Raw genomic sequence first — 57671 nt, forward strand, 5'->3', positions numbered from 1 at the left:
CATTCTGGCGCACTTCCCGCCGGTGAGCGGGGAGCTGACGGACGAGGAGCAGTGGAACGCCGCCCTTGCCATGACGAGCGCCCTGCCCCAGCGCCTTTTTACCGCCGACTATGAGCGGATGGTGGAAGAGGAGGAGGCGGGCTGCGCCGCAGGCGGGACGATTTAAAATGCATCGCGCTCCGCGGGGAAAGTTCCTGCTTGCCGCAAACAAGCAAAGACGCTCCGCTGGGCCAGAGGCAGGGAGGGGTGTTCCGACTCCCCCCTCCCTACCTCTGGACTCCACCCACCCCGCAACGGGCCAAGGGCTGCTCGCCCTTGACAATCCTAAAGAAGAAGTCGAAGCACAAAAAAGCTAGCGCTGCGCCAGTCGGCGCTATCGCTTTAACGCTTTTTTCGCTTCTCCATCCATAGCCCCTCAGTCGCTGCGCGACAGCTCCCCCGAGGGGGAGCAAGCGCCCGCCCGCAGCGCCATGCTTTCGTAGAAAGCGGCGCTGCAAATGCAGTTTCCCGTTACGACCCCTCCCGTGAAAATAGCGTTTGGAGCGGCCCGCAGGCCGCGACAAACGCGAAATTATAAATAATTTTTCCTCTGATGATGCGCAGAGCAACGCGGAGCGCATTTTAAATCGTCCCGCCCCCGGCAAGGGCGACTGTTCAAAAGTCTCCTATGATACACAGGGGGTTTTGAACAACTAAAAAATAATGCGCAGAAAGGCGCAGCTTTCGGCGGCTTTTGAGCCTTGCAAGAAAACAAACAACGGATATACGCTATATCTCTAGTTGTTCAAAAAGCAGAGGGGGTTTTGAACAACTAGAAACGCTAACCGTACAAAAACGGTGGTTTTTGCCCTAGTTGTTCATCTTGAACAACTAGGAATAAGCATAGATACGTTAAAAAGTTCTAGCTGTTCAAAAGTCCATAGTAGTAATAGAGTTTTATAAAGGGGTTTTGAACATTCAGAAGCCCTGCGGTGCATCAAGCCAGCTGTATTTGCTGGTTCTGGTTTGTGATATCCGCAACCACAGAGGCTTCTTCCAGTTCTGGCTGATACCAATAGTTTTTGCGGTTGGGCTGATTTCCAATGTAGAGTGTTTTCAACCCCAGTGCTACGCGGGCGCGGCGTATGGTGCTTACCGAGATATCCCGCTCGGCGCACAGGCGGTACACCTCGCCCGCCTCTACCCAGCCCACAAAGGACAGCTGCTTTTCCAGCGCCTCGATGGCGTTGGCAAGGGCGGCAGAGGGGCGGCCATTGCCGGTGGCGGGAGTGCCCGCCTCCCGGATGATGGCGTCGGCGGTAAGGGTGCAGGGGCCGTCGTAGGCCACCGTGCCCTGCGGACAGATGCGGTAGCGCTGGCTTTCGCCGGGCTGGCCAAGGCTGTTTTTGGCGTGGGCCACCACCCGCACCTCCGGGTGCTCCGGGTCCCGCCCGGCAATGAGGATGCTGCGGGCGGCGTTGCGGAAATCGCTGGAGCCAAGCAGACGGTCCAGCGCGCTGCACACCCCGGGGCCGGGCTTGCTCATGTGGCTGATGAGCAGCACCGCCATGTCCAGCTCCTTGGCAAGGGCACCCAGATGGTCCAGCAGCGGGCGCACCTGCTCGGCGCGGTTCATCTGCACCCCCTGCCCCAGATAGCTCTGGATGGGGTCGAACACCAGCAGCGCCGGGCGGTACACCCGGCACAGGGCGGCAAGCTCCTCGTCGCCCATGCTGTAACTGGCACCGTCCTGAAAATACAGTCGGTCAAGGTCTGCCCCCATGGCCTCGGCGCGGGGACGCAGCACCTTGTTGGGGTCGTTCTCGGCGGTAAGGTAGAGCACGGTGGCGGGGGGCTGCGGCGGGTCCTCCGGCGCAAAGGCAGCGCCCCGGGTAAGCCGGGCGCACACGTCCAGCGCAAGGCTGGTCTTGCCCGCAGCGGACACGCCGCCCAGAATGCTTACCATGCCCCGGGGCAGGTAGGGCTGCACCAGATAGGCGGCGCGCTCCGGCGCAAAGGCGCTGGCGGGACGGATGCGGAACCGCCCGCGCCCGGCCTTTTGTTTGGCTTCGGCCTCGGCGCGCTGCTCCTCGGCAAGGCCTGCCTGCACATACTGCTGGCGGGCGTTTGCCACAAAGCCCTCGATATCCTGCCCCATGCGCGCCCCGCAGTCGGTGAACCAGCTCTCCACCCGGCCGGTGTCCCGCAGCTGACGGCTGTACAGCTGCCCCCGCAGCAGCCGCAGGGCTTCCTCGCGGCGGTCTTTGTCCAGCGTATACACCAGCGTGGCGGTGTAATCGCTGAGCAATTGGGCGTCCGGCGCGTGCTCCAGATGCTGGCACAGCTCCGTCCACACCTCGTGCTGGACGGCCTGCGCCTGATCGTAGGCGGTACGGTACTTGTTTGCGTCCATGTAAAAAACCTCCTTTGGACATAAAGTATCTACCCTTATCCTAAGGCGATGGACGCGGAAAAACCAGTGTGTACTTTTTGAGGGCCAGAGGGTATTATTGCACGCTGGATATACACGCTGTAAATGCAAGCGCAGCCGCTGCAAAACAAAAACAAACGCAGCAGCGCATAACCGCGCCCGCCGCGCGGGAAAACTCTGCCAAAAACTGGCGAAGTATTTCCCCCCGCGTAATCCACCGAAAACGTGCGATTTTTGGGGGAGACAGCAAATGCCGGACAGCTTGCAGGCTGCCCGGCATTGTGCGTTGTGGTTATTTTTTGATCGCCCGCAGGATGCGGTTGGCGATGTACTTATGCCCGCTCACGGTGGGGTGGGCGTCGGTGGCGGTCATGGCAAAGGGGATGGGCACATAGGTCACATTCTCGTTCTGGGCGGCAAGGCTCTTGCTAAGGGCATTCAGCCGCCGGAACAGCTGTGTCCACTCCGGCAGCAGGGGCACAGGGTTCGTGTAGCCCAAAAGGATGATCTGCGCGTCCGGGTTCAGCGCCCGCAACTCCGCTACGACCTGCGGCATATGCACGGCGGCTTCCTGATACGCCTGCTCGCAGATGGCGTCCGTACCGCCGCCCAGCAGCAGCTGGGTGGTGGCCTGTTTTTCTTCCCTTGTCAGCCGCAGGCGGGAAAGGTCGCTGTTCAGCCGCTGCAGGTTCTCAAAGCTGGGCTCGCGCAGCACGCCGCTGACCATGGTGGCTACCAGCTGCTCGCTCTTCCAGTTGGTGGCGTTGCCCAGCGCCACAAGGGCGGGCACCAGCGCATCGTTGGAGCCGATCTGCACGCTGATGACGTCCGCGCGCTTGAGGTAGTCCAGCATCTGGGGGTAGACGTAGTAGGTGCCCGCCTGCTGGTTCATCTGGGGCATTGCGCCGGTGTGCAGCATATCCGCAAGGTCGCCGGTGGTCAGCCCGGGCAGGCCAAGGTTGATGGCGTGCTGGCGGTCCAGCCCAAGACCTTTACCCACCAGCGAAACATAGCACTGCTCCGGGTAGCCCTCAAAGTTTGGGGCCGCATCTATGCCGATGGCGGCTGCAGTGTACTTGAAATCCGGCAGACCCACGCCGGAAACGATGCTGTCGCCCAGCGCCACATAGGTGCGCTGAGGATCGGCGGCAGGGGTGTCCGCAGTGGGGGCTTCCGCGTCCGGGGCAGCTGCCTCGGCGGTCTGCTCCTGCGCGGCGGGGGCGGTCTGTTCCGGCGGCAGGGCGTCGGGCTGCTGGGCAAAGGCAGGCACAGCCAGCAGCACCAGCGCAGCGGCGCTGCACAGCCATGCGGTAAAACGGGGATGTTTCATGGAGGATTCCTTCTTTCTCAAGGGCAGGGGGGTTACCCCACCTCTTCTTCCAGCTTACGGTAGTCGGCCTTACCGGCGGGGGTCAGGGGCATTTCGGGAATGATCTTATAGGCCGAGGCGGCGGGCTGCACATACTCCGGCAGCTCCTCGCGGCACAGCTGGCGCAGCTCCCGCAGGATCTGGCGCTTTTTGCCGGTGGCGGCAGGCTCCAGCACCACAAAAACGAAGGGCAGCCGTCCCTGGGTGTGGTCGGTATCGGCGTAGCCCACCACGCAGCACTGGTGCACGGCGGGGTGGCGGCTGATGACGTTTTCGATCATGGAGGGGAACACCTTGAAGCCGTCGTGCCGGATGATGATGCGCTTGATGCGGGCGTCCAGATACACAAAGCCGTCCTCGTCCATGGAGCCGATATCGCCGGTGTGCGCCCACAGCTGGCCGTCCGCGTGGCGGCGCAGCAGGTAGGCGGTCTCCTCGGGCTTGTTGTAGTAGCCCTTCATGGCGGTGGGGGTGCAGATGCAGATCTCGCCGCGCTGACCGATGGGCAGCTCGGTCTCGGTGCCCGGCTCGAAGATGGAGACCACCGTGTTGACCATGGGGATGCCCACGCTGCCGGGCTTTGTCACGTTACCGGCGGCGATGGTAGCCGCCGAGGATACCTCGGTCATGCCGTAGCCCTTTGCCAGCGGGTACTCCACCCCGTGGGCTTTGAGGAACCGGTTCACCGTCTGCTCCGCGCCCAGCGAGAGGGAATCGCCTCCGGCGGCGTAGTTGCGGATGAAGGAGAGGTCTTTGTTTTTCAGCAGCGGGTCGGCGGCAAGCTGCTGGTAGTGGGTGGGCACGCCGAACATGTGTTCGGGCTTGTACTTCCACACCAGTGCGCCCAGCTTATCCGGGTCCAGATTGGGGATGATGATGATATGCAGCCCCATGACCAGCGGCATGTGGATGCCGCAGCTGTAACCGTAGGCGATGAAGGGGGGCATGACGTTCAGCAGCTTCTGCCCGCGGTGGAACAGACGGCTCTGGGCGGCAAACTCCTGCGCAAGGGCGTTGAAGCAGTAGTCGGTCAGCATAACGCCCTTGGGCGAGCCGGTGGTGCCGCCGGTGTGCACCACCACGCAGGTGTGCTGGGGGTCGTAGGGAGCGGCGGCGGGGCTGTGCCCTTTGCCTGCGGCGATAAAAGCCTTCCAGCGCAGCACGTTGGAAGCGTAGCGGTTTTTATCCGGCTCTGTCAGCTTGTAGCCCACGGCTTTGGCCAGCGGCAGACTGTCGGCGGGGCTGAGCACCACCACCCGCTCCACGCTGGTGCGCTTTGCGGCCTGATGGCAGCGGGGGTACACCACGTTCAGGCAGATGAGCAGGCGGGACTCCACCTCCTCGATGTACTCCCGGATGCCCTCGACGCTGTACCGGGGGTCTACCAGATTCAGGGTAGCGCCCAGCAGGTCGGCGGCGTAGAAGGTGTAGACCACCTCCGGGGTCATCACGCTGACCACCGTGATGATATCGCCCTTTTTCACCCCCAGCGCCTGCAGGGCGGCGGCGGTCTTTTTTATCTGCACGATCAGGTCGGCGTAGCTGAACTTGCGGCCGTAGTATTCCAGCGCGGTATCGCCCAGATGCCGCTCGTTGTTGCGGCAGATCAGCGCAAAGGCCGAGCACTCCGGCACGGATTGGTGGATGTACTTTTCGTCATAATATTTCAGCCATGGCTTTGCCTTGGAGGCGTAGACCGGCTCCTTGTCATCTTCCATCATAGGATCAGACCTTTCTTTATCATCATTCGGAGACCGGCTCTCCGAGAGCAGGTGCAGTTACATTGGCAGGGGCAGCGCTCTGCCCGGCGGGGATGGTCTCCGGCAGGGCTGCAGCAGTCTCCACGGTCGGGGTGGTGGCTTCGGCAGCGGTCTCCGCAGCGTTTTCCGCTGCCTTGGCGGCTTCCTCGGCGGCCTTGGCGGCGCGCTCGGCCTTCAGCTGCTCGGCGCGCTGACGCGCCTCCTCCTGCCGTTTCAGGGTGCGCGCCTTGATGCGGCACACCGAGCACAGACCCTCGGCGCTGTCCGGGGCAATGGGCTTGCCGCACTGCTTGCACAGGGTCTTGGTGCACTTGTACAGCACCACGGGGCCAAGGGTGGTCAGCTGGTACAGCTTCATGCCGTCAAAGCCCTTGTTGGAGCATACGTTCATGCACACGCCGCACTCGCTGCACTTCCACGGGGTAAGCACCATGCGGGTCTGGCCGTTGGGCATCTCCTCAAACTTCAGGGCGTTGGCGCGGCAGGCTTTCTCGCACCGGCCGCAGCCAAAGCAGTTGTCGGTGAACTTGGGCATGTAGTAGCCGTACTGCAGGGGCGTTTCCATGGCGGCTTTCAGCTGCTTTGTGCGCTGGTGCAGCAGCAGGCGGAAGTCCACCCCGCTGTCCTCTTCGCTGCGCAGACCGGGCAGCATCTGCAGCAGCTTTTTGGTGCCGCTCTTGGAGCCGTGGCTCACCTGCTCCAGCATCTCGCGGCGGGTCAGCTCCTGCACATGGTAGGGGTACTCCTTTTCCTCGTATGCCAGCGAGAACCGCGCTTCAAACATCGGCTGACCGAAAAAGTCCACAAGGCGGGTCAGCTCCTTGCGCAGCTGCTCGGCGCACAGGTCGTTCTCGCACTGCCCGCAGGGGGTCAGGTCCAGCACGATCTTTTTGTTCAGCGCCAGATACGCCAGCGCCTCCCACGAGAGGGCACAGATGCAGCTGCGCACCACGGTGTTCTTGCGGCTGGACTTCTCACAGCCGATCCAGATGGTATCGTTGTCGGTGTCCGCCGCGGCGGTATCCCGCTGCACCTGCTCCGGCGAAGGCGCAATGCAGCCGCTGCGGCAGGCGGAAACGCACAGTCCGCAGTCGGTGCAGGGGTCCCAGTCCTTGACGAGGTTCGGGCGGGTAAAGATCTCCTCGCCGTAGGGGCAGATGTCCTTGCAGGTGGTGCAGGGCTTGCGGTGGGGGTGCAAATTCCAGCACTGGCGGCGGTTGATCTCGGGATGGCTGGTCTTCATCAGGGCATCCATTGCAGTTCTGGTAAAAAAGCCCATGGTCTTACTCCTTTTCCACAACAGAGGTAAGGGCGGCGTGGTCGAGCAGGAAACGCTGCACCTTCTGGTTGGTCACGGCGGCGGCGATGGCGTCCCGGCTGAGCACCTTGCGGATCTCTTCTTCCGGGGTGTCGTGCAGCTTGGAAAGGCGGGCGATCTCGGCGTCCACCTCCTGCTGGGTCACGGTGATCTTTTCGGCTTCGGCGATGGCGCGCACTGCCAGCATTGCCCGCAGCTGGCGCTCGGCTTCCCTGCGGTAGCCCTCCCGCACCTGCTCCGGGGTCAGCCCGGCGCTCTTGCAGTAGAGCTCCATGGTCATCCGGCTCTTGCGCAGCCGCTGGCGCAGCTGGGTCATCTGGTATTCGGCGTTCTGCGCCAGCAGCTCTGCGGGCAGCTCCACGGTCAGGTTCGCACCTGCCATATCCAGCAGCGCCGCCCCGGCAATGCGGTCGGCGTTGGCCTCGTGGGAAAGGCGCTTTTTCTCCCGCAGGCTCTCCCGCAGGGCTTCCAGATCCTCATAGCCCAGCGATTTTGCAAGGGCATCGTCCACCGGGGGCACCTGCTTGCGCTCCACTGTGTGCAGGCAGATCTCAAACTGCGCGGTCCTGCCGGAAAGCTCCGGCACCCGGAAGTCGGCGGGGTAGGTGAAGTCGAACCGGAAAGTCTCGCCCGCGCAGTGGCCGTACACGGCTTCTTCTGCGGCGGGCATCAGCTGCCCGGTGCCCAGCACTACGGTCACGGCTTCCATCCGGCTGTCCGGGATGGGTGCACCCTCCAGAAAGCCCTCGAAATCCAGCGTGACCCGCATCCCGCGGGCGGCGGGCGCGTCAGTGGGCACAAAGGGCGCGTGGACCCGCGCCAGGTTGCCGATATCCGCCTCTACGGCCTTATCCGATACCGGGCGCACCCGGCGGGTGAAGGCAAGCCCCTTGTACTGCCCCAAAGTGGCAGCGGGCATGGTGTTTGCAGTTTGTTCCATAGTCGAACACTCCTTTTTACAAAAGCGGCGTTACAGCCCGCGGGCGGCCAGCCAGCTTTCTGCGATCTGGGAGAACATCTCCGGGTACTGGGCATCTTCTTCTTTAAAGGCGCTCAGGTAATACTCCACCTCGGCGCGGGTGGGAGCCACGGTACGCCGCCAGATGGTAAAGGTGGTGCCGTTGCCCATATCAAAGGTGGCCTCCAGCGCAAAGTACTCGTCCCGCACCGCAAGGAACCTCTCGTTCAGCTTGTGGGACATCTCGCCGTTGCCCACAAAGGTCTGGGGGAAGGGGTCGGCGGTGAGGACATATTTGGCCTCGAAGAACTGCATGGGGAAGTTGTGGGTGCCCGGCACCGAGAAGCCGAAGGCCAGCTTATCGTTGATGGGGGTTGCGGGCAGCTGGCAGTTCTTGAAGTGATCCGGGCAGTACAGCATATCGTGGGGGATCATGTAGCTGATCTCGCCCTCGGTGCAGTGGGTGTCGATCCAGTTGGCAATGGCCTTGATCTGCGGCAGATCCTTGCGGTCATAGATCAGCTTGTCCAGCCGGACGAACTCCTCGGTGACTGCCAGCGGGAAGTGATCCACCAGAAAGCCCGGCAGGGCAACGGTGGTCAGGGGAGAGCAGCGCACCGAGGTGGCAAACACGAGGGTGAACACCCAGAACACGACCTTTGCCGTCCGGAAGCGGCTGATGCCCTCGGCCAGCGCCGCTGCGCCCAGCAAAAACAGGAGAAACCACCCCGGGAGGAACAGCAGCATCTGGTGGGAGCCGGTGTTCTGGATGCGGGTGAACAGCAGCATGCTCAGCAGGATCTCCAGCCCGGCAAGGCAGGGCTGCGCAGGCATTTTGCGCTTTTTCAGGCAGAACCACAGCCCCATGCCCACGAGCACAAGGTTCATCAGACCCATGCGCCAGAACTGCAGGCTGATCTCGGCTGCAAAGCCGCCGCCGTTATAGTAGGAATAGCGCTCGGCGTAGCTGTAAGCGAGGATGCGGCTGACCATCGGCCACAGCAGGATGAGCATGGCCACCATGCTCATCAGGCCGAACAGCACGAGATTGCGCACCTGCAAAAGCGCCTGCTTTTTCTGCCCGGCGCGGGCAGTGCGCGCGCTGCTTACCAGCACCAGCACCGCGTAGGCAAAGTAGTAGCCCACCACAAAATATAAGTACCACCGGCGGGAAAGGATGATGGCTGCCGTGGCGGCAAACAAAAGGCAAAAGCGCACCGGCTCCAGCTTTTCAAACCGGAAGTCCAGCGTGAGCAGCAGAATGCTGAAGCCGAAGATGAGGCCGAACCAGTCCGGCTGGCTGAGCATGGCGCTCATGCGCAGCCACGGGTAGGTGACCATCCAAGTCATGCCGATGAGGAAGTACCAGAAGCGGTTTTTCACCCGCAGCATCTGCCCCACCTTGATGGTAAGCCCTGCCAGCAGCACCAGCAGCATGGGCAGGATGCTGAACACCTGACAGAAGGCAAAGCTGTCGCCGGTGCGGTCGCTCAGGCAGAAGGGAAACTCCAGGAACAGGGTGATGAAGTTGGTGTAGTCCTCGGCAAAGGAGCCGAAGATGAACTGGAAGCCCGCCGCCGGGCCTTGCAGAAAGGCAGCTTCGGCCCAGTACTGCTTGTTGATATAGTTGACGTAATCCCAGATATACACAAAGCTGCGGCGGCCAAGCGCCCAGAAAAAGTAGACCAGCGCCGCCGCCCACAGGCCGACGAGCACCGCCTTGTGGAAGAGGTCAAATTTGATTCCCGCCACCCGCAGCACCAGCAGCACACAGGCAAACAGGGCAAGGTTGCACCACAGGCTCACCAGCGGAAAAAAGAATTTGCTGCCGGGCGCAGCCAGCGCAAAAACGGCCAGCAGCACCGCTGCTGCCGCCAGCACCAGCACGATTTTCGCCGCAGCGGAAACGCGGGGCTTCGTAATGGGTTCGGACATGGAATAGGACCCTCCTTGCAAAATTTCACACCTTACAGTATAACAACTCCCCCGGGCACTGTCCAGCACCCCGGCGGTGAAAAATGCAGAATGTCCCGCCGCTTTCAAAGCAGACGGGACATTTTTGCGTAAATATTACTTATCGGAAACTTCCGCGGCGGCCTTAGCAGCCTTTGCCGCCTTGCGCTTTTGCGCCAGCGCCCTGTTGGCGCTCAGGCGGGCGGCGTCCGGGTTGGGGGCTTCCGGGGACAGCCGCAGCAGATAGCTGCCCATGGCGGGCAGGTCCAGCGTCAGGGTGTAGTCCCTGCCGAATACACCGCCGTCGGTGGTGTGGAAGCTCTGCTTGCGGTGCGCCTTGTGCACGCCGCCCCAAGTGCCGGCCTCGGTGTCCAGCACCAGCTCTGCGCTGCAGGGGAACTTGAGGTACAGGGGGAACTTTTTGTGGGCGTGGTCCTGCGTGTTCATCACGCAGAGCAGGTTCTGCCCGCGCCCTTTGCGCAGCCATGCGTACACGCCCTCGGCGCAGCTTTCGTTTGCCACCCACTCAAAGCAGTCCGGGTTGTACTCGCCGTCATACAAAGCAGGCTCGGAGGCATAGATGCGGCTCAGAGCGGCAAAGTACTTCTGGAACGCATCGTGGAAGGGGTATTCCAGCAGATTCCAGTCCAGCTCCCGCTTTTCGTCCCACTCCCGGAAGTGTGCCAGCTCGTTGCCCATAAAGTTCAGCTTTTTGCCGGGATGGGTGTACATATAAAAATACAGGGTGCGCAGCTGGGCGCATTTTTCCGCGTAGCTGCCCCACAGCTTATCAATGATGGTCTTTTTGCCGTGCACTACCTCATCGTGGCTCAGCGCCAGCAGGTACAGCTCGTTGTAGAAGTAGTGCATACTGAACAGCAGCTTGCCGTAGCAGCCCGGGCGCTCGCCGAAGGGGGTGGCAAAGTAGTCCAGCGTGTCGTGCATCCAGCCCATGTCCCACTTGTAGTCAAAGCCCACGCCCTCGTAGCGGGTGGGGGCGGTCACCTTGAGGAAGTTGGTGGAGTCCTCCGCCATGTAGATGCCGGTGGGCCAGCGCTCGTTCAGGCCGTGGTTCAGGCTGCGCAAAAAGTTCACCGCGCCCTGATTTACGCCGCGGTTGGGGTCGCCCTGCCAGTACAGGGCCCGGGAGATGGCGTCCATGCGGATGCCGTCGCAGTGGTACACGTCCATCCACAGCCCGGCGGCGCTGCTCAAAAAGCTGCACACCTCCCGGCGGTAGTAGTTGAAGTTGCAGGTGCCCCACTCGCTCTGTCCCACGTCGCTGTCGTACTCGTACAGGTAGGTGCCGTCAAACTTTGCCAGTGCGTCGGCGTTGGCGGCAAAGTGCACCGGCACAAAGTCCATGATGACGCCGATGCCCATGCGGTGGCAGGCGTTGACAAAGCCCGCAAACTGGGCGGGGGTGCCGTAGCGGCTGGTCACCGAGAAGTAGCCGGTGGTCTGGTAGCCCCAGCTGCCGTCAAAGGGGTGCTCGGCCAGCGGCAGCAGCTCCACATGGGTAAAGTGGTGCTCCAGCAGCCACGGGATCAGCTCCCGCGCCAGCTCCTCGTAGTTATACCACCCGTCCGAGCCGTCCGGCCGGGTTGCGCCGGGCTTATGCTTCCAGCTGCCGGCGTGCAGCTCGTAGATGTTCAGCGGGCGGTTGCGGCATTTGTCCCGCCGCTCCATCCACGCGGTGTCGTCAAAGGTGAAATCCAGCTTTGTCAGTTTGCTGGCGGTGCCGGGGCGCAGCTCGGTGGCAAAGGCGTAGGGGTCGCTGCGCATCACGGTGCTGCCGTCCGCGCCATGCACGCGGTATTTGTACAGATCTCCTTCCGCAAGGCCGGGGATAAAGGCGCTCCACACGCCGGTATCGGCTTTTTCCATGGGCACGCCGCGCTCCCAGCCGTCAAAGCCGCCGCACACCTCCACGGCGGTGGCACCGGGTGCCCACACGGCAAAACGCCAGCCCTCGGCGCCGTTTGGGTCGGTGCAGGGGTGCGCACCCAGAATGCGGTAGGCATCGAAGCAGTCGCCACTGAAAAACGTGCGGGGGATCACAGGGTAATTCATGCAAAGATCTCCTTACTTCTCTATGTTGACCGGCGGTGTGCGCCGGTTGATACAAGGCTGTTTGGGCAAACTATCCAAGAAAAACGCCTTTTTACTGGCACAGTGGCCGATAATCTTAGCGAATCTTGACAAAAATCGGCAAAAATACACATATTTGCCAGAGGGTGTGGTATACTGTTGCTACCGCCTTGCGGGCGGTGCAACTTTTTAGAGCAATAGAATGGGAGCGAATGATCATGGCTTGGTATGACGAAGCAGTATTTTATCACATTTATCCGCTGGGGCTGTGCGGCTGTGCACACGAAAACGACGGCCAACCCACCCCGGGCGCTTTTGCAAAGCTGGAAGCATGGGCAGCCCACGCGGCAAAGCTGGGCTGTACGGCCATCTACATCGGCCCGCTGTTCGAGAGCGGCTCCCACGGCTACGATACCATCGACTACCGTCTGGTGGACCGCCGCCTTGGCACCAACGAGGAGTTCAAGGCTTTTGTGGCGGCCTGCCACGCCCGCGGGCAGCGGGTCATCGTGGACGGCGTGTTCAACCATGTGGGCCGCGATTTCTTCGCGTTCCAGGACCTGAAAGCAAACCGCGAGAACGCCCGCTATAAGGACTGGTTCTGCGATGTGAACTTCTGGGGCAACAACGAGTATAACGACGGCTTTTCCTACGGCAACTGGGGCGGCTACAACCTGCTGGTCAAGCTGAACCAGCGCAACCCGGAGGTGCAGCAGTACCATTATGATACCGTCCGCTTCTGGGTGGAGCAGTTCGACATCGACGGCATCCGTCTGGACGCAGCCGATGTGCTGGATTTCGACTTCATGCGCGGGCTGCGCCGTCTGGCAAACGAGGTAAAGCCGGAGTTCTGGCTGATGGGCGAGGTCATCCACGGCGATTACAGCCGCTGGGCAAACCCGGAAATGCTGCACTCGGTCACCAACTACGAGCTGCACAAGGGCCTGTGGAGCGGCCACAACGACCACAACTATTTTGAAATTGCCCACACCATGCGCCGGCTGCAGGGGCTGTGCCACGACACCCGGCTGTATCTCTTCTCGGATAACCACGACGTGGAGCGCCTGCCCAACAAGCTGCGCAACCGGGAGCACATCCGGCATATCGCCATTCTGGTGTACAGCCTGTGGGGCATTCCGTCCATCTACTACGGCTCGGAGTTCGGCATCGAGGGCAAAAAGGAGTGGGGCAGCGACTGGCCGCTGCGCCCCTGTCTGGAGCTCAGTGACTACGCTGATGCAGAACGTACAAATCCTGTTACCAGTGTATACAAAGCGCTGGGGAAATGCAAGGCTGAATTGCCGGAAATGACCTACGGCGAGGTAAAAGAATTGCAGCTCACCACCCAGTGCTACGCCTTTGCCCGGGTGCTGGACGGCAAGGCGGTGGTAGCGGTGCTGAACAACGGCGATACCCCCGCACAGCTGGAGTTCCAGCTGCCGGTGGAAACCGCCAAGGTCACCGACCTGCTGGCGGACACCGTGGGTGCGCAGGAGGTGCTGGTCTCCACCGAGTGGGACCGCATGAAGGTGCAGCTGCCCTCCAATTACGCCACCCTGCTGCGGGTAGAATAAAGCAACGCCTGCGGCGTGACCGGCGCAAAAGCCTTTACCCTTTGGAGATAGGTTTCCCCCTTCCGGGGGAAGCCTTTGTTCAGAAAGCTGAGATTGGAATAACCTTGCACATTTTGCCGCGTTTTGCTACAATAAGGAGAGAAAAGTCGTTTTACGGAAAGGAAGCCTGACCCCCTATGAATGCAGCACAGCGCAGAGAACGCATCCTGACCCGGCTGAACAGCGCCGGTGCCCCTTTAAGTGCCAGCACGCTGGCGGCAGAGCTGGGGGTGTCGCGGCAGATCGTGGTAGGGGATGTGGCGCTGCTGCGCGCCGGTGGGGCGCAGATCGATGCCACCCCCCGGGGCTACCAGCTGCACCCGGCGGAGAAGGGCTATACCGGCATTCTGGCCTGTGTGCACCGCACACAGGAGGAGATGCGCCGGGAGCTGTACACCGTGGTGGATCAGGGCGGCACGGTGGTGGATGTGGCGGTGGAAAACAGCCTGTACGGCGAGATCCGCGCCACCTTGAACCTGTGCAACCGGTACGACGTGGATAACTTTATCCGTCAGGCTGCGGATGCACCCGAGAGCCTTTTGAGCCGCATGACCGGCGGCGTGCACCTGCACACCCTGCGCTGCCCGGACAAGGACACCTTTGCCCGCATCCGCACGGCTTTGGAGCAGCAGGGGCTTTTGTACCGCAAGGAGTAACGCCGCTCCGCTTATACCCAGTATAAAAAGGGCTGCGGGGCTTGTCTATCCGCAAAACCGGAAAAATGTTGGAAAATCAACAAAAATGCAAAAGAGGTGGGTTTTCTGGATATCCGCATTGAAAAGACCGAGCGCGCCATCAAGCAGGCCTTTATGGAGCTGCGCCGCGAAAAGCCGGTGGAAAAGATCCGTGTCAAGGAGCTGTGCGACCGTGCCTGCATCAATAAATCCACATTCTACGCCCATTATCAGGATATCTATGCGCTGGCCAACGCCATGGAGGACGAGATGGTGCACGCGGTGGTGGAAAGCTTGCCCCGCCTGACCGCCAGCGATGTGAGCGAGCGCACCGAGTGGCTTGCGCGGGAGATGTTCCGCGCCTTCACCGCGCATCAGGCCGAGATCAGCGTGCTCTTCTCCGGCTCCCGGCAGGGGCTGTTCATCAACCGGGTGGAACAGGCCATGTGCCAGTGCATCGCCCAGACCGACCCCACCTTTGAGACGGACGTAGTGCGCAAGGTGGTGCTTTCCTTCTGCGTGCAGGGGTGCTACTACACCTTTACCACCTACTGCGGCCAGATGGACGAAAAGCGCCTTGTGACCCTGCTGGCCTCCATCGCCCGCGCCGCGCAGCGGATACGCATGTAACGGGACTGGCTTTGCATGCGCTCCGCGCTGCTCTGCGCATAAACAGCGGAAAAATTAGTTTTATTATCGGGATAGCGGAGCGTCTGCGGACGCTCCGCTATCCCATTTTTATAGGGGACGCGTGCTTTTGGCAGAACTGCCAAAAAATAAGACGAAAATTCGTCATCTGCACTTTTTTACCAGATTTTTTAAGAAAGAGTTTACACTATGCCGGAAACGGTGGTATTATATAAAATAGTATGGTATGGGGTAAAATGCGCCTGCGTACTCCGGGAGGGTATGGGATGAAGAACAAGATCTCGCGCCGCAGCTTTCTGGCGGCGGCTGCGGTCTCGGCGGCGGCACCGAGGCCGAGATCAACGGCGCAGTCACCTTTTTAAAGTGGTTCACCGAACCGCAGAATAATATCGCTTTCGCGGTGGAGTCGGGCTATCTGCCGGTGACCACCGCCGCCAACGACATGGACGCCATCCGCGCAAGCGGGCTGGAACTGACCGACGACTATTTTGAGGCGTGGTATCAGGCCACCCTTGCACAGCTGCAGCAGTACGAGGGCTGACCGCCCGGAAAAAGACGGAAAGGAGGCAGGGCGATGTTTGACGCATGGAAACAGCGCCAGCGGCAGCGCTTGGAAAACAGACCGGAAAGAACCGTGTTCTACAATATTTTTGCCACCATGATGCTGGTGCTGGCGGTGGAGCTGCTGATGGCGGTCGCCAGCATCCTTGCCATCAACGTGACCGAGCAGCTGGACGAAAACGCCAAGGATCTGCTTACCATGCGGGTGCGCAACCGCGCCAGCTATGTGCAGGAGATCCTGCGGAACGCGGAGGATCTGGAGCAGCTGAGCGAGCAGATCACCGCCACCACCCAGCAGCTGCTGAAAAGCGGCGATATCTCGCTGGACACGCTGGATAACGGCAGCGAACAGAGCGATGCCCTGCTGGTAGCGCTTGCCCCGCAGCTTCTGGACACCCTGCGCACAAAGCAGGTGACCGGCATTTTTCTCATCCTGAACACCCACGATCTGGACACCTGCGAGGTGGGCAAAAAAATGCCCGGCATCTACCTGCGGGATATGGACCCGGACGCCCGCCCTTCGGAGCGCAACAGCGACCTTTTGCTGGAACGCGCCAGCGCCACAGTGGTAAAAGAGCTGGCCATCGGCACGGATAAGGGCTGGCAGCCCGCTTTCCCCTATCAGGGAGATACCAAGGGCGGCATCCTGCGCACGGTCTTTCAGACTGCGTATAAGAGCGATGCCGGCCTTTCGGCGGAAAGCTATGGCCGCTGGACCACCAACTCCTACTGTCTGGCAGGGGACGACCGGCACGCCATTGCCTACTCCATGCCGCTGATCCTGCCGGACGGCACGGTATACGGCGTGGTGGGCGTGGAACTGCTCACGGAGTATCTGCAAACAAAACTGCCCTTCACCGAGCTGGACGAGGACAAGGCAGGCACCTATTTTATCGTGACCACTACCGATGATGCGCTGACGGACGGCGTGCTCTCCCTGCGCAAGACCGTGACATCCGGCGAGGATCTGGTAACGGCAGATGCACCGCTGGGCGTTTTGAACTGCCGCAGCAACGGCAACGGCGGCAACTGGGTGGAGCTGAACGATAAGCGCTATTATATGGTGCTGGAGCCGCTGCAGGTGTATAACCGCAACGCCCCCTTTGCCGCCGAAAAGTGGTTTCTGGCCGGTACCATGGAACAGTCGGTGCTGCTGGCTTTTTCCAGCCGGGTGCGCGAGGTGCTGCTGACCACCATAGCGATCACGCTGGTGCTGAGCGTTTTGGGCAGCCTGCTGGTCTCGGCACGGCTGGCCAGACCCATCAACCGTTTGTACCGCGAGGTGATAGACGCGCAGGAGAAAAAGACCTTCCCCCGCCTGTCCCGCACCGCCATCCGGGAGGTGGACCGCTTTGCCGAGACCATTACCGAGCTGAACAAGGAGCTGGTGACCAACTCCACCAAGTTTTTGCGCATCATGGATATGGCCAGTGTGGAGATCGGCGGCTACGAGCTGCGCACCGACACCGGCAGCGTGTTTGTGACCGATAATTTCTTCTCCCTGCTGGGCAAGCCCGAGATGCAGGGCGAGCCGCTGAGCGTGCGCCGCTTTGAGGAGGTGCTCAAGGGCATCCGGGAAAAGAATCCCTGTGACCACACTGCCGAGGGGGACGAGCTGCTGACCATTCAGCAGCCGGACGGGGTGCGGTACATCATGCTGCGCAGCACCATCGAGGGGCACGCCAAGATCGGCCTTGCCGAGGACGTGACCGCCGCCGTGCTGGAACGGAAGCGCATCGAGCACGAGCGCGATCACGATATCCTGACCGGGCTGTACAACCGGCAGGCCTTCAACCGGGTGTGCACCGAGCTGTTCGCCGCGCCGGAGCGCATGGGCGTGGCGGCGCTGATGATGATGGACTTGGATAACCTCAAGCACATCAACGATACCTACGGCCACGACTGGGGCGACCAGTACATCCGCCGCACCGGTCAGTGCCTGCGGGACAATACCCCCGCCGGGACGGTCTGCGCACGCCTTTCCGGCGATGAGTTCCTTGTGCTGTTCCACGGCTACCGCAGCCGGGACGCAGTGCGGGAAAAGATCGACTGCCTGACCAATGCCATGCGGCAGAGCGTGGCGCTGCTGCCCAGCGGCAACGCTTTGCACATCAGCCTTTCCGGCGGCATTGCGTGGTACCCGGACGACGGGCAGGACTGGGAGACCTTAAAAAAATACGCCGACTTTGCCATGTATCAGGTCAAGCATTCGGAGAAGGGCCGGGTGGAGGAGTTCGACATCGGGGTGTACAACCGCGAAGCCTACGCCGAGCGCACCCGCAGGGAGTTCCGGCAGCTGCTCAGCAATGCGCAGGTGTTCTACTGCTTCCAGCCCATCTTCTCGGCACGCAGCGGCAGGGTAGTCGCCTACGAGGCGCTGATGCGCTCCGACCTGCCCACCCTGCGCTCCCCGGCCACCATCATGAAGCTGGCGCGGGAGCAGGGGGCACTGTACGAGATCGAGCGCCTCACCTTTACCAAGGCGCTGGAGACCTTCGACAGCCTGTGCCGGGCGGGCAGTGTGTCCGGGGATGCCATGCTCTTTGTCAACTCCATCGCCAACACCTGCCTGTCGCATGAGGACGGCAAATATATAAACAGCCATTGGCACGAGCTGTGCCACCGCATGGTCGTCGAGATCACCGAAGAGGAAGAAATCGACTACGAAGCACTGGAGAGAAAGCGCAATGCACCGGGCTTTTCCGGGATGTTTGCACTGGACGATTACGGCAGCGGCTATTCCAACGAGAATACGCTATTGCAGCTTGCACCCCGGTTCGTCAAGGTGGATATTACCATCATCCGTGGCATCGACACCTCGCCGGACAAGCAGCAGATCCTGCGCAATGTGGTGGCTTACGCCCACCCCCGCAGCATGAAGATCGTTGCCGAGGGCGTGGAGACCGCCGCCGAGCTGCGCACGGTCATCGAGCTGGGCGCAGACCTTTTGCAGGGCTATTTTCTGGCACGCCCGGCCATTGTGCCGGGAGCGATCGCGCCGGAGGCAGTGGCGATCATCCAAGAGTTACAGCGCCGGGCAAAAGATTAAAAAAACAAGCCCTCCCGGGCGCTGCGGCGCTGGGAGGGTTTTTGCAACGGAGGTAGAAAAATATGGTACAGGTGGATCTCATCACCGGCTTTTTGGGCGCAGGCAAGACCACCTTTCTGCGCCGCTATGTGCGGTATCTGGTACAGCAGGGACATAAGGTGTGCATTCTGGAAAACGACTTTGGCGCGGTGAACGTGGACGCCATGCTGGTGCAGGAGGTGCTGGGCCCCGGCTGCGATGTGGAGACCATCAGCGGCGGCTGCGACTGCGACACCCACCAGCGCCGGATGCGCACCAAACTCATCGCCATGGCCATGCGCGGCTTTGACCGGGTGGTGGTGGAACCCAGCGGCATCTTTGATGTGGACGAGTTTTTCGATATCCTGCGGGACGACCCGCTGGACCGGTGGTATCAGCTGGGCAGCGTCATTGCCATTGTGGACGCCCTTCTGCCGGAAACGCTTTCGCCGCAGGCAGAGTACCTGCTGGCCTCCGAGACCATGAACGCGGGCTGCGTGCTGCTGAGCCGCGCCCAGCTGGCAGCGCCCGCCCAGTGCGCTGCCGCCGCTGCCCATTTGGAGCGTGCACTGGAGGCCGCAAAATCTTCCCGCCGCTTTGGCTTTGCGCCAGGGGAGATCCTTGCCAAGGACTGGGACGCCCTGACCGATGCCGACCTTGCCGCCCTTGCCGCCTGCGGCTACCGGCAGGCCAGCTGCGAAAAGCTGCATTTTGACCAGCACGCGGCCTTTACCTCCCTTTGCTTTCTGGAGCTTCACCTCACCCCGGAGCAGCTGCAAGCCGCCGCACAACGGCTGTTTGCAGCGCCCGAGTGCGGGCAGGTGCTGCGGGTCAAGGGCTTTGCGCCCGCCCCGGCAGGCGGCTGGCTGGAGCTGAACGCCACCGCCGCCGGCTGCACCCTTGCCCCCATCCCGCAGGGGCAGGAGGTAGTCATCGTCATCGGTGAGGGGCTGGATAAAGCCGCCATTGAAGCAAACCTGAAGGGGTGAAAGGCAGTTTTCCCCCATAACAAAACACATTGTGGAAAAACAGGAGGGAGCATCATGCAGGAAGTACGCGCAGCCGTTATTGGCACCGGGGTCATGGGGCGCAAGTATGCCCAGATGATCGCAGAGGGAAAGGCGGGCGCATTGCGCCTGACCGCCGTGGTCTGCCGCAGCGCCGGGGCGCAGCAGTGGGCAAAGGATGCCCTGCCGGATACGGTGCGGGTGTGCCCCAGCGCCGAGGCGCTGTACGATTATGCAGAAGAGTTTGACGCCGTTCTGGTGGTCACCCCGCACAAGACCCACCCGGCGCTGGTGATGCAGGCCTTTGCCCACGGTAAGCACGTCTTGTGCGACAAGCCCAGCGCAAACGCGCTGGCACCGGCACTGGAAATGAACCGCGCCGCCGAAAAAAGCGGCCTTGTTTTCGCCATGATGTTCCATCAGCGCCGCTACAAAAAGTATATGCGGCTTAAAAAATTACTGGATGATGGGGTATTGGGCGAGATCAAGCGGGTGCAGCTGGAAAACAGCCGCTACTTCCGCACATGGATGTACCACCGCTCCGGCAGCTGGCGTTCCAGCTGGGCAGGGGAGGGCGGCGGTGCGCTGCTCAATCAGGGCCAGCACATTCTGGATATCTGGCAGTGGCTGTTCGGGATGCCGACCAGTATTTATGCTGTGATCCCCTACGGGAAGTATAACGACTTTATGGTGGACGACGAAGCCACCCTGCTGATGGAGTACCCGCAGCAGCGCACGGCAACCTTTATCCTTTCCACCGGCGAGGGCAGCTACACCGAGCGGTTGGAGATCGTGGGCACCAAGGGCACCGCCCTGCTGGAAGAGGACACCCTCACCCTGCACACCTACACGCCGGACACCGAGACCTACCGCCGTACCGCCGACTGCACCGAGCGCCAGCAGCTTACCGAGACCACCGTTACCGAGCAGTTCGCCCCGCAGGCCGAGCCTTACCCGGAGATGCTGGCAAACTTTGCGGATGCCATTTTGCACGGCACGCCCCTGACCGCTCCCGGCGTGGAGGGCGTGCGGGCGCTGGAACTGACCGATGCGGCTTACCTGTCCGCATGGCTGGGGGAGAAGATCACCCTGCCGCTGGACGCAGACCGGTTTGAACAGGAGCTGCAAAAGCATATTCAGGAGGAACAGAAAAATGGCTAAGCTGCGGTTTGTAGTAGTAGGCTCCGGCTGGCGGTCGCTGTTTTACTGGCGCATCGCGCAGGCGCTGCCGGAGCGGTTCGAGCTGTGCGCCATGCTTTGCCGCACCGAGGAAAAGGCCGAAAAAATGCACCGGGAGTACGGCGTGCCGGTAAGCACCTCGGCGGAGCAGTGCATTGCCCTGCACCCGGACCTTGTGGTGGTGGCAGTGAATAAAGCGTCCATCGCCGCCGTCAGCACCGAATGGCTTGCCCGGGGCTTTGCCGTGCTGTGCGAGACCCCGGCGGCGCTGGAGGAGGACGCATTGCGCGCCCTCTGGCAGCTGCACCGGCAGGGCGCAAAGCTGCAGGTTGCAGAACAGTACTGGCTGTACCCCACGCTGGCAAAACGGCTGGCGGCAGTGCGCAGCGGCGCACTGGGCACGCCGCAGTTTGCCCGGCTGTCGGTGGCGCACGGCTACCACGCGGTCAGCTTGGCGCGGCAGTTCCTGAACGCTGGGCAGCAGCCGGTGCGGGTGACCGGACGCAGCTGGACGGAAAGAATCATCGAAACGGATTCCCGCTGGGGTGCGGTGCATAACGGCGCTCTGGTGGAAAAGACGTTGCAGCAGCACACGCTGGAATTTGCAGGCGGCGGCACGGCGTTTCTGGATTTTAACGGTGTGCAGTACCACTCCTATCTGCGCAGCACCCACACCAGTGTGCAGGGAGAGCGGGGCGAAGTGTTCGACGACACCCTGCGCTGTCTGGATGCCGCCGGGGAGCCGGTGTGCCGTCAACTGACCCCGCTGCCCGACCCGCTGGCAGCAACCGCCGCGCAGGCAGGGCTGAACGAGGACGAAACCGCCATCGCCTGTTTTCTGGACAGGATGCAGGGCTATCTTGCCGGCGGGGCAGAGGTGTACCCGCTGGCAGACGCCTTGCAGGACGCCTACCTTGCCCTGCTGATGGAGCGTTCCCTTGCCGTCCCCGGTCAGTCGGTGGAAAGCACCCCGCAGCCGTGGAACACAGAAGAACGATAAAAGAGGCTCAGGAGCACCTGTCGGCGCTTCTGAGCCTCTTGATTTATAATGATTGGATCACATCAGGTCGATCAGTGCTTCCACCTCGTCCATGCGGGTGGCCCAGCTGGTGGCGATGCGCACCACGGTGTGGGTGTCGTCGAACTTTTCCCAGAAGCCGAACTTTGCCTTGCCTTCCAGCGCAGCCAGCTGGGTGTTTTCCAGCACAAGGAAGATCTGGTTGGTGGGGGAGTCCATAAAGAAGCGATAGCCCTTTTCCGCAAAGCCCTTCTTCAGGCGGTTGGCGGTGGCAATAGCGTTTTTGCTGATGGAGAAATACAGGCCATCGGTGAACAGCACGTCAAACTGGATGCCCAGCAGCCGCCCCTTTGCCAGCAGTGCGCCCTGCTGCTTGACCATGGTCATAAAGTGCGCCGGTGCGCCGTGGGGGAACACCACAGCCTCGCCGCACAGCGCACCCACCTTGGTGCCGCCGATGTAGAACACATCGGTCAGCCGGGCAAGATCGGCCAGCGTCACGTCCGTGCCCTCGGCAGCCAGACCATAGCCCAGCCGTGCACCATCGAGGAACAGCGGCATCTTGTACTCCTGACACACAGCGTGCAGGGCTTCCAGCTCCGCCTTGGTGTACAGGGTGCCGTACTCGGTGGGGTGGGAGATGTATACCATGCCGGGGAACACCATGTGGTCGTGGTTGTCGTCGGCGTAGAAGGTGGCCACCAGTGCCCGCAGCTCGGCGGCGTCCAGCTTGCCGTTGTGCTGGGGCAGGGTGATGACCTTGTGGCCGGTATACTCGATGGCACCTGCCTCGTGCCCGGCTACATGGCCGGTGGCAGCAGCCACCACGCCCTGCCACCGCTGCAGCATGGACGCGATGACGATGGCGTTGCTCTGGGTGCCGCCGGAGATGAACTGCACATCGGCCTCCGGGCAGGCGCAGGCGGCGCGGATCTTCTCCCGGGCGCTGGCGCAGTAGGGGTCGGTGCCGTAGCCGGAGACCTTTTCAAAGTTGGTCTCGGTCAGCTTTTGCAGAATGGCGGGATGTGCACCCTCGCAGTAGTCGTTTTCAAAATACAGCATGGCAAAACGCTCCTCTATATAATTGTAAGAAAACAGTACCTCTATTCTACATCGCCGTGTAAACCCTGTCAAACCCAAAACCGTGCACGGCACACGCAAGGCACCGCAATGCGTCTGCAAATGCCGCAAAAACGCCTGCACAGCGCAGCCGCGCTGTCTGCAAAAAATGCGAAAGTATGATCCTTTCCAAAAAGATGAAAAGTTTTTCAAAAAAGTGCTTGACAATTCTGCTGCATCTGGTATAATAACTATCGTTCCCGGCGCCACGGCGCAGGAACACAACAGAATATGCGGATATGGCGGAATTGGCAGACGCGTTAGATTCAGGTTCTAATCGGGGCAACTCGGTGGAGGTTCAAGTCCTCTTATCCGCACCATGACGAATGTTCTTACAGCATTTAGCTGTCAAAGAACATTCGTCATTTTTTTATTTGCTAAATAGCGACATCACAGGGGGCGTAGTTCACAACTACGCCTTTTCTTGTATTCACCGATACATCGGGTGTCGGTAAAGGAAGTGCGCTTGGAATCTCGATGGTGCCCACGCAGTTGTAGTGAATGCGGAGCCGCTGCTCCCACACGCCGTTGACCTTTTCTGCATCGAACACTTCGATTTTTTCCACCAGTTCATTCAGCATCCGGGGTGTCAGCTTTTTTGCTCTGGTGTACTTGCGAACCAGACTGATGAACATATCCGTTGTCATAGTGCGGCTGCTCTGCTTTTCGATTTCGGAGCGGAGCTGTTTGATTTTCTCGGTCAGCTCCTTTTGCTCGTCCTCATATCTCCGGGACATTCTGGAAAAGCGTTCATCAGAGATCTTGCCGGAAACATTGTCCTCATAGATGCGCTCAAAGAGGCCGTCCAGTTCTTCATCACGGGCAAGGAGTGCTTTCAACTCTTTCTCTTTCAGCTTGCGGTCGGCTTCGTCTGCCTGCTGGGAGTGCCCGATAACAGCCTTCAAAAAGTCGTCCTCATAGAGGCTGGCAAACTTGGTCAGCCGCCGAATCTCGCCCAGCACCACTTCTTCCAGAAAGTCTACCCTGATGTAGTGGGTGGATTGGCAGGTGCCACGGTTGCCCTTGTAGTTGGAGCAGTTGAAATACTTGATTTCCGGGTTGCCCTGATTGAAGTGGAAATGCAGATTGCAGCCGCAGTCTGCGCAGACAAGCAAGCCAGAGAACATATTGTGTTCTCCGTTGCTGGTACGGCGTTTGCGCATTTTTCCGCGTTTCTGCTGTACCTGTTCAAACACGGCTCGCTCAATAATTGGCTCGTGAACATTTTGGAACACTACCCAATTTTCCGGGTCGTTACGAATCCGCTTCTTGTTCTTGTAGGACTTGGAGTAGGTTTTGAAGTTCAGAACATCACCACAATACTCCTGCTGGTACAGAAGATGGGTAATCGTGGAGCCATTCCACTTGGTGGCGGGGCGCATCTTGGTCTTTCCGGGACGGCCGATGCCTTTCTGAATCCAGTAGGCCTGCGGCGTCAGGATGCCTTCCTTTTCAAACTGGGTGGCAATCTGTTCCGTGCCAAAGCCCTCCAACGTCATATCAAAAATGCGCCGGACAACTTGTGCAGCTTCTTCATCAATGACCCAATGCTTGGGATTGTTCGGGTCCTTGATATACCCATAGGGAGGAAGTCCCATCGGTTCGCCGGAGTTGCCTTTGATTTTATTACTGATACGGCGTTTCTTGCTGATGTCGCGGGCATACCACTCATTGAACAGGTTTCGGATGGGTGCCAGTTCGTTTTCTCCCTCGGCCGTGTCGATGTTGTCCGAAACGGCAACAAGTCGGATGTCATGGTCCGGGAAAAATTCTTCTGTCAGCCGTCCGACCTCAATATAGTTTCGGCCCAAACGGGAAAGGTCTTTGACGAACACAGCGGAGGCTTTCCCTTGTTCGAGCTGCTGCATCATTTCAACGAAACCGGGACGGTTCATGGTCACGCCGGAAATGCCATCATCCAGAAAGTGAACCAGATTGGTATAGCCTTTTTCCTTTGCAACTTTGGTGAGCAGTTTCTTTTGGTTGCCGATGCTGTAACTCTCGCCCTCCAAATTATCATCACGGGAAAGACGCTCATAGAGAAAAGCGGTTGCTTCACGGGATTTCTTGTTACTCGACTGTTTCATACTCGCTCCTTTCTTGGGACAGTCGAATAGCAAATTCACTTGTACACCTATATTATAACACGATCCGCTTTCTCTGTCCGCTACCTCCCGAAAGGTCATTATAATTTTTCGCTTTCGGATTTCATCAGCCGGAGAAGAACTTCTCCTAAGGTCTGGGAACTTTCTTCTTTGAACACCGGCTCAACGATAAAGGAGCGATTGCCAATACGATAAGTCGAATCCAGAGTAAGCATCTCTGGATTTTTTGCTTTTTCAGGGTTTGTCTTTTTCGCTTGCATCGTAAAAATCCCCTTTCTTAAAAATCAAAAAATGAGCCAACGGATGGCTGCTGGCAGCAGCCCACGGGAATCTCACCCCTGCATTCCTCATGCAGCCCTACTCATTGCCTGCGACGCTCTGAACGCTCGGACTTTGACGGTAAGGGAGTATCAGCCTGTCTGTATGTCATGGCCCGCAAGCAGCCGCACTTGCATTGCGGCGTGGTGGTGATCGCTCCACTTTTCAGAGAAAAGCATCGTGGCGCACCCGCCGTCCGGCTCGATACAGACAGCAACGTATCCGTTTGCCCTATGATGCACCGCCATTGTCCTGCGGGCATATTTTTCAAGGTGCTGTCCCGAAACGTGGAAAGGGTCAGCCCGTTTCGGCTTTGGTTACAATAGAAGAAATCAGTTTGATTTCCAGATGGCGTTTCATGTACTCGTCTATGCACACATGAGGCTGACCGTGCTTGTCATAGAGAATGCCTGTACAGAGCTTGTTGATATAACCTCTGTAATGTCGCAAAACCTGTTCAACTGCATCGGTGTCCCCAGCGCAGGCAGAGCGAATCACCGAGAGCGGTAAAAACTCTCTGCTCGTGTGTTCATAGGAGTTCATTTACGCCTAACCTCCCTCCGGCAAGTGCGCCTTTAGCTTTTTTTGCAGCTCGTTCAGCGTTTTTGTCCGGTGGCGCTGTACAGCACTTCGGGACATTCCCATGAGGTCGCCAATCTCACCATCGCCCAGTTCCAGAACGCAAAACAGAATCAGAATGCTTTGTTCTTGCTTCGGCAGGGCGGCAAACGCATTGGCAACAAGTTCATTGTCGATGTGCAGATCACAGCCGTAGGACGAAAATACAAATTCTTCACTTGGATAATGGTCCACACTCGTGAGCTGCCCCAGTTCTTCCAACGAAAGAACGCTGAATGACTTTTCACGGTCGAGCAGGCGTTTCTTATTTCGGTGATAGTTCCGGGCCTCATTTCGCAGCACCGCTTTGCAGAACGCATCGAATCGGTACTGTTCGCCATCGTTGCGAGGGATAGCTTCCATCTTCTCACCCCCTTTCCGTGGGGATGTCGGGTGGATTTTTCCCTTTCCGCTAATATGACACCTGAAACACCCGATTCTGCCCGCTTTTTTGAAAATTTCCAAAAATATTTTTGAAACAGGCAGCTTTTCAGGCGGCAATAGAAAAGCCCAGCAGACCGAAAACGGCCAACCGGGCATAATGGCAGCACGAAACGCGCAGTACCTACATCGTATAGTACATAGTAAAAGCCCTGCTGACCCTGTGCGGGAGCAAGGCTTTTTTTGACAGTTCAAAGCTAGGCGTTCGATAGAATATCAGGCGCATGGCGGCATCCTCCTAGTGGCCGCCATACGGACGATGAAACGCTTTGATAAGCAAAAAGAACCGGCGACCTTGATTTTCTCAAAAGCCGCCGGTCAAAAATGGACGCACGGATATGCCTGCTACACGACGACTTTTTTTCTTTTGCCGTCGTGCGGCAGGTTGTTCTATATGTGTATTTTACAGGTTCAATCTTACTTTGAAGTGAAATCCATCTTACTCATTTGTAAGGGTAAAGAAGCTGGCCTGCTACAAATGTGGCAGACCAGCCATTATGATGATTATTGTTGGGATTTAATGGTGTCTACGATTGCCATATCATGTAAACGTTTTGCGGGGCTTCGTACCGCAAGAAAAGAAGTAAATAACACAATACCAACTATCAATGCAAGCGGAAAGATAGGAATACTCCATGCTGTACCCCAGAAATTCGTTATGAGACTTGCAAAAACAACCCAGTGCATAGGAAGTCCAATGATACAGCCCAAAATTATACCGCTTACTGCGTATGTCATTGCTTCTGCAACAATCATTTTTATGAGTTGCTGATTACTCATGCCGATTGCCCGCATTGTCCCATATTGTTTCGTTTTTGCGATAACGCCCATGTTAATTGTATTCATAATGTGAAAAATGGTTATCGCAACAATGATCGAGAGAAAACCATATACAAGTACAGCGAAAGCAGAATACAGGTTTCTTTGTTGTTGAACTTGTGAAAGCTGCTCTGTAAATACCACCCCACCATCGGTAAAAATATTTTCAATATCTTTCACATCTTCAATAGAAGCTCCATTTTGAAACTGGACGTCAATAATTGTATATCCTGTTTGCCCTGTTAATGCAACAAAGGTCTTTTCAGAGCAGAAAATGGTTTCCGTTCCCTCCTCGCGTGCCAACGGACTGTCAGACAGAATACCGGCTACCGTCACCGCTTGTTCCTTGCCGTTGATGGATAAAGTTATCACATCTCCAACTCGAACATCCGTATTTTCAGTATTCACAACCAAAACCTGATTTTCTTCTTGTTCTACAACACTTATTGAACCTGCTGTCAAATAATCGGCAGACCACTTAAATTGATTTGCCTCATACGAAATAACATTTGCTTTGTGGTTACTTCCGTCAATGTTTACAGGTACATCATAGGCAAACATACGCCCATACGCCCGCTTAACATTTTCATTCTGCTTGATATTTTCTAACAAAACGCTGTCAATGGAACAAGTATTTGTTTCGCTAACGATTGATAGTTCTGGTGTCCATTCAGATGGCATAAAAGCATTTTGCATAAAATTTACAAGCGTGCTGAATGTAAGAAATAATACAATGCAAATTGCAAATGCACCTGTCATTAGGATATAGTTCTTCTTATTTGATTTGGCATGATGGACGCCCATAGCGGTTTCAATCTTAAAAAAGCTCGTATTTGCAGCCTTACGAAACATAGTTGTTTGTTGTGCATTGCCTGAAACAGCCTCTAACGGGGAAGATTTTGCTGCCTTTTTTGCAGGAGTACGGGCCGCTAATAGCACTGTCAGAAGTCCTAACAATACGCTTACTGCAATACTGATCCAACTAATTCCCCATGTTGGCATATACGCAAACCATTGCGGGCTGATTTTACGCATAGCAGCAGATGTTACCCAAACCACAACAATAGATAATGCTACACCTGCTGGAATGGCTGTCTTGCACCAGTATAATCCCTCAAGCCGAACAAAATTCATAATTTGTTTTTTAGTAGCCCCCAAACACCGAAGCATACCAAAAAACTCTGTACGTTGTGTGACATTACTGTTCAAGGTACTTGAAATCATTAAAATACACGTCAGCATAACAATGATTGAAAGGATAAGCGCGATTGAATAAATCTGGTTTACACCTGTTTTTCCTGCTAACTGCCCCTCAATATTCAGCAGGTTCATATTTGCTTCAATTTGCCCGTCGGATAAGGAATATTGCGATTTTATCTTTTCGATTGTACTTGACATATCGCAATGCTGTGAAAGCTGAATAATATATTTTTCAGAAGCAGGGCTATTAGAAGCAGATATAAAAGTGGTAAATCCCTCTTGTGCTAATATTACACTTTGTTCGCTTCCGACGATCAGTCTTGCTTTTTCAGGATTATCAAAAAAACCAACAATAGAAAAACTCACAGTGCTTCCGTCAGGACAGGTCAAATCAATTACGCTTCCTAAGTCAAGATCATTGCTTTCTTTCAATACAGAAGACACCGCAATTTCATTGGCTGCATTGGGATATTTCCCCTCTGCTAATGAAGCCAAATAAATTTCACCAAAAACATCTTCGTCCAACCCGCTAATTGCGATAGGTTGTCCGCTGATAGAATATCCTGCGTCGGCGGAAATTGTACTATGCCAGCCAGAAACTTCTACTTCGGGCCGAGCCGCAATAAGATCAGAGGTTTTGGTATCAATGGAAGTAATCTGATAATGCCAGTCTCCATTTTCTTGCATCACTTTTTGGGTAATGCCCTGCAAGTACATATCTGCAAGCCCAAACATAACAGCCACCAAAAAGACGGCAAGAATGATACAGATGCGGGACATCTTGCTTTGCTTCCGATGTACTTTTTCATATTGAGGAACCAGATCAAGATAGCTTTTCACCGTAACGCCACCCCCAAATCTTTCAGAACCCCATCTGACATACGGAAAACACGATCAGCCGCCCCAGCTTGATTTTCATTATGGGTAATCATTAAAATCGTCTGCTGGTATTTCTGCGACATGGATTGCAGGAGAGCAATCACCTCCTGACTGTTTTTGCTGTCAAGGTTTCCTGTCGGTTCATCGGCCATAATCAGAGCCGGGTGGGTAACCAGTGCCCGGCCAATCGCGACTCGTTGCTGCTGACCACCTGAAAGCTGGCTGGGCAAGTGATTTCTGCGCTCGGTCAGCCCCAGCACTTGCAGCAGTTCGTTTACAAATTTCTGATCTGGCTTCTTATAGTCCAACAGAAGCGGGAAAGTGATGTTCTGCTCTACATTCAGTTCAGGAATAAGGTTGAAGGACTGAAAGATAAAGCCAATATGCTGCCGACGAAATACAGTCAGTTTCTTTTCAGGCATAGAAAAAATATCTTTTCCATCAATCAAAACTTTTCCCGCCGTGGGGGTATCCAAAGCCCCCACAACATTCAGCAGCGTACTTTTGCCGGAGCCGGACTCACCGACAATCGCAACAAATTCTCCTTTGTGAACAGAAAATGTCACATCGCGCAGAGCTTGAACGGCAGCTTCCCCTTTGCCATAGGTTTTGCATAAGTTTTGTACTTCAAGAATGTTCATATTTCATGCCTCCTTATGCAGCCTAGCATAGCTTCCTTGGCTTACTTCCGTATGACCGCTGCCTTACTCCTTTGTAAGATTGAAAAAATTGAGTGTGAAAGTGGTTCCTGCGCCGAGCGTGCTGTTTACAGAAATGGTTCCTCCGTGCGCCTCAACAATGGACTTTGCCAACGGCAGCCCCAATCCTACTCCATGGACATCCGATGAAAAGCGGCTGCGGTAAAACCGTTTGAAAATATTATAGAGGTCCTCTTGATGAATGCCGATTCCATCATCCGAGATAACAATTTGCGTCATGAGCGGCGATCGTGCCCACTGCACGGAAATGTGACCACCCGGCCGTGTATGTTCCAGCGCATTTTTAATGATATTTCCGAAGGCTTCCGACATCCATAGCGCATCACAAGCAAGTGTGACATCGCTTCCGCCGGATAGAACGATTTCTTTATGGTCTTGTTCGGCCCATGTTTCAAAGCGTTCCATCACATCCTGCATAAGAACGGAAAGGTTTTCCTCGTTTTTCTCCATCTGGATAATGCCGGCATCCAGCCGTGCCAGTTTCAGCAGAGTATAGATAACATCTTCCATCCGCTTGATTTCCCGTTGCGATTTTTCGGAAAAACTCTGCACAGTTTCAGAATCTTCTTTATGGCTGATAATGATTTCGTGGTACATTTTTAATGCGGCCAGCGGTGTTTTGATTTGATGGGACACATCCGAAATGATGGATTGTAAGAACTCTTTCGTCTGTTTTTGACTTTCTGCATGAGCCGAGAGAATAGCCGCCATTTCATTTACGCTGTGGAACAAACTGTACCAATCACCAGCCTGTGCGCACTCAATTCGGGACATTGTATTTCCGTCCAAAAATTCTCGGATTTTGCCCTCGGCTTCACGGATTGCTTTATGCTGGCGGTTCAGATAAAGAAATAGCGCAAAATAAATTGTACCAAACGAGAACAGCAACAGCAAAAACAGACACCACATGGTTTGATTGCGATAGTTCTGAACCATGGGCAAAAGCTGCATCGAAGTTGCGCTGCTGTACCCAATGGAAGCTAAAGCATTTTTTCCACGCGCAATATCACTTTCGTTGGGCTGTGCTGTGAATGCCGAAATCAGCAATTTTTCCGTATGATTCAGCTGATAGCCGGAAACGCCATAGTCATGGAGCAACAATTCCTGCTGAAAGCCTTTTGCTAAGAAAAAAGAAATTCCGGTCGCCAATAAAAATGAAATTACACAGATTGTGGTAATGGCCAGCAGCAGAATCTTTGTTTCTTTTCCGAACTTTCCCATATTTTCCTCACACAACGACCCACTTATAACCAATTCCGCGTTCCGTCAATAGGAACTTGGGCTGATTGGGGGTGTCCTCAATTTTGTTCCGCAGCCTGCGGATATAGACGGACAAGGTGTTATCATCCACAAAGTTTCCATTCCCGTCCCACATTCTATCAAGAATAAGTTCACGGGACAAAAGGTGGTTTGGATTTTGCAGGAACAGGCACAGTAATTTATACTCGACCAATGGCAGGTCAAGCGATTTTCCATTTTTCCAGACGCGCCGTTCTGCTGTGTCAATGCGTATTCCGTTTGCTTCCAAAACAGCGGCCGCCTTGGAGAATTGCAGAGAACGGCGGAGGATGGCTTTGATTCGAGAAAGCAATTCGTTTAACTTAAACGGCTTTGTGATATAGTCATCCGCGCCTATATCAAGCCCTCTTACAATGCTGATTTCCTGATCGGATGCCGTCAGAAATATAATAGGAATGGTTGAAATGGCACGCACTTCCTTGCAGACATCAAACCCGGTTCCATCTGGAAGTGTAACATCCAGCAATAATAAATCGTAAGTGTCTTGCTTGAATCGTGCCAAAGCCTCACTTGCCGTTCGGGCATTATCCACAAAATACCCGCTGTTTTCCAGCGTGTACTTCAAACCATCAATCAGGCTTAAATCATCTTCAACGTAAAGTATCTTCTGCATTTTTCAATTCCTTTCCCTGTTTCGTCCGGCCATCCACCGGCTTATCAGCATTTTTTGGCACCAGCCAAACGCTGGCCATTTTTACCGCACCGGGAATGCGTCCAGCTGAACACAGGTAGTTGACTTGCCGAGGTGTTACGTTCCACTTTTCGGCGGTCTCTTTCAAAGTCATGTAATCCATAGCACACCTCCAAGTTCTATTATATTTCGCTTGCTCGAAGAATACAATGCACAAAGTATGAACAATAAAGTTTAGCATATATGCAGTTTGCATCATTTCGCCAATCGTCCATGAACTATAAAATGTATATGGGTGATGCAGAATGGCGAAAATCGAGGACTGTCCCGGCTTTGAAACGTTCGGAGCGGATGTCAAAGCAGCACGAAAGGCAAAACAGCTTTCCCGCAGTGCGCTGGCTGACATGATACATTGTGACAGCCGGTATCTTGCGAACATCGAAAACGAAGGCACGCTGCCCAGCCTGCCGGTGGTGATTCAGCTGATAAAAATATGTGGTCTGCCCGTGGAGCGGTACTTCAACCCGGAACTCATGCGGGAAGAAAGTGCGGAACGTCAGCGGGTCAGCCACAAGCTGCAGCTTTGCCCGGAAGAATACTTGCCCATCGTAGAAGGTGCCATTGACGGTGCCTTACGAATCCATGAACAGGAAAAAGAGCCCGTGTGTGTCTGATTGTCATGCACGGTCATTGAGAGGATGCAAAAGCATCCTCTTATTTTTTTGCATTTTGCGGGCAAAACGGGGGTGTTGCGGTGTCATAGTAGTGGGGAAAGGTAACGTAGCAAGCATAGGGAGTGTAGCCACTCCCGGCAAAAATGCTTGCTGGGGAGTACCCCAGACCCCCAAGAAACGAGGTGAAACTATGACGAATCGAACCCGAAAAATTGTTCTGCGTGTTCCCGTGACGCCGGAGGAACAGGAACTTATCCGGCAGAAGATGGCTCTGCTGAACACACGGAATTTTTCTGCCTACGCCCGGAAGATGCTGATAGATGGTTATGTTGTCCACATCGACACCACCGACATCCGGGCGCAGACCGCCGAATTGCAGAAGATTGGTGTCAACGTCAATCAGATCGCACGGCGGCTGAACAGCATGGGGCCGCTGTACACACAAGATGTTGCGGACATCAAAGGAGCGCTGGCACAGATATGGCAGTTACAAAGATACATCCTATCAAGTCAACGCTGAAAAAGGCACTGGACTACATCGAGAATCCAGCCAAGACGGATGAAAAAATGCTGGTGTCCTCCTTTGCCTGCTCCTATGAAATCGCCGACATCGAATTTGAACTGCTGCTATCACAAGCCATGCAGAAAGGCAACAATCTGGCCCACCACCTGATACAGTCTTTTGCGCCGGGCGAAACCACGCCGGAGCAGGCCCACGAGATTGGCCGGCAGCTTGCAGATGAAGTCCTGCAAGGCAAATACCCGTATGTGCTGACCACGCACATTGACAAGGGGCACGTCCATAACCACGTCATCTTTTGTGCCGTGGACATGGTGAACCAACGAAAGTATGTTTCCAACCGACAGAGTTATGCCTACATCCGGCGCACCAGCGACCGGCTGTGCAAGGAACACGGCCTGTCCGTGGTAATGCCCGGCCAAGACAGGGGCAAAAGCTATGCCGAGTGGGACGCGCACCGAAAAGGCACGAGCTGGAAGGCGAAGCTGAAAGCTGTCATAGATACCACCATCCCGCAGGCCAAGGATTTTGACGATTTTCTGCGGCTCCTGCAGGAGCAGGGCTACGAGGTCAAGAGGGGCAAGTATGTGTCGTTCCGTGCGCCCGGACAGGAACGGTTCACCCGCTGCAAAACGCTGGGCGAAGCCTACACCGAGGAAGCTATCACCGAGCGCATCAAAGGGCGGTTTGCGGAGCGGAAGCCCAAAGAAAAACGCAAAATTTCGCTGCGGATTGATTTGGAGAATAGCATCAAGGCCCAGCAGTACGCAGGGTACGAGAAGTGGGCAAAGCTCCACAACTTGAAACAGGCTGCCCGGACGCTGAACTTCCTGACAGAGCATGAAATCGACAGCTACCCGGATTTGGAAAGCCGGGTGGCCGAGATCACCGCCGCCAGCACCGAAGCTGCCGCCGCGCTGAAAGCGGCCGAACGCCGGCTTGCAGAAATAGCCATGCTGATAAAGGATGTTACTACCTGTAAGGAGCTGCGCCCGTTGGTGCAGGAGTATCAGCGGGCCGCTGACAAAAAGCAGTTCCGACGTAAGCATGAAGGCACTCTGATTCTCTATGAAGCAGCGGCCAAGGCCCTGAAAGAGCAGGGTTTTCAAAAGCTGCCCGATCTCTACGCCCTGAAAGTCGAGTATAAGCTATTGGTCGAGCAGAAAGACCAGATGCAGCGGCAGTACAATGATGCCAAACGCCAGATGCAGGAATATGACATTATCAAGCAAAATGTGGACGGCATCCTGCGGACAACGCCGGGAAAGGAGCAGATGCAGGAGCGGTAAATTTGCACAAAATATTGGTCGGATTTTTGAACCCCAAATGCTTAGACCGGGTGGCGTTTCCACCCGAAATCATGTAAAATAGACTTAGACAACGAAAGCGAGGGACCCTCTATGGCAGAAGTGAACGATAACAGCTCTATCCAGCTTTTTGAAGATCAGAAAATTCGTACTGCATGGGATGCAGAAAAGGAAGAATGGTATTTTGCCATCGTTGATGTGATTGCTGTTCTGACTGACAGCGCAGACCCACAGAACTATTGGCGCGTTCTAAAAAAGCGTCTTAAAGACGAAGGAAATGAAACCATTACAAATTGTAATGGTTTGAAAATGACCGCTCCTGACGGCAAAAAGCGCAAAACGGATGTCGCTAACACTGAACAGCTCCTGCGCATCATCCAGTCAATCCCATCTCCGAAAGCTGAGCCGTTCAAGGCATGGCTGGCAATGGTGGGCAAGGAACGCATCGAGGAAACCATCGACCCGGAACAGGCCATCGACCGCGCACTTGATACCTATTTGAAAAAAGGCTACTCCGAAGAATGGATTCACCAGCGGCTTTTGGCAATCCGCATCCGCAACGAACTGACGGATGAATGGAAGAAGCGCGGAGTACAAAAGGGCAAGGAGTATGCTATCCTGACCGATGAAATCTCCCGCGCATGGTCTGGCATGACCACAGGGCAGTACAAGCGGCTGAAAGGTCTGACGAAAGAAAATCTCCGGGACAATATGACTGATTTGGAACTTGTGCTGACCATGCTGGCGGAAGCCTCCACCACGGATATTTCCAAAACTGCAAAGCCACAGACCTTTGAAGAAAACAAGCAGGTTGCCAAACGCGGCGGCAAGGTGGCCGGCATTGCGCGGCAGGCTCTTGAAGCGGAAACCGGCAAGCCTGTTATCACAGAAAAGAATGCGTTTGACTTCCAGCAGCTTGTGACCGACATTGTAGAAGATGCCGCCGAACTGCCGGAAAATCCCACCGAGAAAAAAGATAAAGACTGATACATGAAAAATAGCCGGACACAGCAGCCACAAGGCCACCGTGTCCGGCTATTTCTGTGTTGACAATGGCACATTACTTTCACTGAAAATAATGTGCCATTGTCGAGCTGGCGGTATTATTCACCCGTAAAATCGAATCTCTGTCCGTCAAAGTCAGCATCGGTCATTTGTTCCAATTTTGCAATTGTGCTGTTTGCCAGTTGCCGCATTTCTGTGTCCATATCCGGCAGGACAGCCATCATCCGTGCCATCGTGCGGCGGCGGTCGGAAGTATGGTACATACAGATCAAATTTTCTTCTTCTACACTGAAATTCATGTGTCAGACCTCCAATTCCTTTGTCTTTTCCCGTGGCTGCGTTTGCTTGCTCTGCTCCTTTTTTGCGGCATCCAGCTGTGTTCGGATGGACGGCTTTTTCGGTTTTGCGGCGCGGGACTTCTTGGTTTTCGGTGCCTTTTCCTCGGCCTTGACTGCGGCGGCAAGGTCCGTCAGAGAAATTTGTTCTTCGGCTTTTGCTTTTGCCTCCAATTCGCCCAGAGATGGTGCATTGTTCAACACACAATCAATCATATTTTCGTTTTGTTCCGTGGAAAGTTCTGCGGTGCGCAGCGGATTTTCCCGTAAGAACTCCGGCACCTGCTGGAAGCCCACACTGTCGCAGTAGTGGGCGGTGTCCTGCCCGTTCTGGTGCAGCACCACTACATCCGAAACGGACAGTGAATGTCCCTTGAAGTCTGCCGGATGGTCCACATTGAACGTGCGGTAGATGTCCTCCAAGGTGGTACCAGCAGCCAGCGGCGCGGTGTACACTTCCGTATAGTTGGACTTGTCCACGGTCCGGCCAGCGGCTTGCAGGCGGTCGTAGGGCTCAAAACGGTAATCGCGGGTGGAATCTTCATTGCGCAGCTGGTAGATGGAAAAGCTGTCCTGCTGTGGTGCCTCAAAACCTGCCGCTGCGTATTCCTCTACGGTCATTCCGGCAGTCGCCGCTTCCTGCGCGATCTCGGCCTGCACCTGCGCCTTGTAGTTCTGCAAGCTCTGGTCGAAGTCGGCCAGCTTGGGCGGTTCCGGCAAGTCATACTGGCCTTGGTTGAGCAGCGGGCGGCAGTCCTGTACATAGGAAATAATAGCGTTGTAATAGGCAGTCTGTTCCGGCGAAGCGTTCTGCCCCTCCTGCAAAGCGGTGGTGGCCGTCTGCTCCATGGCCGAAAGATTGCAATGTTGTTTGAGGTACGGGATAAACTCGGTCAGCACCATTTCGCGCTCTGCCTTGTCCTGCTCCCACGCTTCCGGGCCTTTGTTGTGCAGAACAAAATTCTTCCAGTTTTCATCTTTAGCGTAGTATTCGTGGTAACTCTGAATGTGCTGAATCAGGGAGCCATCCCCGTCACCAAAATCCTGCCATCCCTCGTAGTTGTCGGGCTGGCCGTTCAGGGTAAAATCAATACGGAATGCGGTCTTGTCGTACCAGCCGCCCGTGTAGCCGTCCTTTTCCCGGTCCGTGTGCTGGGCGGTGTCCAGTTCTTCAAAGACGCGATTCGCCACGGGCAGCGGCATGGTTTCGCCGTCCTGCAGCTTGTCGCTTTCGCTCCACAGAATTGTGACCGTAGGTTCTGCGGCGGGGTCTGGAATTTTAACGGGTGCGGGAATTTCGTTGGCCTTTTCCGCCGCCTCTTGGAACGCCGCCAGCTTGTCGCCCAACAGGACTTCCGACACTGCAGCTGTCTGCCCCAGCAGATTAAGTGCTTCCTGCCCGGCATCCGGCAGGGTTAGACCGGGTGCGTCCAGCTGCCCGCCATCCAGAGCCTTGTTGTCCGGGCCATACAGGGTGTAGTCATAGCCGGAATCGCAGGTCTGGATGAACAGGGTACTGCCGTTGTCCAGTGCAAATGCGGCTTCCTGTACAGCGGAAAGGTCTGCTTCCCGCTGCTGGCGCAGTTCTGCCAGATGTTCGTCCAATGCGGAGATCAGCTCATGGGCCGCACTTCGGATAATTTCCAGAGAGGCTTTCAGTTCGGCCAGTTCCCGGCCCGAACTCCACCCGGCCACATAGCCAAAGGAATACTCGGACGTGTCCAGCCCGTAGTGCTGGCAGACGGCATAGGCCACGCTTTCGGCCTGCACCTCGCGGGTGCGGCTGTCCGGGTGGTTGCTCTGTTCCGGGGTGTTCGGGTCGATGGTGTGCAGCTTTGCATGGGCGATCTCATGGATGGCTGTCTTGATGGTCTGTAACTGGCTCATGCCCTCTTGGATGGCAATGCGGTTGTCGAGCAGATGAAAGTAGCCGTGCGCCCCGCCCTCGATGTCCTCAAACCCGATGGGCACCGGGGATGACTGCTCCAATGCCTTGAAAAAATCTTGGTAGTCCTGCACGCTGCCGGACAGTTCATCCACTGCGATAGATGGCAGCGGTTCGCCCTCGGTCTGGCTGACATCGAACACGGACACCACCTTAAAGGCCGGAATCTGCACCGTCTTTTCTTCCGTCAGCGGCTTGCCGTCCTTATCCAGAATCGGCTTGCCCTGTTCGTCCAGCTTTTCCATCTTCTGCTTGACCTTGTAGGGCGCGGGAGCAAGAATCTTGATGCCCTTTTCGCCCTTTTTCACGGTGCGGTGGAATGTATCTTTCCACTTGTTGAAACCCGCCACCAGCTGCCCGCCCTGCATGGCGATCAGCAAAGTGTTGTTGAAGCTGTAATTGTGGAACTTCGCCATCGTAGTAAGGTAGGCTTTGTAGCGGTCACTGTCGAACAGCTCTTGAATCCCTGTTTCCAGCCGGTCCGTAATTTCTTTCATCCGTTCCGCGCTGTCTTTGCCGTTCAGGATGATGGGGATAACTTTCTGCGGTTCCGTTTCAGGCTGAACAGGCGGCGGGATGTTGGCCGCATCCCGCAGAACTTCCGGCGCGGGAAAGGACAGCACCCGGTATTCCTCCGGCACGGGCTGGCCCTCGTGGACTTTCTGCCACTCGTCCCCGCTTTTGACAAGGTAGCCGTACTGGGTGAACGCACCCTGTTCCTGCTGAGCCACATACCGGCCAAACTGTGCCGTGTCGATGCCGCCTTTCCATTCTTCCGGCATATCCACCATGCCGGAGCGATTCAGGTAGTAATCTCCTAGCTGGGCAGGCCCGTGCACATCCGGCAGATACACATAGTAGTCCACGTTTTCGGGAAAGTCGGTGATTCTCCCGATGCTGAAAAGCTCACTCTGCGGGGCTTGCAAGGCGGCGTTCAGTTCTGCGCGTTCCCCGGTAGAGAGTGTTTCCAGTCGTGATGCCAGAAAGTTCAGTTCGTCCACATTGGATGCCAGCACCATGTTATAAGGAATTGCAAAACGCTTTTCTTCCTCGGCAAAATAGCCGGAAATGAAAAGGCCCTGCGGATTATCGGACGAAATGCCGATTTGCCGCAGGGCCGCTTGTACCTGTTCGGTTGTAGTGGGCAGGTCCAGCCAGACGCCATCCCTGCTTTGCTGCTGCCGATTTTGCAGCTGGATGGAAAATAATTCGCTCATTTGGTCACACTCCTTTTTTGCTATCCTACGGATAGAGAGAACCGGTTATGGCAAAATGAATGCTTCACCTTACCATAACCGGCCCTCGTATTTTTGCCTTACTCTTTGCGCTCTACCCGGTAATTGACGTACTTGCCTCCCGTATCTGCCAGAAGCACCGTTGCATCATAGGTTTTGCCTGTTTTCTCGGAGTAGAGGCCCTTTACCTTTGCCTTACCGTTTTTGAGCAAAGCGGCGGCGATCTTCGGGGTGAACGCCTTTTTCCGCTGCTCAAAGAAGCGGTCATTCTTCCACATTACGAACTGACAGCCACGATTTCCGCAGTAGAAGTTTTTCTTGCCCTCGTAGACGTTTTCACCACACCGGGGACACTTGCCGATGATAACCCGTTCCGGCTGGAACAGGTTTTGCTTGTCCGCACTGATGCAGGAATAGGTCTCGACCAACTGGCGCACCTGCGCCTCAATTTCGGCCATGAAATCGTCCGGGTCTGCATTGCCCTTGGCAATCTCGGTCAGGCGATTTTCCCATTCAGCGGTCAGGACGGGAGAGGTCAGGCTTTCCGGCAGAACCACCGCCAGATTGATGCCGTCCTTGGTGGGGATAAGCTGTTTGCCCTTGCGCTGCACAAAGCCCATTTGCACCAGCTTTTCCAGAATCGCGGCACGGGTGGCGGGTGTGCCCAGCCCCTTGCGTTCCGCTTGGCCCAGGCCACCCTCTCTTGCTCCTGCGGAGCAATTCACCTTGTCCTCCGGCATATCTTCGGCCCCGGCCCGCTCCATTGCCGACAGGAGCGTATCTTCAGTGTAGGCTTTCGGCGGGGACGTGAAGTGTTCCGAAACGTTAGCCATCACGGAAAAACTCTGTCCCTCGGCCAGTTCCGGCAGGGTGTTCAGCACTTCTTCCTCGGTATCTGCTTTCAGGTTGGAGCGGAACCGCTGGTCGATTTCTTTCCAACCGGGAACAAGCACCGTCTTTCCCTTGGCGGTGAACTCGTTCCCGGCGCAGGAGAACACAGCAGTCACAGTTTCGTACTCATGGGGCGCAGCCACGGCGCAGAGCAGCTTGGAGCAGACAAGGTTCATCAGCTTGCATTCACTCTCAGCAAGACCAGTGAAACCCTGCTTTACAAATTCGGACGTGGGGATGATGGCGTGGTGGTCCGATACCTTTTTGCTGTTCAGAATCCGGCCCACTTCCGGGGTCAAGCCAAGCCCTTGGGCAAAGGGCAGCAGCCCCAGCAGGTCAGACACAAGATGTTGTGCTGTCTGGCCCATATCCTCGGTCAGATATTGGCTGTCGGTGCGGGGATAGGTCAGCAGTTTCTTTTCGTAAAGTTGCTGGGCATAATCAAGGGTCTGCTTTGCCGTGAAACCGAACAGGCGGTTTGCCTCCCGCTGCAAGGTGGTCAGGTCATAGAGCTTGGGCGGCTGTTCTGTCTTTTTCTCCCGTTTGACAGAAGTACAGACGGCAACTGCACTCGTGCATTTTTCTTTGAGAGAATTTGCGGTTTCTGCATCCGCAATGCACCCACTGTCTGCTTTCAGGCTGCCGGAATGGATGCCGACCGTGTAATACTTTTCTTTCTGGAAGCGCAGGATTTTTGCGTCCCGGTCCACCAACATTTTCAGTGTCGGGGTCTGCACCCGGCCTACCGTCAGGGTTTTGTGATACAGCACCGAAAACAGTCGCGTTGCATTGATGCCCACCAGCCAATCTGCTTTTGCACGGCAGAGGGCCGATTGGTACAGCGCATCGTAATCCGAATCCGGGCGCAGGTTTGCAAAGCCCTCCCGGATGGCGGCATCCTCCATGCTGGAAACCCAGAGCCGCTTCACAGGTTTCGTGCAGCCGGCCATTTGGTAGACAAAGCGGAAGATAAGTTCTCCCTCCCGGCCTGCGTCGGTTGCGGCGGTCACACTGTCCACATCCGGGCGGTTGAGCAGAGAGCGCACAATTTCAAACTGCTGTTTCTTTTCGTCCGGCACGATGAACTGCCACGGCTGGGGCAGGATGGGCAAATCTTCATACTTCCACTTGCAGTATTTTTCATCGTACTGGCCCGCCTCGGCAAAGGACACCAGATGCCCGATGCACCAGCTGACCAAATAACCACCGCCCTGCCAATAGCCGGTTTGCTTTTCAGTGGCCCCGATCACGGCGGCAATGCTGCGGGCCACACTGGGTTTTTCGGCGATCACCAGCTGAAAGCTCATGTTTCGTCCTCCTGTCCGTCCTCCGAATGAATCTCGATTTCAGCCGGTTCCTCGTCTGCATCCTCGTCCTCGCCAAAATCGTATTCGTCCAGATCATCGTGCCCGGTGGTATCGGCCTTGGGCTTGCGGAACTTGAAATAATAGAGGGCCGCGCCGCCGCCCGCCAGAGCCAGCACCAGCAGGATCATCAGACTGCCCATGTTGGACTTGGGCTTTTCCTGCGGCGTTTCGGTGTCGGTTTTCACCGCTTCCGGGGCCGTGCAGTTGCGCAGGCTCTTTTCACACAAGGGGCAGTTTTCGTTGACGTTTCCGGCCTCACATTTCACCGTGCAGGTGCAGACCTCGGCGGTCTGCGGTTCTTCATCCAGCAGAGCCAGCAAGTCGGCATCGTCCACTTGGTTCAGAAAGTGGACAGAAGTTTCCTTGTCCTCGTTGGCGCGGTCAATCAGGATGTAAAAATAATTCCCGGCCTTGGTGGTCACGGTGATAAGCTGCTTGTCGCCGTAAAAATCATCCACCAGTGTTGCGTTGCCTTTGGGCGTGATGGACACGCCCTCCGGCTCCATGCCGCCCGTGGTGGGTTCTTCTTCGATAATCTCCGGCAGAGGTTCCGGGGCAGGGTCAGAGCCGCTTGCAAAAGCGGGCATGGAAAAGGAGCAGAGGCAGAGCAGGATAGCCAGCAGCCCGGCTGCAAAACGGCGGTTCCAATCAGGTTTCATCAGCGGCATCCTCCTGTTTGTGGTACGGGGTGACGGTGGGGGCAGCGTTCAGCGCACCGCTGCGCAGGAAGGCCGCAAACTCGTCCGGCTTCATGTTCATGCTGCGCACCAACTGAATAATCTGCAAATTTTCCTGTTCGGTCTTTGCAGCTTCCAGTTCTTTCAACTGCTGCTGGTATTCAGAGATTTTTTCTTTGAGCCGTTCAATATCGCGCTCAATGCGGGAAAGTCTTTTTGCCATACAAAATCCTTTCTGGCGTCACGGTAAACGCCCATAGCTGTAAAAATGTTCCTTCCAATATTTTGAGTTGAGGTTTGTGTAAGAGATCGGGTCGCCGCAGTGCAGCATGATGGAATTGCCTACATAGATACCGCAATGGCTCACGCCGGGGGTATCGTAGGTTCCCTTGAAAAACACAAGGTCGCCCGGTTTGACCTGCGCCGTCGAAACAGGAGTACAGAGGTTGTAAAGGCCCTGTGCGGTCTGACGGCCCACGTTCCAGCCGGAGTGATTCAGAACCCACGAAATGTAGCCGCTGCAATCAAAGCTGGTACTGGGTGAACTGCCGCCCCACACATACGGGTAGCCGATGTACTTCGTGGCTTCCTCCATCATGGCGGCAAACTTATCATCTTTGAGGGATTCCGGTGGAATATCGTAGTAGGTAGGCTGCTTGATGGTGGACGCATTGGGGTACTGTGCCTGCCCGAACAAATCCGGCCGGTTGCCCAGCGTGCGCATATAGAGCGAATAAGCACTGAGTTGTTCTTCGGTCAGCACTTCCACGGGCAGATGAGATAAATCCTTGTTCTTCAGCTTGACCGTGCAGATGTAGTATTCATACGGTTCTTGGTAGGTGATAACTTGCGGCACACCATACGGGCCAATAATGACCATCATTTTTGTACGGTAACGTATCTGCATGGTCACGGTCTCGGTCAGGATGTACTGCTTTTCAAAGAGCATTTCGATCTCGCTTTGCACCTCGGCCAGCGTGAACACGCCGTCCTGCAGCGCAGACAAAATCGAGATCAGCACATAGGGGTCATGCTCGATTTCATCCAGATAAAAATGATACTCGTCATAGTTGTGGGTGGCCTCGTAGGTGTCGAGATACCGTTGCAGCTTTTGTTCCAGCTTGGCATAAGCCTTCTCTGCACCCAGCATATCCTTGTCCTTGGAAAAATAAGAAGATGCCGTCACGCCGGTTCCAGCGGTGCCCGCCATCACGGTGCAGGACTGCAAACCCGTTATCAAGAGCAGAGCCAGCAGACCGAACACCGCCACGATCAGAATGGTTTTCCAGTTCCGGGCCGCAAATTCGGCTACCCGTTCGCCGCCCTCGGCCGCCAGCTTCGTTACCCGGAAACCGTTCTCTGCGGTGGCGGCTGCACCCTGCGCGGCGGCTTGTCCGGCCTGCCGTGCAGCTTTGGCATACTGCTGTTTGATACGCCGTTTCTGCCACATCCGGGAAATGGGGTTGCTGGCGGACTGCGCGATCTGCGGATTGTCCCGCAAAGATTTCTGGTAAAAGTATTCTGCATTGGCAGACATGAGCTGACGCTCTGCCCTTTCCACGGCCTTGTAGGGTTTCATCTTGTGGTGCCGGATGCCGCTGCGGATGGCTTTGGCGGTCTGATGCTCCACCAGTTCTTCACCCTTGTGGCCACCCTCCACACCCACATTTTCGTGTTCGACTTCATGGATTTTTCCGTGAGCGAACAGCAATGCTTCCGATAGCGGGCGGCTGGCCGGGTTTGGTTTCAGGCTAGGTGGGCCTTTGTCCTGCTGCTCAAAACGCAGGGTGGATTTTGCCTTGCCGCTGACAGCATCGTAGACTTTTCCCTTGACCGGGACGCGCTTTTTCGGCAGAGCAGCGCGGGCCGCATCCAGCTTGTCGGCTTTCGCTTCCGCTTTTTGAATAAACGGCTGCAACGCCGGGTCTGCCCGTTCTTCCTCGGTCAATTCCAAACGGGCAGCGGAACGGTGCAGACCATCTTCACTTTCGGCGGTGGCTGCGGTTTCTGCCGCCTTTTTCGCTTTCTTTTTATTTTCATGCCCGTCCTTGATGTCCTCGGCCCGCTCCAGAATTTTTTCGGCCTTGCCCTCGGAATCCGTAGAATAATCCTGTTCCGCCTCCCGGCTGGAAACGTTCTCCACAGTGCCGTCCGCCTGATTTTCTACCACCAGACCGTCACGGGTCATGGTCTGGGTGACTTTGGCTTTCGCCTGCAATTCTTTCAAGGTTCTTCACCTCCCATCGGGCAGCAGCTTGTTTCAATGTCCGCAATGTATTTGAGAATCGGGAACACCTGCGGCGGCGAAACTGCATTGCCCAGCGTTTTCATCCGCTTGCTGCGGTTCGGCACATCCTCGGTCAGGCGCGGGATGTCGGCGGGTTCTTCTGCCCAAAGGGAATGTCCGTCCATTTGCGCGGGAAACCCATCAGCCACTCTACCCAGTCCGGGTTGAGGTAGGGCCTTTCCAGCGTGGTGGGGGTCATGCGGTAGACCACATGGGAAAGCCGCGCCGTCCATGCTTTGCCATCCTTGTTCATCTTGCGATAGCTGCCGTTCGCAGAGATTTGGATGTCCAACCCCTTGCCCACATCCCCGGTGTCGCTGGCAAGGGGTGTGGGAAGCAGCGGAGCCGATGATGAATACCCGTTTCCGTTCGTGCCACGCGCCAACGGCAGCAGCAGGTAATACGAAAACCCGAACATCGTAACCTGCCTGCTCCAAGTCAATGAGCGTTTTGTCGAGCCCCATACGGAGGAAGCCAGCAACATTTTCTCCAAGCACCCAACGGGGCTGCAATTCCCGGATAACCCGCAGCATTTCGGGCCAGAGGTAGCGTTCATCGTGGAAGCCGCGCTGCCTCCCTGCGGTGGAGAACGGCTGGCACGGGAAGCCGCCTGAAATGAGGGTGACGGTGTGAAGTCCTGTTTTTTCAAAGAAAGCCTCCTTTGTCACGGTGGTGATGTCCTGAAAGCGGGGCACCTCCGGCCAGTGGCTTGCCAGCACAGCGGCGGGAAAGGCCGCCCACTCGCATTGGCAGACCGAAGTAAAACCCGCTGCTTCTGCGGCAAGGTCGATGCCGCCGATGCCGGAAAACAAGCTGAAATGCGTTAGGCTCATAGCTCCACCACCTCGCTGAGCCGGGTGGTCATAATTTTGTAAAGCTGGGTGTTATTCGGGATAGGGTTTGAGAACGGCAGCACCACATTTTCAAAAATCAGCAGTCCTTCGCCCGGTTCGGAATTGTCGATGTACTTCTGCTGGTCTGCGGAGAGGTTCAGCCGTTCCGAAAGGATTTTGCGGTCGCCGGATGCCTGATTCAGCAGCGTGATGAAGTCGCTGTTTTCCAGAATGTTCTCAATCTCCGGGGAAGAAAGAAGGTCCTTCACATTCTGGGTGGCGCCCGTGGGCACACCGCCCCATTTGCGGAAGCGTTTCCAAATCTCGGCACTGTATGCGGCGGTCTGTTCCTCTTTCAGCAAGAGGTGGAACTCGTCTGCAAAATACCATGTAGCCCGGCCTTGGCTGCGGTTCTGGGTGACGCGGCCCCATATCTGGTCTTGGATAATGAGCATCCCCAGTTTTTTTAACTGTTTTCCTAACTCTTTGATGTCAAAGGCCACAAGTCGGTTGTGGATGTCCACATTCGTTTTGTGATTAAACACATTCAGCGAGCCGGACACATACAGGTCTAATGCCTGCGCTACCCGGTCCGCTTCCGGCAAGTGCTGGTCGAGCAGGGCTTGGTGGAGGTCAGACAAAATCGGCATATTCTCCGGGCAGGGATTCGCCAGATAGGGGCGGTAGATGGCTTTCACGGCACGGTCTATCACGGTGCGTTCAATCGCTTCCAGACCTGTTTTGCCGCCCATGACCAGCTCACAGAACGACAGCACAAAATCCGATTTCAGGGCAAGCGGACTATCATCCTCGGAGTAGTTGAGGTTGATGTCCAGAGGATTCACATAGTCCTTGCTGGTGGGCGAAAGTTTGATGACCTGCCCATGCAGCCGCTTGACCAGCGGATAATACTCGGCTTCTGGGTCTGAAATAAAAATATCGTCAGCAGTCGTTAAAAACACACTGACGATTTCAGACTTGCAGCTCATGGATTTGCCGCTGCCGGGCGTACCCAGCTTTAGGCCGTTGGGACACCGGGCCTGCTTGCGGTCCAGCATGATCATGTTGTGGGATTTTGCGTTGATGCCGTAGTACATGGCCGCGCCGCTCTGGAAAAGCTCCTGCGTCACAAAGGGCACGAACACCGCCACGTTGGAGGTGGTAAGGCTGCGCTGAATCTTTATCTGGTTGATGCCCAGCGGCAGGCTGGACACAAGGCCCTGTTCCTGCTGGTAGTCCAGCCGGACAAGCGAGCAGTTATACTTCTGTGCCACACCTGCGGCTTGGAACACATCGTTGCCCAGCTTTTGCTTGGTGTCGGCCACATTCAGCACAAGAAAGGTCAGCATGAAAAGCCGTTCGTTCCGGGTCTGCAATTTGTTCAGCAGCTTTTTGGCGTCCTCGCCGTAAGTGGCAAGGTCGCTGGGCAGGATGTCCATGTCGTACCCGGAACGGACAGCCTTTTTCTGCTCCTGAATCTTCATGGCGTCAAGGTCTGTGATCTTCCGCTTGATGGTTTTGATGGCCTCGGTCTGGTCGATGGCCTGCACATGGAGATTGACGAGAATGCCGCTTTCCGTTTTGAGAAAATCGGCCAGCATTTCATCCGAAAGTTCCGGCGCAAGGATTTGTAAAAAGCTCACAGCTCCATATTTGCCGCCCAGTCCAAAAGTCTTGGCCGTGCCGAAGCAGAGGGAGGACGGGGCCACAAAATCCTTAGTGGACAGGCCGGAGGGCGCCAGCCAGTCCCAGTCAAAACGGAACGGTTCCCCGTCCGGGTGGAAGATGCCGTGCAGCACCTCCAAACGCGCCTGTCCGTCCATGACGTGCGCCACGCAGCCCATGGTCTTGAAATAGCCCAGCAGGTCAAGACCAATGCGGGTCAGCCGCGCCCGTGCGGTTTTTAGATTGTCTGCCTCGATGGTGAAGGTCAGGTACTTGGTTTTGACAATGCCGTTGTTTCCGCTGGCAAGCTGCTTTTGCAGGATGGCGGTGTACTCGGCGCGGATGTCGTCAAAATCATCCCCCTGCGGTGCGATCTCAAAACTTTTTGCGTACTGCACCGGGTCAACCTTGCGATTGAGAAACGAAAGCTGCACATGGATGGAGGCATCCACATAGTTGTACAGGTCGCACAGGTGTTCAAAGATGGCGGTCCTCGTTTCCGGCTGGGCCAGCTGATAGCTGATGTCCTCAAAGGCAATGCACTTGGAGAACGTGCGTCGGTCAATGCGGCACACACCGTCCGGGTAGATGGCCTCATACGGGATGGTGGCCTGTGCCGTGCGGGGCTTGCCGTCACCCTTGTACTTGCGGAGAACGGCATCAATTTCTTTTTTCTGGGCGCGGGTGAGCTTTTTGGGCTTTTCGGTTTCGCGGGGTATCGTTTTTCTGGACAATGGCCTTTACCTCCTGTTCCATTTGGTATTGCCGCACAAGGGCGGCGTAAGCATTGTTGGTCTGATAGGGCCTTTCCTTGGGACGGATAAAGCAGCACTGAATCATTTGCTGAATCACCACTTCAAGGGGCTGGCCGTGCCGCTCGAACAGAGCGAACAGCAGCCCCGGCAGCATGGCAAAAATCATCAGCAGGGCCGCTGCACTGTTGGAAAGATAGTTCCGGGCCAAAAAATAAAGCGGTCCGCCCGTTAAAAGCGCACCGCCGAAGCAGATCAGCTGCCGCTTGGTCAGCCCGAATAAGACTTTGGATTTTACATGGGTCAAATCTTTGGGAACGGTCACATACGCCATTCAAACGCTCCTTTCTCAATGGGCGCCAAACACGGATTTGCTGATGCTGCCAGTCTTGAACAGACAGAAACAGAGTAGCACGGTGTAGCCCATGCAGCCCCAGATAGCCCCGGCAATGTCCGCCGCGCCCGAAATGTTGCGTATCAGCACCGCGTAAATGCCCACGACAATCATAATCAGGAACGCTTGGAAGCCTAACGCCAAAAGCGATTTCAAATAGTTCTGCCCGGTACTGCGCCACTCGCTGCTGCCCATGGTCGCCAGCGGGATAGGCCCCAGTGCGGTCACAACGTAAATCTCGATCATGCGGCCGTAGGTCACAAGGAAGATGCAGATGGACAGGATGTTCATGGTCAGGCCCACCACAAGGGTCTGGAACCACAGGCTGAGCAGACTGCCGATGGTCATGCTTTCTAGCTGAAATTCCAGTCCGGGTATCAGGCGGTCAAAGTGGATGGATGTTTCGCCAATGATAACGCCGGAACTTTGGTTGACAACGCTCTGGGTGGCATCGAACACACCCATAACGATATTCCATGTGTTGCTGACTATGAGGATGGCAAAGGCAGACTTGAAAATCCAGCGGAAGAACATGGAAGTATCGAAGTCGTGCATATTGTTCTTTTCGGTAATCATCTGGATAAGCTCATGGCACATCACAAGGGCAAGGATGGCCGCTGCAATGGGCAGTACTACCGTTTCGGAAAGACTGCGCAGCATATTGAAAATGCCGCTGTTCCACGCCTGCGGGGTAGAGCCGACATCCGAAGCGATTTCGCCCACCTTGGCGTTCACGTTATCGAACAGGCCAGAGAGGTTGCCCGTGATGCCATCGATCAAAATGCCTTTTATCCATTTCTCGATGATCTCACTAATCAAGCAAAGATACCTCCTTTCCCGCGCCCTCCCACTTTTCTGGGAGAGCGCGGTGGGGTCTCAAAGATGGATGTTCGGATAAGTTGAGGTTAGCCCAGCAGCCCGGACAGCAGCGGGACAAGGGTCACGCCGATCAGGGCAACGCCGCCGCCCGCGACCAGCTGCTTCACGCCCTGGCTCTTGCTGCCGGGGTTATCCTGTCCATAACCCTCCAACAGGTTGATGCCGCCCCAGACACACAGGGCACCGCCCAGACCGACCACGATCGTCTGCAAAGTATCGACTGCGCTGTTGAAAAATTCCATAAGATCCTCACTTTCTGCCGCTTGTTCTGCGGCACTCAAAAATTTTTTCAAAAAATGCCGCCTCATTCGGCGGCTGCATCTTCATCCGACAGGTCGATTTCGTACAGGTCAAAACTTTCGTCCTGTGCGACTACCTGCTGCCGCTTCCGGCGCAGGGTAGATAAAAACCTGTCCACATCAAAGGCATTCTTTTTGTCCGCATCTGCAAGGTACTTGTAGTGCGGGTGCTTGGTGATGTCGAACTTCTCCGAGAAGAATGGTCTCACTCCCCGCAGCTGCAAGATGCACCTGCCGCCGTCCATGATTGCGATTTCGTCCTCTGACATCAACGCCTTTCCTAATTTTTGATAGTTCAGTCCGTGGGAGGTTTGAGAACCCCGGTTTTCGCTGGTGTTGAAACTGTCGATAGTCTCTTTCCCCAGCGCATCGGAGATCTCTTTGGCATTCTTGCCCCGCCCACTCAAAAAGAGAACAGAATCGCAGTTGTCCGAAATGATTTCGGCCGCATCCTTGTAGATGGCTTTTAGCTGCGACTGGCTCTGCAAAATGATGGATGCCGAGATTTCCCGGCTGCGGATGGTGGCAATCAGCTTGTCGAAGTTGGGTATCTGTCCGATGTTGGCGAACTCGTCCAGAATCAGCCGCACATGGACAGGCAGCCGGCCACCGTATTTATCATCCGCACGGTCACACAGCAGGTTGATAAGCTGGCTTTGGAGCATGGCGAGAATGAAGTTGAACGTGGTGTCCGTGTCGCTCATAATCAGGAACAGCACGGTCTTTTCATCCCCGATGGTGTCCAGCTCCATTTCATCGTCCTCCATCAGCTCCCGCACCTCCCGGATGTCAAATGGGGCTAAACGGGCACCGCAGCTTATCAGGATGGAGGAACGGGTCTTGCCCGCCGACAGCAGAAACTTTTTGTACTGCCGGACAGCGAAGTGGTCCGGGTCTTTCTGTTCCAGCCGTTCAAACATGAGGTCCACTGGGCTTTGAAACTCCGGGTCGTCCTCGCGGGCTTCACTGGCATTTATCATTTCCAGCAGGGTGGTGAAGTTCATTTCTTCTGCCGGGGCCTCGTACCAGATGTAGCCGATAAGCGCGGTGTAGAACAGCCGTTCCGACTTCACCCAAAAATCTTCTGCTGATTTCTCACCCTCGCCCTTGGTGTTGGCGATAAGGGTATTCACCAGTTTCAGCACGTCCTTTTCCGAGTGGATATAGACAAAGGGGTTGTACTTCATGGACTTGGAAAAGTTTATCGTGTTCAGGATTTTCACCCGGTAGCCCGCCCGCTGGAACATTTGGCCTGTTTCGAGAACCAGTGTGCCTTTTGGGTCTGTGACCACGAATGAGGTGGGATAGTCGGAAGTGGGGAAACATTGCATGAGGTTGGGCTTCACATAGAAGCGGGTCTTGCCGCTGCCGGAGCCGCCGATCACCAGCACATTTTTGTTCCGGGCCGTCTTGGGGTCTTTTGGCCGCCCGGTCATGGTCAGGCGTTCGGTCTGGGTCAGCAGGATGTTGTTTTCAAACTTGGGGTCGATATAGGGCGCAATGTCCTTGGCGGTGCCCCACCGGGCAGAGCCGTATTCTTCGCCCTTGCGGTACTTCTTGGCATTCTTGCCTTTGCTGTACACAATGAGCCGGACAGCCACCGCTCCAACAACGCCCACGCACAAATCAAACGGATGCAGGCTGGGCAGCGGGTTTGCAAAGGCGGCGGAGATGCCGCTCGTTAGGTGCAGCAGCTTGGCCGAAGCATCCGCGCCCGCCGCCAGACGGTACGTCTGCCCGCATTTGGCAAACAGGTACACGAACAGCAGATATGGCAGATTCAGCACCAGCAGTTTTTTTAGTTCAGGCTTCATCGTTCCAGCCCCCTTTGCTTGATTTTTTCTTTGGCGCGTTTCGGCTGCTGGGCCGATTTTTGCTTAGCCACTGCCAGCACTTTGCGGATGGAGGGTCGCTGCTCCTTGGAGAGCGTTTTGGCGGTGAACTCCCGGAACGCCTGTTCCAGATTGTCCGCATCCTTGGCCTTGAAGATCACGATGTAGTGGGGCGGCTGGGTGGTCTTGTCCTTGCGCAGGGTGAAGTCCACACCGTACTTCTTGGCGCAGGGCTTGAACGCCCCGATATTCGCCTCCGTGACTTCAATGTTGGTCAGGGCTGCGCCGTGGGCTTTCAGCTGTTTCAGGCTTTGCTTGCCGTGGTGCAGCTTTGGCCCCTTGGCCCGGTGCTGCAAGTATTTTTTTAGGGCAGCTTGCAACGCTTGGGCGGTGAGTTTGCCTGTTTTCATGGACAGGGCAATGGTTTTCTGGGTGACTTCTTCCTGCAATATGAATCCCTCCTTGTTGCAGAAAATTCAGAGCGGCAGCTAGGGTGGAACCACCAGCCGCCGCAGGTAAAGTGTTCTCATGGATGGGTACTCCTTTCGGTCAGGTGTTGGGCGGGCGGCCCCAATCGGGCTGCGCCATATCGTGCGCCACAAGGGACGCATAGTAGCTGTTGATGGTGCTGGGGGCGTTGAACAGCATGGCCCGCAGGTATTGCTTGATGTTGCGGACTTTGGTGGTGTTGTCCCGCAGGCAGTCCATGACGAACTCGATGTGATGGCTGTCCAGCTTCAAGAATTTCGCCTTGACCAACTCTGCCGGGTAATCGTCCCCGGCCACCCGGATGGACTTGCGGGAAGTGCAGACCGTTTCCAGCAGGATGTCCACGATTTCGTCCAGCTGTTCCCGGTCTATCCGGGGATTCTGGGTGAGGGTGTCATACTCGATGTTCTCCAAAATCAGGTCCCGGTAGATTTGATAGGCCGTTTCCTTTCGGCTTCCTGCCCGTTCCGGCGGCGGTGCCGCTGCCTCGCCCTCGTCCAAAGGCAAGGGGTTTGGGGAATGGATAGGAATGGAATCGGTATTTAATCCCTCTTTCTTTTGTTTTTCTGTAATTAGTTTATCTTTATTTAATTGCATTGGATTTTCCAACGTAGGGTTTTCCTGCGTGGGATTCTCCAACGTTGGATTTTCCAATTTAGGTGAAACCGATGCAGGAACGGGCTGCGGCAGCTCGAAAATCACATAGTCTGCACCGCGCAGCCGCCCTTTCTCGTCCCGTTCTCTGGAACGCTGGATGTAGCCCGCCTGTTCCAGTTCCCGGATGGCCTGCCGTATCGCGTCGATGCTTTCCCGGTTGATACGGGCCAGCCCTTGCAGGGTGTAGTCCCAATCTTCCGGCAGGGAGAGCATTTGGGAGAGTAAGCCTTTGGCTTTCAGGGACAAGGCCCGGTTCCGCAGGTGGTGGTTTGACATGACTGTGTAGCCGCTGTTCTTTTCTACCCGAAAAACTGCCATTTCACGGATGCCTCCTTTCGTTGTAAACAAAAAAAGCAGCGTTCATTTGCTCCCGGTGATGGGAGAAGTGAACGCTGCGCGTACTTGATAATTTTTAGGTTGTGTGGTATATAAAAGGCAACTGTTTTTTCAATACAGCCGCCCATCGGGGTGCGATACAAGCAAGTTGCTATCCGATGACCTCAAAAACAAATTGTACTACGATGGTTTTCAAAAAATGCTGTATCACTACTCGCACCAAACAATGAAAATCCGAACCTTTTCTCGATAGGAGAAGGGTTCGGATTTTTTGTATTCTTTGGAAAACAGAACGAATCCCTTGCTTCCATCGAAAAACGTCCTAGACCTTATCATAAAAAAGCACGACAGACCACTGTAAGAGTGCCGTAAGGCGGAAAGGACACAAATATGAAGTACGATGAAAGAGCCTGCAAGTTCAACATGGACACCGGCTGCGTGGAACTGCTGCTCCGGGATGGGAGAATGATCTCCATCAACTGCACTGGGGTCGAGGATGAATTGGACGTGACCATGGCGCAGAGGACGGAACTGGATTATCTCATCTACAACGACCCGCTGGCGTATGCAGACCTGATTCTAAACGGCGAGCCGGAAGAATATTTGAAAAATACGGCTGGGAACCATGGGTTAGAAGATTAAGAGAAATGCCGTTCCAAAAGCAACTGGAACGGCATTTCTTATCTTTCGATATTCGGCATCTTCTGTCCCCGAAGCTCCTGCCGGATGGCACGGAACTGATCAGGTACATCCGCATCGGTCATTGCACCGGGGACATCCACTGTCCCAGCGGCTTTGGCGGCTTCATAGAACCAGCATTTATACTCCACGGTCTCCAGCGTGTGCTGTAACTGCTGGATCTGCTGGGTGAGTACCTCGCGCTGATGCCGGAACATTTCCAGCCGGGTGTCAATGGTGTCGTCTCCCTGCATGGAAAGCTCAATATACTGCCGGATATCCTTGATGGACATTCCGGCTTTTTTCATGCAGCGGATGACCTGCAGCCACTCGAAGTCGTTTTCCCGGAACATCCGAATGCCGCCGGAGGAACGCTCCACAAAGGGAAGTAACCCTTCTTTGTCGTAGTAGCGCAGGGTGGAGGCAGGTACGCCCAGCTTTTGTGCCATTTCACCTACGGTATAGATCATCTGAAACCTCCGTTTTTTCAAAAAGCTCTTGACTTAAAGTGCGCTTTAAGTTGTATGATAAAATCAAACTTTATCAACATCATAATGCGGATGCACTCCGCTGTCAAGGAGGTTCCTATGAGCAAGAAGGTATTGATTTTGTCTGGCAGTCCCCGGAAGGGCGGCAACTCTGATATTCTATGCGACGAATTTCTGCGTGGAGCGCAGGATGCCGGGCACAAAGCAGAAAAGATCCGGGTCGCTGAGAAAAAGGTGGCTCCCTGTTCCGGCTGCTACTACTGCAGCACCCACGGCGGAGCCTGCGTCCACAAGGATGATATGGCAGACATCCTGCAAAAGATGATCGATGCCGATGTCATTGTGCTGGCAAGCCCGGTATACTTCTACTCCATCAGTGCCCAGTTGAAGGCAGTGATCGACCGTACCGTGGCACGGTGGCTTGAGGTCAAAGACAAGGAATTCTACTACATCACCACCATGGCAGACGAGGAAAAAGCCTCTGCGGACACTACGCTGACCTGCTTCCGGGGCTATGCAGACTGTGTGGAAGGTGCCGTGGAAAAAGGCGTCCTTGTAGCAAGTGGTGTCTATGAGCCGGGTGCGGTGCGAAACACCTCTGCAATGGCACAGGCTTACGAGATGGGGAGGAACGTATAATGGCAGTAAAACAGACCGCAGGGCGGGATGCTCTGGGCGAATTTGCACCAAAATTTGCAGAACTTAACGATGAGGTACTATTCGGGCAGGTGTGGAGCCGAGAGGATAAACTCTCCCTCCGGGACCGCAGCCTTGTGACGGTGGTAGCACTGATGGCGCAGGGACTGACGGACTCCTCGTTTCGGTATCACCTGACGGCAGCAAAAAACAATGGTATTACCCGGACTGAAATTGCAGAGATCCTGACCCATGCGGCATTTTATGCTGGCTGGCCCAAGGCGTGGGCGGCTTTCCGCATGGCAAAGGAAGTCTGGGCAGAGGACGCTGCAGAGGATGCCAAGGCAAAGCACCAGAGTGAAATGGTGTTCCCCATCGGTGCACCCAACGACGGTTTTGCACAGTATTTCAGCGGAAAAAGCTATCTGGCACCCTTGTCCACCGTACAGGTTGGCATTTACAACGTCACCTTTGAGCCGGGCTGCCGGAACAACTGGCACATCCACCATGCTGCAAAGGGCGGTGGACAGATCCTTGTCTGCGTGGCAGGCCGGGGCTACTATCAGGAATGGGGCAAAGCTCCGCTGGAGCTGCATCCGGGCGATGTGGTGAACATTCCCCCGGAGGTCAAACACTGGCACGGTGCTGCACCCGATTGCTGGTTCTCTCATCTGGCAGTGGAAGTGCCCGGTGAGGGCACCTCTAACGAGTGGTGCGAGCCGGTGCCGGAAGAAACCTATAAGGAGTTGCGGTGATGCGTTTTGACGTACACCCAACCATGATGAAACAAAAACAGGGTGCGCCCCGAATGGACGCACCCTGAAAATCTACAGACAAGAGCGATATGTACAACAGGGCTTTCCCCGTCGGGAAGGCCCTGTTTCTCTTTGCTGGTGGTGTGATGAGACTGTTCCGCCTGCCATAGGCAAGCTCGCGTTTGCGCAGCAACAAAAGCCTCAGTGAAATATCATTCAAAGGTTTCCAGTGCTTCCACCAGTGCAAGGATGGTCAGCGACTGGCCGTATGCCATGGGAGCAATCAGAATGTTTTTGTAGTGGTCGCGGTCGTAGCCCATACCCGTACCGCCGGATACTTTCAGCACCGTACCATCGGTGTCGATGTTCTTGAGGATTGCACGGATAGCTTTCTTGGCACAGGGCAGGTAGGAATCATCCAGAATCCCCATGCGGATGCCTTTCAGGATGCCAGCGGTGATAGCAGCAGAGCCGGAAGTTTCTTCGTAGCTGGTGGAGTCATCCAGAACCGTATGCCAAAGGCCGTCCTCACCCTGAAGGTCACGCAGTGCGCGCACCTGTGCTTTGTAGGTATCCAGAATGAACGTCTTGACGCCCTGATTCAGCGTACCCTTAAACATATCCAGATAGTCCAGAATACCCAGCGTGAACCAGCTGTTGCCGCGGCACCAGAACACGCCGCCAAAGTTGTCCATCCGATTGAACGACCAGCCGTGGAAGAACAGACCGGTGTGGGTATCGTACAGATACTTGATGTGCATCAGCACCTGCTTAATGGATTCGTCGATCCACTCCTGCTTGCCGTACTTCTGGCCCATCCGATTGAGGAACAAGACGGTCATGAACAGGGTGTCGATCCACATCTCGCTCTCGTTTAGGCGAACGCCCTGACGGTCGCCGTTGGCACTGGTGACGTGCTGAAAGCCACCCTCACGGGTACGCGGGATGCACTCCATCAGCCACTTTGCCCAATCCAGACAAAGGGCTTCAAACTCAGGGTCGTGGTAAATCTCGTTCAATTCACACAGAGTCAGCAGCGGAGTAGTCGTGTTGATATTGCGGGAAGGCAGACCCTGCGCAATGTTCTCCTTGAACCAATCATGCAGGAAGGTGCAGTATTCCTCCGAATCCTGCATCTTGGCGATTTTGAGCAGTCCGTACAGGCCGATGCCCTGCGGCCAGTCCCACTCCTTGATGCCGAAGTCACGGCTAAAAAATCCGATGGCCTCGCCGCCTTCTTTCAAAGTGTCCTCGTTTTCGGGGGCACCAAGGTGCATCAGCTTCTGGATAACAAGATCCAGCTTTTTCTGAATCAGTTCTTTTTTGATTTCGTTTGCCATAAAAAACACCTCATGTATTTGTATTGTTTTTCTCAGCGGTTGAAGTAAGCGATTTTCGATATTGTGCAGGCGTAACGTGTTGATATTTCTTGAACACACGTCCCAGATAGGTGATGCTCTCAAACCCGGTACGGCTTGCGATTTCGGAAACGGAAAGTGTTGTTGTTTCTAACAGGCTCTGCGCTTTTTTTACCCGCAGGATGTTGATGTATTCGTTGATGCCGAAGCCAGTCACTTCATGGAAGGAACGGCTGAGATAATACTTGCTGATATAAAACTGCTCGGCAAGGCTGTCCAGCGAGAGCCTTTCCTGAAAGTGATCGGAAATGTAGTCTGAGATTTGGTAGACTGCATCGAACTTTCCGCCGCTGGCCTTACCCTCCTGCACATCATTCAGGCAGGCGACCTGCTGATTGCTGCGCCGGAAGTAGATGAAGCCTAGAATCAACTCCGAAAGAATAGCGGTCTGGCTCATAGGCTCTGCCTTGTCCAGTTCCTCCATGATTTGCAGAAACAATCGGCGGGTATTCGCTGTCTGCTTCGGGGTCAGTTCGTAAATTCCGTAGTGCTTGTGGAAGAACGCACCGATCTTCAGTTCCGGGAACATCTTATCGACCTTTTCCACAATGTCCCGGTCTACATAGAGGATCACTCGCTCGTATTCGGTTTCCGGGTCTCCCACGATGGAATGGGACATATGAATCTGGCCGCTGTCCACGAGAATCAGGTTCCCGGCCTGTGCTTCATAGGCGCGGTTCTCAAAGAACATCTGCCGCCGCCCACGGAGCAGGAGATAAATTTCGTACTCCTGATGGAAGTGGTTGTACCGCATATCAAAGTTTGCCGGACGAACCATGTGTTCCACCATAATGCCGTTTCGTTTGCGGTAATATTGGGTCGCATCACCCTGAACCATGCTGTGCAGCCATGTTGTTTTCATGAAATGCTCCTTTTCTCCTGAACAGGCGGTGTTCTTGCCTTGATTATGTCATATCTGTTCAGGTTTGACAAGCATTTGCACCGTGGGGCTTACATCAGGCCCAGCGTAGTAGGCAGCCACTCGCTCAGAGCAGGGATGTATGTGACCGGCATCAGTGAGATGAAAATTGCCACAAAGAACGGAACCAGACTTTTCATCACATTCTCCAGACGCTGCTTTGCCAACGAGCATCCCACGAACAGGACGTTGCCAACGGGAGGAGTGATGGTGCCGCCGATCTCGGAATCGCCCGCCTGACCGTGCGCCAGCCGGAGCTGGATCTTGTCACTGCCAATGCTGCCGTTTACCTTGAAAAAGGGGGAAACTCCGATTCCCAGCAGCACGACGACAATGACGGTCAACAAGATTTTTGATGTCTTTTTTATTGTCATTCCTCCTAAATGATTTGCTCGTTCGGTGCGACTTCCTGATTATAATTATACAGCCTTTGGGGCCAGCTTTCTCGCAAAGAATTGCGAATGAAGCCCAAAATTCAAACGATATTGCGCTTGTGTTGTATACATTCTTGCGCTTTTCTCTATTGTTTTGCTGAAATGGACAATATTTCTTGCCATTCTTCTACATACAAATAATTTTTTAGATCAATTCGTCCGTTTTTTCTGCGCAATATTGTTTGAGCGC

At 55.7% G+C, this 57671-nt stretch carries 52 protein-coding genes, 1 tRNA gene and 1 pseudogene (1 of these 54 running past the window's edge); 19 read left to right on the forward strand and 35 right to left on the reverse strand.

Annotated elements, in window-relative coordinates; genetic code table 11:
- Positions 1-166: the end of a metal-dependent transcriptional regulator gene (locus MTP43_RS03255; RefSeq protein ID WP_154265854.1), read on the forward strand. 239 nt of this gene lie to the left of the window's left edge; only the last 166 of its 405 coding nucleotides appear in the window; its start codon lies off the left edge, out of view; the stop codon is at positions 164-166.
- 810 nt (positions 167-976) lie between these two features.
- Here MTP43_RS03255 and MTP43_RS03260 read toward each other — a convergent pair.
- The 7 genes from MTP43_RS03260 to glgB all read right to left on the reverse strand — a co-directional run bounded on the left by MTP43_RS03260 (position 977) and on the right by glgB (position 11841).
- Positions 977-2392, reverse strand: a complete 1416-nt coding sequence (locus MTP43_RS03260) for an AAA family ATPase (RefSeq protein WP_249235063.1) — start codon at positions 2390-2392, stop codon at positions 977-979.
- 310 nt (positions 2393-2702) lie between these two features.
- On the reverse strand, positions 2703-3740 hold the full coding sequence (locus MTP43_RS03265; RefSeq protein ID WP_249235064.1) for an SGNH/GDSL hydrolase family protein: 1038 nt from the start codon (positions 3738-3740) through the stop codon (positions 2703-2705).
- A gap of 32 nt (positions 3741-3772) precedes the next feature.
- Positions 3773-5500: a class I adenylate-forming enzyme family protein gene (locus MTP43_RS03270; protein ID WP_005927414.1), complete on the reverse strand. Its 1728-nt coding sequence runs from the start codon at positions 5498-5500 to the stop codon at positions 3773-3775.
- 22 nt (positions 5501-5522) lie between these two features.
- Entirely contained in the window at positions 5523-6818 is a 1296-nt protein-coding gene (locus tag MTP43_RS03275) for a 4Fe-4S dicluster domain-containing protein (RefSeq protein WP_249235065.1), read from the reverse strand.
- A 4-nt stretch (positions 6819-6822) separates the two neighbouring features.
- A complete protein-coding gene (gene tig / locus MTP43_RS03280; RefSeq protein WP_249235066.1) occupies positions 6823-7797 on the reverse strand; it encodes a trigger factor in 975 nt (324 codons plus the stop codon).
- A 30-nt stretch (positions 7798-7827) separates the two neighbouring features.
- Complete coding sequence (locus tag MTP43_RS03285; RefSeq protein ID WP_249235067.1) at positions 7828-9750, reverse strand: hypothetical protein; 1923 nt, start codon at positions 9748-9750, stop codon at positions 7828-7830.
- Between the two features lie 135 nt (positions 9751-9885).
- The gene (glgB, locus tag MTP43_RS03290) at positions 9886-11841 is read right to left on the reverse strand and encodes a 1,4-alpha-glucan branching protein GlgB (protein ID WP_097784831.1); all 1956 of its coding nucleotides are present in this window, start codon (positions 11839-11841) and stop codon (positions 9886-9888) included.
- A gap of 230 nt (positions 11842-12071) precedes the next feature.
- Between glgB and MTP43_RS03295 the strand changes: the two genes are divergently transcribed.
- From MTP43_RS03295 to MTP43_RS03340, 10 genes and pseudogenes are all read left to right on the forward strand, one after another.
- The gene (locus MTP43_RS03295) at positions 12072-13433 is read left to right on the forward strand and encodes an alpha-amylase family glycosyl hydrolase (protein ID WP_113621427.1); all 1362 of its coding nucleotides are present in this window, start codon (positions 12072-12074) and stop codon (positions 13431-13433) included.
- 176 nt (positions 13434-13609) lie between these two features.
- Positions 13610-14128 (forward strand): transcription repressor NadR, encoded by a 519-nt coding sequence (locus MTP43_RS03300; RefSeq protein WP_113621426.1) that lies wholly within the window; start codon positions 13610-13612, stop codon positions 14126-14128.
- 96 nt (positions 14129-14224) lie between these two features.
- Positions 14225-14776 (forward strand): TetR/AcrR family transcriptional regulator, encoded by a 552-nt coding sequence (locus MTP43_RS03305; RefSeq protein WP_097782328.1) that lies wholly within the window; start codon positions 14225-14227, stop codon positions 14774-14776.
- A gap of 284 nt (positions 14777-15060) precedes the next feature.
- Positions 15061-15156, forward strand: coding sequence for a twin-arginine translocation signal domain-containing protein (locus MTP43_RS03310; protein WP_146746940.1), 96 nt, complete (start codon positions 15061-15063; stop codon positions 15154-15156).
- Positions 15132-15191, forward strand: a pseudogene (locus MTP43_RS03315) (hypothetical protein); the annotation flags it as partial. The gene MTP43_RS03310 and the pseudogene MTP43_RS03315, both read left to right, overlap by 25 nt.
- Before the next feature lie 3 nt (positions 15192-15194).
- Positions 15195-15335: a hypothetical protein gene (locus MTP43_RS03320; RefSeq protein WP_192918711.1), complete on the forward strand. Its 141-nt coding sequence runs from the start codon at positions 15195-15197 to the stop codon at positions 15333-15335.
- 33 nt (positions 15336-15368) lie between these two features.
- Positions 15369-18404 (forward strand): GGDEF domain-containing protein, encoded by a 3036-nt coding sequence (locus MTP43_RS03325; RefSeq protein WP_249235068.1) that lies wholly within the window; start codon positions 15369-15371, stop codon positions 18402-18404.
- A 62-nt stretch (positions 18405-18466) separates the two neighbouring features.
- A complete protein-coding gene (locus MTP43_RS03330; protein ID WP_249235069.1) occupies positions 18467-19411 on the forward strand; it encodes a GTP-binding protein in 945 nt (314 codons plus the stop codon).
- 54 nt (positions 19412-19465) lie between these two features.
- A complete protein-coding gene (locus MTP43_RS03335) occupies positions 19466-20590 on the forward strand; it encodes a Gfo/Idh/MocA family protein (protein ID WP_249235070.1) in 1125 nt (374 codons plus the stop codon).
- Positions 20583-21608: a Gfo/Idh/MocA family protein gene (locus MTP43_RS03340; RefSeq protein ID WP_249235071.1), complete on the forward strand. Its 1026-nt coding sequence runs from the start codon at positions 20583-20585 to the stop codon at positions 21606-21608. The genes MTP43_RS03335 and MTP43_RS03340 overlap by 8 nt, the downstream gene beginning before the upstream one ends.
- A gap of 57 nt (positions 21609-21665) precedes the next feature.
- On the opposite strand, the gene MTP43_RS03345 is transcribed toward MTP43_RS03340, so the two are convergent.
- On the reverse strand, positions 21666-22688 hold the full coding sequence (locus MTP43_RS03345) for a threonine aldolase family protein (RefSeq protein WP_154265847.1): 1023 nt from the start codon (positions 22686-22688) through the stop codon (positions 21666-21668).
- 290 nt (positions 22689-22978) lie between these two features.
- Here MTP43_RS03345 and MTP43_RS03350 point away from each other — a divergent pair.
- Positions 22979-23065 (forward strand) — tRNA-Leu (locus MTP43_RS03350).
- Positions 23066-23122: 57 nt separating this feature from the next.
- Here MTP43_RS03350 and MTP43_RS03355 read toward each other — a convergent pair.
- The 9 genes from MTP43_RS03355 to MTP43_RS03395 all read right to left on the reverse strand — a co-directional run bounded on the left by MTP43_RS03355 (position 23123) and on the right by MTP43_RS03395 (position 31937).
- Positions 23123-24832 (reverse strand): recombinase family protein, encoded by a 1710-nt coding sequence (locus MTP43_RS03355; protein ID WP_249235072.1) that lies wholly within the window; start codon positions 24830-24832, stop codon positions 23123-23125.
- Between the two features lie 98 nt (positions 24833-24930).
- Positions 24931-25110, reverse strand: a complete 180-nt coding sequence (locus MTP43_RS03360; protein ID WP_158403747.1) for a hypothetical protein — start codon at positions 25108-25110, stop codon at positions 24931-24933.
- 355 nt (positions 25111-25465) lie between these two features.
- Positions 25466-25711: a helix-turn-helix domain-containing protein gene (locus MTP43_RS03365; RefSeq protein ID WP_078784939.1), complete on the reverse strand. Its 246-nt coding sequence runs from the start codon at positions 25709-25711 to the stop codon at positions 25466-25468.
- Between the two features lie 6 nt (positions 25712-25717).
- A complete protein-coding gene (locus MTP43_RS03370) occupies positions 25718-26149 on the reverse strand; it encodes a sigma-70 family RNA polymerase sigma factor (protein ID WP_097771745.1) in 432 nt (143 codons plus the stop codon).
- 582 nt (positions 26150-26731) lie between these two features.
- The gene (locus MTP43_RS03375; RefSeq protein WP_249235073.1) at positions 26732-29086 is read right to left on the reverse strand and encodes an ABC transporter permease; all 2355 of its coding nucleotides are present in this window, start codon (positions 29084-29086) and stop codon (positions 26732-26734) included.
- A complete protein-coding gene (locus MTP43_RS03380; protein WP_249235074.1) occupies positions 29083-29766 on the reverse strand; it encodes an ABC transporter ATP-binding protein in 684 nt (227 codons plus the stop codon). Before MTP43_RS03380 ends, MTP43_RS03375 begins: the two co-directional genes overlap by 4 nt.
- Before the next feature lie 63 nt (positions 29767-29829).
- A complete protein-coding gene (locus MTP43_RS03385; RefSeq protein ID WP_078784935.1) occupies positions 29830-31065 on the reverse strand; it encodes a sensor histidine kinase in 1236 nt (411 codons plus the stop codon).
- A gap of 7 nt (positions 31066-31072) precedes the next feature.
- Entirely contained in the window at positions 31073-31756 is a 684-nt protein-coding gene (locus tag MTP43_RS03390) for a response regulator transcription factor (protein ID WP_249235075.1), read from the reverse strand.
- Positions 31734-31937 (reverse strand): helix-turn-helix domain-containing protein, encoded by a 204-nt coding sequence (locus MTP43_RS03395; RefSeq protein WP_078784979.1) that lies wholly within the window; start codon positions 31935-31937, stop codon positions 31734-31736. Before MTP43_RS03395 ends, MTP43_RS03390 begins: the two co-directional genes overlap by 23 nt.
- Positions 31938-32079: 142 nt before the next feature.
- Here MTP43_RS03395 and MTP43_RS03400 point away from each other — a divergent pair, with 142 nt between their 5' ends.
- The 4 genes from MTP43_RS03400 (at position 32080) to MTP43_RS03415 (ending at position 35262) form a co-directional block, all read left to right on the forward strand.
- Positions 32080-32448 (forward strand): helix-turn-helix transcriptional regulator, encoded by a 369-nt coding sequence (locus MTP43_RS03400; RefSeq protein WP_005927725.1) that lies wholly within the window; start codon positions 32080-32082, stop codon positions 32446-32448.
- 190 nt (positions 32449-32638) lie between these two features.
- Positions 32639-32968: a plasmid mobilization protein gene (locus tag MTP43_RS03405; protein ID WP_078784933.1), complete on the forward strand. Its 330-nt coding sequence runs from the start codon at positions 32639-32641 to the stop codon at positions 32966-32968.
- Positions 32929-34257, forward strand: a complete 1329-nt coding sequence (locus tag MTP43_RS03410) for a relaxase/mobilization nuclease domain-containing protein (RefSeq protein WP_249235076.1) — start codon at positions 32929-32931, stop codon at positions 34255-34257. Before MTP43_RS03405 ends, MTP43_RS03410 begins: the two co-directional genes overlap by 40 nt.
- 111 nt (positions 34258-34368) lie before the next feature.
- On the forward strand, positions 34369-35262 hold the full coding sequence (locus MTP43_RS03415) for a BRO-N domain-containing protein (RefSeq protein WP_005938463.1): 894 nt from the start codon (positions 34369-34371) through the stop codon (positions 35260-35262).
- A 116-nt stretch (positions 35263-35378) separates the two neighbouring features.
- Here MTP43_RS03415 and MTP43_RS03420 read toward each other — a convergent pair whose 3' ends face one another.
- From MTP43_RS03420 to MTP43_RS03485, 14 genes are all read right to left on the reverse strand, one after another.
- Positions 35379-35579, reverse strand: a complete 201-nt coding sequence (locus tag MTP43_RS03420; RefSeq protein ID WP_227623102.1) for a transposon-transfer assisting family protein — start codon at positions 35577-35579, stop codon at positions 35379-35381.
- 3 nt (positions 35580-35582) lie between these two features.
- The gene (locus tag MTP43_RS03425) at positions 35583-38777 is read right to left on the reverse strand and encodes a YodL domain-containing protein (protein WP_249235077.1); all 3195 of its coding nucleotides are present in this window, start codon (positions 38775-38777) and stop codon (positions 35583-35585) included.
- Positions 38778-38875: 98 nt separating this feature from the next.
- Positions 38876-40993, reverse strand: coding sequence for a DNA topoisomerase 3 (locus tag MTP43_RS03430; protein ID WP_249235078.1), 2118 nt, complete (start codon positions 40991-40993; stop codon positions 38876-38878).
- Positions 40990-41712 carry a DUF4366 domain-containing protein gene (locus MTP43_RS03435; RefSeq protein WP_249235079.1) on the reverse strand — a complete coding sequence of 241 codons (723 nt, stop codon included), beginning with the start codon at positions 41710-41712 and terminating at the stop codon, positions 40990-40992. The genes MTP43_RS03430 and MTP43_RS03435 overlap by 4 nt, the downstream gene beginning before the upstream one ends.
- A complete protein-coding gene (locus tag MTP43_RS03440) occupies positions 41702-41953 on the reverse strand; it encodes a DUF4315 family protein (RefSeq protein WP_097777297.1) in 252 nt (83 codons plus the stop codon). The genes MTP43_RS03435 and MTP43_RS03440 overlap by 11 nt, the downstream gene beginning before the upstream one ends.
- 18 nt (positions 41954-41971) lie before the next feature.
- Positions 41972-43957, reverse strand: coding sequence for a C40 family peptidase (locus MTP43_RS03445; protein ID WP_249235080.1), 1986 nt, complete (start codon positions 43955-43957; stop codon positions 41972-41974).
- Complete coding sequence (locus tag MTP43_RS03450; protein ID WP_249235081.1) at positions 43954-44850, reverse strand: DNA cytosine methyltransferase; 897 nt, start codon at positions 44848-44850, stop codon at positions 43954-43956. Before MTP43_RS03450 ends, MTP43_RS03445 begins: the two co-directional genes overlap by 4 nt.
- The gene (locus MTP43_RS03455) at positions 44847-47249 is read right to left on the reverse strand and encodes a VirB4-like conjugal transfer ATPase, CD1110 family (RefSeq protein WP_249235082.1); all 2403 of its coding nucleotides are present in this window, start codon (positions 47247-47249) and stop codon (positions 44847-44849) included. Before MTP43_RS03455 ends, MTP43_RS03450 begins: the two co-directional genes overlap by 4 nt.
- Positions 47176-47601, reverse strand: coding sequence for a PrgI family protein (locus MTP43_RS03460; protein WP_249235083.1), 426 nt, complete (start codon positions 47599-47601; stop codon positions 47176-47178). Before MTP43_RS03460 ends, MTP43_RS03455 begins: the two co-directional genes overlap by 74 nt.
- Before the next feature lie 15 nt (positions 47602-47616).
- Complete coding sequence (locus tag MTP43_RS03465; protein ID WP_005927770.1) at positions 47617-48480, reverse strand: VirB6/TrbL-like conjugal transfer protein, CD1112 family; 864 nt, start codon at positions 48478-48480, stop codon at positions 47617-47619.
- Positions 48481-48566: 86 nt separating this feature from the next.
- The gene (locus MTP43_RS03470; protein ID WP_005922889.1) at positions 48567-48782 is read right to left on the reverse strand and encodes a Maff2 family mobile element protein; all 216 of its coding nucleotides are present in this window, start codon (positions 48780-48782) and stop codon (positions 48567-48569) included.
- A gap of 62 nt (positions 48783-48844) precedes the next feature.
- The gene (locus tag MTP43_RS03475) at positions 48845-50653 is read right to left on the reverse strand and encodes a VirD4-like conjugal transfer protein, CD1115 family (protein ID WP_249235084.1); all 1809 of its coding nucleotides are present in this window, start codon (positions 50651-50653) and stop codon (positions 48845-48847) included.
- On the reverse strand, positions 50650-51120 hold the full coding sequence (locus tag MTP43_RS03480; protein ID WP_156060006.1) for a PcfB family protein: 471 nt from the start codon (positions 51118-51120) through the stop codon (positions 50650-50652). The genes MTP43_RS03475 and MTP43_RS03480 overlap by 4 nt, the downstream gene beginning before the upstream one ends.
- A gap of 100 nt (positions 51121-51220) precedes the next feature.
- Entirely contained in the window at positions 51221-52135 is a 915-nt protein-coding gene (locus tag MTP43_RS03485) for a DUF6017 domain-containing protein (RefSeq protein WP_249235085.1), read from the reverse strand.
- Between the two features lie 408 nt (positions 52136-52543).
- Here MTP43_RS03485 and MTP43_RS03490 point away from each other — a divergent pair, with 408 nt between their 5' ends.
- Entirely contained in the window at positions 52544-52795 is a 252-nt protein-coding gene (locus MTP43_RS03490; RefSeq protein ID WP_117554221.1) for a DUF6061 family protein, read from the forward strand.
- Positions 52796-52833: 38 nt separating this feature from the next.
- Here MTP43_RS03490 and MTP43_RS03495 read toward each other — a convergent pair whose 3' ends face one another.
- Entirely contained in the window at positions 52834-53301 is a 468-nt protein-coding gene (locus tag MTP43_RS03495; RefSeq protein ID WP_112091234.1) for a MerR family transcriptional regulator, read from the reverse strand.
- A 117-nt stretch (positions 53302-53418) separates the two neighbouring features.
- Here MTP43_RS03495 and MTP43_RS03500 point away from each other — a divergent pair, with 117 nt between their 5' ends.
- Together MTP43_RS03500 and MTP43_RS03505 are read left to right on the forward strand one after the other, a co-directional pair.
- On the forward strand, positions 53419-53958 hold the full coding sequence (locus MTP43_RS03500; RefSeq protein WP_117526932.1) for a flavodoxin family protein: 540 nt from the start codon (positions 53419-53421) through the stop codon (positions 53956-53958).
- Complete coding sequence (locus MTP43_RS03505; protein ID WP_212792147.1) at positions 53958-54710, forward strand: carboxymuconolactone decarboxylase family protein; 753 nt, start codon at positions 53958-53960, stop codon at positions 54708-54710. Before MTP43_RS03500 ends, MTP43_RS03505 begins: the two co-directional genes overlap by 1 nt.
- Positions 54711-54922: 212 nt before the next feature.
- Here MTP43_RS03505 and MTP43_RS03510 read toward each other — a convergent pair whose 3' ends face one another.
- The 3 genes from MTP43_RS03510 to MTP43_RS14475 all read right to left on the reverse strand — a co-directional run bounded on the left by MTP43_RS03510 (position 54923) and on the right by MTP43_RS14475 (position 57421).
- Positions 54923-56050, reverse strand: a complete 1128-nt coding sequence (locus MTP43_RS03510; protein WP_212792148.1) for a glycoside hydrolase family 88/105 protein — start codon at positions 56048-56050, stop codon at positions 54923-54925.
- 10 nt (positions 56051-56060) lie between these two features.
- Entirely contained in the window at positions 56061-56990 is a 930-nt protein-coding gene (locus tag MTP43_RS03515) for an AraC family transcriptional regulator (protein ID WP_005928079.1), read from the reverse strand.
- An 89-nt stretch (positions 56991-57079) separates the two neighbouring features.
- Positions 57080-57421, reverse strand: a complete 342-nt coding sequence (locus tag MTP43_RS14475) for a TRAP transporter large permease subunit (RefSeq protein WP_117526926.1) — start codon at positions 57419-57421, stop codon at positions 57080-57082.
- Positions 57422-57671 lie beyond the last annotated feature (250 nt).

Source organism: Faecalibacterium sp. IP-1-18 (assembly GCF_023347355.1).
GTDB classification, from domain to species: Bacteria; Bacillota; Clostridia; order Oscillospirales; family Ruminococcaceae; genus Faecalibacterium; species Faecalibacterium prausnitzii.

Excerpts from the sequence above, each read along its gene's own strand:
- MTP43_RS03435 (WP_249235079.1), bottom strand. The coding sequence starts at position 41,712 with ATGAAACCTGATTGGAACCGCCGTTTTGCAGCCGGGCTGCTGGCTATC.
- glgB (WP_097784831.1), bottom strand. The coding sequence starts at position 11,841 with ATGAATTACCCTGTGATCCCCCGCACGTTTTTCAGTGGCGACTGCTTC.
- MTP43_RS03470 (WP_005922889.1), bottom strand. The coding sequence starts at position 48,782 with ATGGAATTTTTCAACAGCGCAGTCGATACTTTGCAGACGATCGTGGTC.
- MTP43_RS03325 (WP_249235068.1), top strand. The coding sequence starts at position 15,369 with ATGTTTGACGCATGGAAACAGCGCCAGCGGCAGCGCTTGGAAAACAGA.
- MTP43_RS03345 (WP_154265847.1), bottom strand. The coding sequence starts at position 22,688 with ATGCTGTATTTTGAAAACGACTACTGCGAGGGTGCACATCCCGCCATT.
- MTP43_RS03365 (WP_078784939.1), bottom strand. The coding sequence starts at position 25,711 with ATGAACTCCTATGAACACACGAGCAGAGAGTTTTTACCGCTCTCGGTG.
- MTP43_RS03505 (WP_212792147.1), top strand. The coding sequence starts at position 53,958 with ATGGCAGTAAAACAGACCGCAGGGCGGGATGCTCTGGGCGAATTTGCA.
- MTP43_RS03355 (WP_249235072.1), bottom strand. The coding sequence starts at position 24,832 with ATGAAACAGTCGAGTAACAAGAAATCCCGTGAAGCAACCGCTTTTCTC.
- tig (WP_249235066.1), bottom strand. The coding sequence starts at position 7,797 with ATGGAACAAACTGCAAACACCATGCCCGCTGCCACTTTGGGGCAGTAC.
- MTP43_RS03495 (WP_112091234.1), bottom strand. The coding sequence starts at position 53,301 with ATGATCTATACCGTAGGTGAAATGGCACAAAAGCTGGGCGTACCTGCC.
- MTP43_RS03410 (WP_249235076.1), top strand. The coding sequence starts at position 32,929 with ATGGCAGTTACAAAGATACATCCTATCAAGTCAACGCTGAAAAAGGCA.
- MTP43_RS03475 (WP_249235084.1), bottom strand. The coding sequence starts at position 50,653 with ATGAAGCCTGAACTAAAAAAACTGCTGGTGCTGAATCTGCCATATCTG.
- MTP43_RS03425 (WP_249235077.1), bottom strand. The coding sequence starts at position 38,777 with ATGAGCGAATTATTTTCCATCCAGCTGCAAAATCGGCAGCAGCAAAGC.
- MTP43_RS03415 (WP_005938463.1), top strand. The coding sequence starts at position 34,369 with ATGGCAGAAGTGAACGATAACAGCTCTATCCAGCTTTTTGAAGATCAG.
- MTP43_RS03270 (WP_005927414.1), bottom strand. The coding sequence starts at position 5,500 with ATGATGGAAGATGACAAGGAGCCGGTCTACGCCTCCAAGGCAAAGCCA.
- MTP43_RS14475 (WP_117526926.1), bottom strand. The coding sequence starts at position 57,421 with ATGACAATAAAAAAGACATCAAAAATCTTGTTGACCGTCATTGTCGTC.
- MTP43_RS03340 (WP_249235071.1), top strand. The coding sequence starts at position 20,583 with ATGGCTAAGCTGCGGTTTGTAGTAGTAGGCTCCGGCTGGCGGTCGCTG.
- MTP43_RS03515 (WP_005928079.1), bottom strand. The coding sequence starts at position 56,990 with ATGAAAACAACATGGCTGCACAGCATGGTTCAGGGTGATGCGACCCAA.
- MTP43_RS03485 (WP_249235085.1), bottom strand. The coding sequence starts at position 52,135 with ATGGCAGTTTTTCGGGTAGAAAAGAACAGCGGCTACACAGTCATGTCA.
- MTP43_RS03295 (WP_113621427.1), top strand. The coding sequence starts at position 12,072 with ATGATCATGGCTTGGTATGACGAAGCAGTATTTTATCACATTTATCCG.
- MTP43_RS03450 (WP_249235081.1), bottom strand. The coding sequence starts at position 44,850 with ATGAGCCTAACGCATTTCAGCTTGTTTTCCGGCATCGGCGGCATCGAC.
- MTP43_RS03275 (WP_249235065.1), bottom strand. The coding sequence starts at position 6,818 with ATGGGCTTTTTTACCAGAACTGCAATGGATGCCCTGATGAAGACCAGC.
- MTP43_RS03310 (WP_146746940.1), top strand. The coding sequence starts at position 15,061 with ATGAAGAACAAGATCTCGCGCCGCAGCTTTCTGGCGGCGGCTGCGGTC.
- MTP43_RS03420 (WP_227623102.1), bottom strand. The coding sequence starts at position 35,579 with ATGAATTTCAGTGTAGAAGAAGAAAATTTGATCTGTATGTACCATACT.
- MTP43_RS03385 (WP_078784935.1), bottom strand. The coding sequence starts at position 31,065 with ATGGGAAAGTTCGGAAAAGAAACAAAGATTCTGCTGCTGGCCATTACC.
- MTP43_RS03510 (WP_212792148.1), bottom strand. The coding sequence starts at position 56,050 with ATGGCAAACGAAATCAAAAAAGAACTGATTCAGAAAAAGCTGGATCTT.
- MTP43_RS03335 (WP_249235070.1), top strand. The coding sequence starts at position 19,466 with ATGCAGGAAGTACGCGCAGCCGTTATTGGCACCGGGGTCATGGGGCGC.
- MTP43_RS03440 (WP_097777297.1), bottom strand. The coding sequence starts at position 41,953 with ATGGCAAAAAGACTTTCCCGCATTGAGCGCGATATTGAACGGCTCAAA.
- MTP43_RS03460 (WP_249235083.1), bottom strand. The coding sequence starts at position 47,601 with ATGGCGTATGTGACCGTTCCCAAAGATTTGACCCATGTAAAATCCAAA.
- MTP43_RS03400 (WP_005927725.1), top strand. The coding sequence starts at position 32,080 with ATGGCGAAAATCGAGGACTGTCCCGGCTTTGAAACGTTCGGAGCGGAT.
- MTP43_RS03490 (WP_117554221.1), top strand. The coding sequence starts at position 52,544 with ATGAAGTACGATGAAAGAGCCTGCAAGTTCAACATGGACACCGGCTGC.
- MTP43_RS03405 (WP_078784933.1), top strand. The coding sequence starts at position 32,639 with ATGACGAATCGAACCCGAAAAATTGTTCTGCGTGTTCCCGTGACGCCG.
- MTP43_RS03265 (WP_249235064.1), bottom strand. The coding sequence starts at position 3,740 with ATGAAACATCCCCGTTTTACCGCATGGCTGTGCAGCGCCGCTGCGCTG.
- MTP43_RS03360 (WP_158403747.1), bottom strand. The coding sequence starts at position 25,110 with ATGCAAGCGAAAAAGACAAACCCTGAAAAAGCAAAAAATCCAGAGATG.
- MTP43_RS03395 (WP_078784979.1), bottom strand. The coding sequence starts at position 31,937 with ATGGATTACATGACTTTGAAAGAGACCGCCGAAAAGTGGAACGTAACA.
- MTP43_RS03285 (WP_249235067.1), bottom strand. The coding sequence starts at position 9,750 with ATGTCCGAACCCATTACGAAGCCCCGCGTTTCCGCTGCGGCGAAAATC.
- MTP43_RS03330 (WP_249235069.1), top strand. The coding sequence starts at position 18,467 with ATGGTACAGGTGGATCTCATCACCGGCTTTTTGGGCGCAGGCAAGACC.
- MTP43_RS03300 (WP_113621426.1), top strand. The coding sequence starts at position 13,610 with ATGAATGCAGCACAGCGCAGAGAACGCATCCTGACCCGGCTGAACAGC.
- MTP43_RS03260 (WP_249235063.1), bottom strand. The coding sequence starts at position 2,392 with ATGGACGCAAACAAGTACCGTACCGCCTACGATCAGGCGCAGGCCGTC.
- MTP43_RS03380 (WP_249235074.1), bottom strand. The coding sequence starts at position 29,766 with ATGAACATTCTTGAAGTACAAAACTTATGCAAAACCTATGGCAAAGGG.
- MTP43_RS03430 (WP_249235078.1), bottom strand. The coding sequence starts at position 40,993 with ATGAGCTTTCAGCTGGTGATCGCCGAAAAACCCAGTGTGGCCCGCAGC.
- MTP43_RS03390 (WP_249235075.1), bottom strand. The coding sequence starts at position 31,756 with ATGCAGAAGATACTTTACGTTGAAGATGATTTAAGCCTGATTGATGGT.
- MTP43_RS03370 (WP_097771745.1), bottom strand. The coding sequence starts at position 26,149 with ATGGAAGCTATCCCTCGCAACGATGGCGAACAGTACCGATTCGATGCG.
- MTP43_RS03500 (WP_117526932.1), top strand. The coding sequence starts at position 53,419 with ATGAGCAAGAAGGTATTGATTTTGTCTGGCAGTCCCCGGAAGGGCGGC.